The following is a 57,671-nucleotide window of genomic DNA, read 5'->3' as shown; positions in this document are numbered from 1 at the left end:
GCGTCTTGAAGAAGCAGACAGTCTTGAATTACTGAGTGAAGAGTCTGCTTTACGGGTAAAACCGGCCTGCCCACATTATGGGGTCTGTGGTGGTTGTAGCATGCAGCATATCCATCCAGATGAGCAAATTCGTTTAAAACAAGACGTTTTACAATCACATTTGCAACATTTTGCCGGCATTCAGCCTGATCAATGGTTAGCTCCTTTACGTTCATTGCGTGAAGATTACCGTCGCAAAGCACGTATTGGCGTGCGTTACCTACCTGCAAAAGATAAGCTCGTGGTTGGCTTTCGTGAGAGCCAGTCAAATAAACTGACTTCGATTGACCGTTGTATGGTGTTGGATCGTGAGTTTGGCTCCATCACCACACTCAAACAACTGTTACAAGGTCTGCAAGGTAAAGCAGATATTGGGCATATGGAACTGGCCATGGGAGATCAAGAAATTGCCCTCCTGATTCGTCATACGGCGGAACTTTGCGCGGAAGATGTCAACCAATTAGTAAAATTTGCGTTACATAAAGAGTGGCAACTGTACTTACAACCTGAAGGGCCAGACAGCTTACATCGCGTGGATCATCCCGATGCACCGATGCGTCTGCACTATGGTCTAAGTGACTTTGCTGTGGAATTTGGCTTTAATCCTCAAGACTTCACGCAAGTGAATTCCACGATTAATCCGCAAATGGTGAAACTGGCATGTGAATTGCTTCAGTTACAACAAGGTGAGCGAGTTCTAGATCTGTTTTGTGGCTTAGGAAACTTTTCTTTACCACTTGCTCAATGTGTGGGTTCAACGGGTCAAGTCGTTGCAGTTGAAGGGAGTGAAGAAATGGTTCAGCGTGGTGCAGAAAATGCACAAAACAATGGCCTTTCGCAACTGAAATTTTATTCACAAGATTTAACAAAAGATTTTTCGCATCATTCTTGGGCAAAACAAGGATTTGATGCATTATTGATAGACCCACCACGTTCTGGTGCAGAAGAAATAATGCGTTATGTGCCCAAATTTGGTGCAAAAAGAATCGTTTATGTGTCATGTAATCCTGCAACACTAGCACGCGATGCTGGAATGCTGGTACAACAAGGCTACCGTTTGAAAAAAGCAGGTGTCATGGACATGTTTACCCATACAGGGCATGTCGAATCGATTGCTTTGTTCGAAAAAGAAAATCAGATAAACGATCAAAAGTTATGAAGCGTAGAAAACTAGGAGTAGGGTATGGTCACAGTACGTGAACAATTACCTGGACGTCTCAATGAGTTGTCACAGGAAACGACTGTAGAACATGCCGAGCAAGCACAGCATGATTTAGCTGAATGGCTAGAGCGTGTGAGTGGCATGTTTGACGGGGCTCCTCTAAAGCAACTCGAAGAAGTTGCACATCTGACCTTACAGAATGAACTTGAAACAACGGTCAACCATCGCTCAAATACCTTCTATACGGGTATTGAAATGGCGGATATTCTTGCCCATCTGTATGCGGATGAAGATACGTTATCAGCAGCTATGCTGTATCGAAGTGTTCGTGAAGGCGTAACCAGTTTAGAAGAAGTCCAAAGCAAATTTGGCGATCAAGTGCATGCTTTGGTGAAAGGCACGCTTGCCATGGGTAAGTTGTCTGACCTGATTGAGCAAAATAAACGTCTAGAAGATCATTTTAATAATAATCAGCGTGAACATTTGACCGGCATTTATAAAATGCTGATTTCGGTGACCGAAGATGTTCGTGTTGTATTAATCAAACTTTCTGAACGTACCTATGCATTACGTGAGTTGGCGCACTCAACCAAAGAGCGTCAAGAGCGTGTCGCACGAGAAATTTTAACTATTTACTCGCCGCTCGCGCACCGTTTAGGGATTGCACAGCTCAAGTGGGAGCTTGAAGATCTTGCTTTCCGTTATCTAGCACCTGAACGCTATAAAGAAATTGCCTCTTTACTGAATGAAAAACGTTTAGAGCGTGAGCAATATATTCAGTTCGTGACAGAAAAGTTGCGTAAAGAACTATTAGATCATGGCATTGAGGCCGAGATTAATGGTCGGGTGAAACACATTTATTCGATTTATCGAAAAATGAAGAGTAAGAACCTGAGCTTTGATCAGCTTTATGACATTCGAGCGGTTCGCGTTTTGGTGGATAATGTACCTGAGTGTTATCACACACTGGGGATCGTTCATCAGATTTGGCGTCATATTCCGCATCAGTTCGATGATTATATTACTAACCCGAAAGCCAATGGTTATCGCTCACTGCACACGGCCGTGATTGCAGAGAACAAATCTTTAGAAGTGCAAATTCGTACGCATAATATGCACGAAGAAGCTGAGCTCGGGGTGTGTTCGCACTTTAACTATAAAGAAGGTTCTAAAACCACAGACTATTCATTTAATCATCGCTTACATTCTTTACGTGCAGTGCTTGAACATTATCAAGAACGAAATGATGCTAGCGCCCATAAAGAAGATGAGGCTTCTGAAAACTTCGAACAAATCCAAGAGTTTGAAGATTTTGAGAAAATCTATGTGTTCAGTCGTGATGGTGATATCAAAGAATTACCACGCGGTTCGACCGTGCTTGACTTTGCCTATCATGTGCATACTGAAGTGGGCAACAAGTGCTATGCAGCACGGGTGAACCAACGTTATGTACCTTTAACCTATACCCTAAAAACTGGGGAACAGGTCGAGATTTTAACCAAGAAAGATCGTGAGCCTAACCGAGATTGGTTGGTAAACTCGCTGGGTTATATCAAGACGGCTCGTGCACGTGATAAGTTGCGTCATTGGTTCCGTCAGCAAGACCGTAGTAAAAACTTGGAAGTGGGACGTGAGATTCTTAATAAAGAATTGTCACGTTTGGCGATTCACCCGAAAAGTATCGATTTGAATGATTACTGCAATCATTTTAATGTGAAATTGGGTGAAGATATATTGATTGGCTTGGTGAGTGGTGACATTAGCTTGCATGCTTTAATCAATCAGGTTAACCGTCATATGCACCTCGATCAGGATGAGCCTGAACTGGTGTTAAAACCAACTTTGAACCCACGTGCAAGTCATACGCTTTCGGCGCATGGTATTTTGATTGATGGTTTGGACAATGTAGAACTACACATTGCTCAGTGTTGTCAGCCTGTGCATGGTGAATCGATTGCTGGTTATATCACCCTGAATCGTGGCGTAAGTATCCATAAGGTCGCATGTCCGGATTATATCCGTATGATTGGGCAAGAGCCTGAACGTGCGGTTGAAGCGGATTGGGAAATGCAGCCAACTCGTGGTCAAAGTGTGCAAATCGTGGTGGAAGCTTATGACCGTCGTGGTTTGCTTAAAGATCTGACTCAAGTGATTTTCTCAGACCAAATCAATATTCGTCAGGTGAATACCATTTCCGAGAGTGATGGTATTGCCAATATGAAGCTGTTGATTGAAGTGAAAGGCTTGGCGCAGTTGTCGAAACTGTTGGCACGTTTAGAGCAACAACCAGGCATTATTAGCGCACGTCGATTGGTACAAGGTAGCTAAAAATAAAGTTGTATAAAAAACCCGCTGCGCGCGGGTTTTTTTATTATATTGGGGGAGAGAAATTATAAAATTGAATGCTTATGCTGCCTTCAGAGCTTTTTGAAAAGCGTCGACAGAATTTAACACGAGCGATTGACCATTGGGTGGCAACAGGCCCTTTTAAAAATGGTAAAGCCGTGTGTGAACATTTTGGCTTATCAGTTCCTTTAATTTCCCAATTATTAAATAGTCATCGGCAGATTGGAGAGAAATTTGCACGTGAGTTAGAGTCACAATTGGGACTCATAAAGGGAAGTTTGGATGATGAAGTTCAGTTTATAGAGCAAGACAAGCGCACTAAGAAACAAGCAAGCTTGGTCCTTTTTGAAATGCAGGTGATTGAGACACAGGCATTTTCGTTAAAACCGATTTCAAATAATGCATCTCAATATTCAGCATTATTTAAAAACACTCAAGACCTGTATTTCATTCGCATCACAGCGTCGTATTATGCACCTATATTACAAGAGGGTTGGCTTGTGGTCTGTGATGAACGGCGAGGGGTAGAGAGATCGGATCTAGCCTGTGTATATTTGCGAAATGGCTTAAATTTAATTTTAAACGTGATACAGCAAACAGATGATACATGGCAATTTGCAAGTCTAGACCAAAAACGACAGGTAGAATTCCTGCAATCCGATATTAAAAAGTTACATCCTATTATTGCGATTTTGCCTAGCTCATTTATTTAAGGTAGTCGCATAAAAAAACCCATCCGAAGATGGGCTTTGATCTGAACTATAAGTTGAAAAGCTTAAGGAATCTCTTCTTCTTCAAATTCAGGCTTCACTTGTACAATGAAGTCTTGACGGTTCAGGCCACGCCATAACGCGAAGGCTGTACCAATGTAAATTGATGAATATGTACCCACAAATACACCAACAAACATTGCAACAGAGAACCATTTCAGACCATCACCGCCCAGTACCATCATCGCCACAACAACCAGTAACAGTGTCATAGAGGTGTGAATGGTACGGCGAAGTGTTTCAGTCAAAGCACTGTTCACAACTTCAAGAGGTTCAGCACCGCGAATCTTACGGAAGTTTTCACGAATACGGTCAGATACAACGATGTTATCGTTGAGCGAGAAACCAATAATCGCGAGTAGCGCAGCCAAAACTGTTAAGTCAAACGGCCACTGCATCATAGCAAAGATACCAATGGTCACCACGATATCGTGGAATAAAGACAGTACAGCACCCATCGCAAGTTTGAACTCAAAGCGAATAGTGACATAAACCAGCATGAGCAGTAGGGCAAGACCTACAGCACCCGCAGAACGCACGTAAAGTTCATTACCGACTTGACCACCCACCACATCGACTTTATGCACTTCTGCTTTATTGCCCGGCAATTGAGCGGCAGTCGTAATGGCTTTGGTTAAGTCTTCAGCTTCAATGTCTTTTTGAACTGGCATACGAACCATCAGGTCGCGGTCAGATCCTAAAGTTTGTACTACAGGATCTTTAAAACCAGCTTTTGTCAGCGCTGAGCTCACATCGGTAGATTTTACTGGTTGACTATAGTTCAACTCTGCTGCTACACCGCCAGTAAAGTCCAAACCGAGGTTTAGACCTTTGGTGCAAATAAAAAAGATACTTGCGAGCGTTAAGACAATCGATATCAAGGCTGCCGGTTTGGCAATCTTCATAAACGGAATAATGCGCTCGTTGTCAGGACGGCCGTATTGTTTCGGTTGAGTATTTTCAGTCATCTTCGATCTCCTAAATGCTCAACTTCTTCAGGTTACGTTTTTTACCATAAATGATTTGTACGATTGCACGTGTCACAGTAATTGCTGTGAACATTGAGCAGACAATACCAATCATTAGGGTAACCGCGAAGCCTTTAATTGGGCCAGTACCAATTGCGAACAGAATGAAAGCCACTAAGAATGTGGTTAAGTTGGAGTCAAAGATGGTGTTATACGCACGATCATAACCCGCAACAATCGCCTGTTTTGGCGAGGCACCCCATTTAATTTCCTCTCGTATCCGCTCACAGATCAGTACGTTGGCATCGACCGCCATACCAATGGTAATCACGATACCTGCAATACCCGGAAGGGTGAGGGACGCGCCAATCCAAGACATGATGGTTAAAATCATGGCAAGGTTAACCACGAGAGCAAAGTTGGCAATCAAACCGAACACACGGAAGAAGACCACCATCCAAATCGCAACCAATAAGAAACCGATTTGAGTTGATAATACGCCTTTGTCGATGTTTTCTTGACCGAGACTCGGACCAATCACACGTTCTTCCACGAAGTACATTGGCGCTGCCAATGCACCTGCACGTAGCATCAATGCAAGTTCAGACGCTTCTTGAGGTGAATCCAGACCAGTAATACGGAACTGAGAACCCAAGACGGCTTGAATCGTTGCCGCATTGATGACCACAGATTCGGTATAAGGTGTACGAACTTCAGTTTGTGTGCCTGTTGTAGGATCTGCAACATAACTAATTTTTTGTTTGTTCTCGATGAACAGAACAGCCATTCGTTTGCCTACAGCATTACGAGTGGCTTCAGACATCAACTTACCGCCCGCAGTATCCAAAGTAATATTTACTTCAGCACCACCTGTATCTTGGCTAAAGCCTGAAGACGCGTTTTGTACACGTTCACCCGTTAAGATACGGTTACGGTTAAGCAATAATTGACGACCGCTGTCCAAAGATTCATAAGCAAAAGCTTCGGTACCCGGCGGTAATGAGCCTTTTGCTTGACCTGTGTATGGATCGATATATTGATCGTTTAAGTCAGAAACTAAGCGGAACTCAAGGTTTGCAGTACGACCAAGTACACGTTTTGCTTCAGCAGTATCTTGTACACCCGGTAATTCAACCACAATACGGTTGCTACCTTGGGTTTGCACCAATGCTTCCGCTACACCTAACTCGTTAATACGGTTACGTAAAGTCGTTAAGTTTTGGTTAACAGCATAAGACTGAATTTCTTGTTTACGTGTATCTGTGTAGCTTAAACGTAGTGTTGAACCTTCAGTTGTTGCAACCGCTTGTTGAGTATATTCATTGCCGTTACGACGAAGGAAATCCATAGCTGCAGAACGGTCATCATTATTTGCAAATTGCATCGTAATGGTGTTGTTGTTCAAAGATAAGCTATTGAATTTTAATTTATTGTCACGAAGTTGGCGACGTAAGTCAGCCGCGGACGTTTCCATACGTTGTGAAATGGCTTTGTCCATATCCACTTCAAGTAGGAAATGTACACCACCACGTAAATCCAGACCCAGCTTCATTGGTTTAGCACCAATTTTTTGTAGCCATTCTGGCGTAGTAGGCGCAAGGTTTAATGCGACGACATAATTTTCACCGAGCCCACGACGCAGTGCTTCTTTCGCTTTTAATTGTTGTTCGCTCGAATCAACACGTAATAAAGCGGCATTATTGGTGAAGCTATTGTCATGGCTGGCAATATTTTCAGATTTTAAAATCTGCTCTGCTTTTTGTACGATGCTTTGGTCAATCTGGGTACCGGCTTTGGCACCTGAAATTTGAACAGCAGGTTCATCAGGATACAAACTTGGCAGGGCATATAATGTACTGATGACTAGTACCACTAGAATCAGTAGATATTTCCATGCTGGGTAACGCATTCGTTTTCTTCTTAAAATGAAAAAAGCCGTGCGGGTGCACGACTTATTTTTTGATTAAAGGTTATTTAGAGTGCCTTCAGGCAGAACTGAAATCACACTTGCGCGTTGTACTTTTACTTCTACGCCACGGTTCAGTTCAACAACTGCAAAATCACCTTCGATTTTTGTGATTTTACCCATTAAACCGCCCGCAAAAACAACTTCACTACCAACACCTAGGCTTTCAATTAGTGCACGATGTTCTTTTGCACGTTTTGATTGAGGGCGCCAGATCAAGAAGTAGAAGATTGCGACAAATACCGCAATCATCAACAGGTTTGCCATCATGCTTGGTTGCTGTGCAGCTTCACCTGCCGCGTGAGCAGTAGAAATAAAAAGGCTCATTTCATTTTCCTAAACTAAAAAAACTGGTTATCAATACTTTGATAAATAAATTGGACTTGTTCAGCAATTTACCTTGTCTTTTTCTTCAGCGCAAATGCTGAAAGAATTAATCTTGAGGACAAGGTGGCACTTCCATGCCGCGACGACGATAAAAGTCTTCAACAAACTCATCAAAAGTGCCATGATCGAGAGCATCACGCATCGCTTCAGTCAGACGCAGGTAATAACGTAAGTTATGAATAGTACCGAGCATCGAACCGAGCATTTCGCCGCATTTCTCAAGATGGAAGAGATAAGATTTGGTGAAATTTGTACAGGTATAACAGTCGCAATGTGGGTCAAGCGGACTTTGATCATGACGATATTTGGCATTGCGAATACGCACTAAACCGTCGGTCACAAAATAATGACCATTACGTGCATTTCGAGTTGGCATCACACAGTCAAACATATCGACACCGCGACGAACCGCTTCTACGATATCTTCTGGTTTACCGACACCCATCAAGTAACGTGGTTTATCTGCAGGCATTTTCTCTGGAAGATAATCCAATACTTTGATCATTTCTTCTTTAGGTTCGCCAACAGACAAGCCGCCAATGGCATAACCATCAAAATCAATTTCTTTCAGACCATTTAAAGATTCATCACGTAAATCTTCATACATGCCGCCTTGGATAATACCAAATAGTGCATTACGGTTTTTCAGCACGTCATGATGTTGAGTCTTACAACGTTTCGCCCAACGTAATGAAAGCTGTAGTGATTTTTGCGCTTCTTCATGTGTCGCAGGATAAGGCGTACATTCATCAAAAATCATCACGATGTCTGAATTCAGCGTGTGCTGAATATCCATCGAAATTTCAGGAGATAAAAAGACTTTAGAGCCATCAATCGGAGAGCGGAAAGTCACGCCCTCTTCTTTAATTTTGCGCATAGCGCCAAGGCTGAAGACTTGGAAACCGCCTGAATCTGTCAAAATCGGGTTATTCCATTTCATGAATTGGTGTAAACCACCATGTTCACGAATGACATCTAGGCCTGGGCGAAGATATAAATGGAAGGTATTGCCCAAAATAACTTGGGATTTAATTTCTTTAATGTCACGTGGGAGCATGCCTTTTACAGTACCGTAAGTACCGACAGGCATGAACATAGGTGTTTCAACAACACCATGTTCAAGGGTTAAACGGCCGCGACGAGCACGGCCCGATTGCGCCAATTTTTCAAACTTCATACAAGGTCCAGATCAAGGCGAAAAAACAGTTCGCTGATGGTAAGAGTGCTAAAAGTGCTCTATTTTCCTTGATTCTGCGGTTAAACGCTAGCTTTGTCGGGTGTTAAGTCTGTAAATTTATAGATTGCGTCTTGTGACAAGGCTTCATCTGAACTCTTGGCATTAAAATAGAACTGGTTAATTCGCTGCAAAATTTCTTCTTTTTCCATCGCAAATGTGCCTTTCGGGTCCGATGTCATGGCCACGATACTGTCAATAAGCTTTTGAATATAAGGATTCGTGGTTGCATAGCTTTTTTCTAAGCTTAAAAGATAGACTTCATTAGCTACATGTAAATAGTTATAAGGTTGTATTTCAACGATTTGTGCTAAATCAATCAGCAGGTCTTTATCATACTGAGACAGCTTCATACGCTTGGGTAAACTGTCGAGCTTGAGGGGTTGTTTGGATTTGAGAAAATCGTCAAGTTGTGTACTTGGAGGATTTAAAACCTGAGCTGAATAAATTCCTATTTCGGGCTGTGTCGGGACCGTGATAAAAAACAGAATATTGTCCAGTTCTATGCCGTAGGACTGAACCAAGTCGATTTTTGTTTGTTGTAGGGCATTGAGCAAGATTGAAAGATGGTTAGTTGACTCAGACTTTATCGTACTTTCTATAGAAGATGAATCAAAGTTTAAATGGCCCACTTCATTTACAGATGTCAGTTTAAACTGCGCCAAGTCTTGACTTAAAGACGGTAGGCTACGATAGCGCCATTTAGATACATTCCATCGATCATGCGTTGCAAGATATTGAGCAGAATCTTCATCTTCGGCAAAAATACTACGCTGCGTAGAGACTGCGATATAGTCCATGGACAAATAGGGATTGAACACCAACGTACATGCGTAAATATGGTCGTCTTGGTGCTGCTCATAGAGTTTGAAAAACGCCTGAATCAGCACATTTTTCAGTGCATTAATTTGATTTTGCATATTTTATTTTTCTTTCTAGTTTTGGAGGTGCTTGATCACCTCATCATTATTTTTTTTACTTTTGTGCATTAAAGCCCGAACTTAAAAGTTCGGACGATAATCAAAATTTTGGCTGGCAGCTTGATCGCGGAAAGGGCGAACCGCTTTTTTACTCAGCAATAGCGTATTAATAATATTGTTAGGAAACACTTGAATGTGATTGTTGAACAACTCAACGTTGCGGTTAAAAATAGTAATCGCCGCACCGACATTTTCGTTTTGTTCTTCAATTTCATTCATCATTTTCAGATAAATATCATTGGCTTTGAGCTCAGGATAGTTTTCAACCACAACATTCAGGCTGCGCATTAGATCTTGATTTAAGGCTTCGATACGCTGTAATTGGCTGACATCGGTACTGTTTACGTTCAAATTCATAATATTTTGACGGAGTTCAGTGACTTTTGCCAAAGTCCCTTGTTCAAAATTGGAATATTGCTCAACCAAAGGCTGTAATCCATCTAAAATTTTGATTTTTTGACGTTCATAGCTGGCTACATCTGACCATGCACGAATGGTTGCATTGTGATGTCGGACAATGTTGTTGCGAATCATGATTGCGCCAATCACCAATGCAATGATGATTAAAACAAAGATCAAAAGCCCCATAAAATTTTATCCTCAAGATAAAAGGTCGTAATTTAAAACATTATTATATGAAATCTATTTTAAAAACTGCGTTAAGTCGTTTTTCAAATTTTCTAAAGCATTTAATTTAAAGGTTCTGAGATGTCCACGCAATGCAGAAACATCCTGAATTCGTTTTGCTTTACTACTGACTTTAAATAAATCTGTAGAGCCAAGATAGCACATTATTCGGTGGCTCGGATGAAATAGCAGATCACCTTCACGGTTTTGAAAAAAATTCGCTAGTCGGAGGACAAAGCCCGGGCTGAGCAATTTAGCGATTTCCATTTGGTTCTCGCCATAAAACTTTAATTTTTGATTAGTTTGAATGTCGCTGCTGTGCCAAGGAAAACTATAGGGATAGCCAAAGTTTTTGCCTGTTGCAGATACGGCAAGTCCATGGATGCCAATATCAAAAACAAATACGCCCCACAAGTCTTTATGAATTTCTTTAACCGTGACTTCATCACCATCTTTGTCACGTACTTTCAGTTCATTCACATAGTGATAATGAAAGACCATGACCTGATGCTGTTGCTGATTTTCATCTTCCCAAACAGTGCTTGCAAAGGTCTGAATGTCATTCGAAAGGCTGCCTTGCTTAAACACTGGGAACATGCGTTTAAGATTGCCAATAAATTGCAGATTATTCAGCGGCATCGAAATGTATTGAGGCTGTCGGTTAAAAGCCAGTTGGTATTTTTTTGCGATGCATTCGGTTTCCAAAAACGCAATAACATCTTCGAGCGGATCATCTTTTTCATAGCTGATATAGGCCCAGAACACCATGGCCAACCCCACAGCAAAGCAGAGCTGTGCCCAGCCATGATCGGGCTGAATTACAATAAACAGCATGAATCCGATACCCAGTGCAGCTAAAGCTAGGGGGAGTAAATTTTCAAATTTGAGAGTAATGGGAGCATTCCATGGATGCAGTCCATCGAGGAGCTCTTGGTGTGTTTTGGCGTTTCGGCCTATATCCCAGAGCCGAGCGATATTCTGAAAAACCACAGCATTCTTTTTTCGACGAATATGGATGGAGTGCTTTACAGAATCTATCGGCATAGGGATGATTTCGGCGTAATTTTATTTGTGGTTAATATTATCAATTAACATTGCATCACCATAACTAAAGAAGCGATATTGGCTTTTGACGGCATGGTGATAGGCATTCAAAATATTATCTCGACTGGACAACGCTGACACTAACATGAGCAGGGTAGACTCAGGTAAATGGAAGTTGGTAATTAAACGATCGACTACTTTGAACTCATAACCTGGGTAGATAAAGATTTGTGTATCACCAGTCCAACCCTTGAGTTCGCCGCCATTGGCTTGGGCGGCACTTTCAGTCGCACGAGTCGCTGTAGTACCGACAGCAATAACTTTATTGCCACGTGCTTTTGTCTCACGGATTAAAGCCATAGATTCTTCTGACACGTCACACCATTCGCTGTGCATGATGTGATTTTCAATGTCATTGGTGCGCACGGGTAAAAATGTACCTGCACCCACATGCAAGGTAACAAAGGTTTTATTTACGCCTTTGTCCGCCAATTTTTTGAGTAGCGCTTCATCAAAATGTAAGCTTGCTGTTGGTGCTGCGACAGACGCCAATTTGGTTGGGTCGTTAAACACGGTTTGATAACGTTCGGTATCAATCGCTTCTGCTTCACGGTTAAAGTAAGGCGGAATCGGTAAAGCACCGTATAAATCTAAAACTTGTAAAATAGGCTGTGAAAATTCCACAACAAATAAGTTTTCATGACGGCCTTGAACGGTCACTTTAACTTCGTCTGGACCAATAAATAATTCCGCACCTTCTTTAGGTGTATTGCTGGCTTTAATGTGGCAATGTGCGGTTTTTGGGTCAAGAATACGTTCAACCAAGACTTCAACTGCACCACCAGTTGCACGTTTGCCTTTCAAGCGGGCTTTCATCACTTTGGTATCGTTCAGTACCAACAAGTCACCTTCATTGAGCAAGTCTAGAATGTCAGTGAAATGATGGTCGTGATATTCGCCATTGAGGTCGAGATGGAGTAGGCGTGATGCACTACGTGTTTCAAGCGGATAACGGGCAATGAGTTCGTCGGGGAGATTGAAGTTAAAGTCAGAAAGTTGCATGTTAAGAAATCTGAAAAGGGGATAATGAAATTTGGCTTAGTATAAGCTTTTTTGGGTTTTAACGCTGAAATTGATGGATTATCCATCTAAAAATTCTTATACGGTTTATTTTTAATCAAATGAGAACATCATGCGTTGACAAGTTTTTGAAACAGTTTATTATACGTTTCAACACCTTCCCGAGGTGGTGAAATTGGTAGACGCGGTGGATTCAAAATCCACTATCAGAGATGATGTGTCGGTTCGAGTCCGACCCTCGGGACCAAAATTCTAAAAGACCCCAAGCTTATTAAGACTTGGGGTTTTTTATTGCCTGAAGGAAATCAATGATTTACGTGCACTTTGCGTGATATTTCATGCTTTTACATAGTGCCTTTTTAGTACCTTTTTGTGCTCTTGCCTTCAATAATAAACATCCAGAATACAAAGCTGGATGTCTAAAAGTATGGCGCGGTTAGTTAAGCCTTTAACTGTGACTCCAATTGAGTCTTCTCAACCCAATTCCAAAGACTATACATTATGCGATGGTGATGGTTTGTACCTTCGGATAAGGAAGTCTGGGACAAAGACGTGGATTTTCCAATACAAGAATAAGCAGGGATCTCGTGTAGTTGTTACGATTGGAAATTATCCTCAATGTAAATTAGCTTTTGCTCGTGAAAAAAGACGAGAGTATTTGACTCTTCAAGCTGAAGGCATTGATCCGAAGGAGTGCTTGGAAAAGCTAGAGAGCACTCAAAGCAGAAACTACTCGCTAGAAGCATCATTAGAACTTGGCTTGATTTGTATGCTGTTAAGAAGCCTTTAGATGAAGAAACCAAGAAAAAGAGATTGAGAAAATTTGAGAACCATCTATTTCCTCATATTGGTAATTTTCAGATCGAAGATGTTAAGCCAAAAGATCTTCGTATTACCTTAAACAAAATCTATGAGACTAGTGCTGATAATGCTCAGAGAATAAGGGCTGATCTAGTACTTATCTTTAGTTATGCCGTTCAGTATGGATACATTGAAGTAAACCATGTAAGAGAAATGGAGAGCCTCGATCTTACTGCACCTAAAAATCACAGACCAGTTTTACTTCTTCTTCGTCTCCCTGAGCTACTAGCACGAATCAAAGCTGACACAGGTGATGAAATGACAAAGCTTTGTTTGGAGTTAAGTTTACATATCTTCATACGTTCATCCGAACTAAGATTTGCAAGATGGGATGAAATCGATTTTAAGAAGAAGCAATGGATAATTCCTGCGAAGCGAAACCATGTCAATGGAGTTAAGCATTCAGATCGTGGCTCAAAAATGAAAGAAGCACATATCATCCCACTATCTGATCATTCGATAAGACTGTTTCAGGAGGTAAAAAGGTTGGCAGGGACATCAGAGCTGATCTTTCCAAGTTCTCATAGTAATGTGATATTCATTTGTGAGAATACCTTTAATAGCTAATTAAGACGCATGGGGTACGATACTCAAAAAGATATATGCTTCCATGGTTTTAGAGCTATGGCACGCTCAGCGTTAGGAGAGTGTGGGTTATTTCAAAGAGATGCTATTGAGAAGCAAATGAGTCATCAGGAGCGAGATAAGGTTGTGGGTGCTTACACTCATGTTGCAGAGTATCTGCATGAGCGTAAGCGTATGATGCAGTGGTAGAGCCAATACCTGATTGATATTGAAGCTAAAGGGTATGTAGCTCCTTATGATTATTCTAACTCTGAGAGCTTTACTTGATACATCGTATGACTCTTAGAATAAGGATGGATCAATATCATTTTCTAGGACGTTGTCCTGATCTTCAGGTTTGAGTCTATACATTACATCAAATATCTTTTGGTTCTCTTTAGGAACATGCCTGCGATATTGATCAACACATGTTGAGCAAAAAACATCTGCAGGAGGTGTGTCTGTCAAGATGTGACGGTCTTGCTTGAGCCCTCCTGTACCCCACATTGTGCAATAGCTATCTTGACCGTTCCAAATATGCATTTTGTTTTTGGTGAGCTTGAGTTTATTCACTAATAAAATGAAATCAAAGTTATCTGTGGTTTTTGTCCAGCGCAGTAGATCAATGCTCCCATGGATAGCAATTTTGTTCAAAAAGTCGCTAGCATCTATTAAGTGTTCGTGGGTCATATTATGAATCCACTGTTGTCCATTGATGGAGTATCGAATTGAATATTGGTCTTTATTAGGTATCAAACTTAATTCAGATTTAATGATTGTTGTACGAGTCATAGTTCTACTTTTTTTGTTGTGGGAATTCGATCCCGATCCCTCCAAGCATACAAGAAGATTTTAGCATTTGAAAGTTTTTATTATTGTAACTTGTTGAAATGTAAATACTTACTTAAGTGAGTAAGTACGTAATTGAGTAAGTACGCACCTATAATGAACTGATTTTTCACAATGAATGCAATTTTTTGGAAGCTTAAACTTACTACTTAATAATCTTAAGACCAAAAACATCAAGCATAAACATTTCAAGTTGACGTGTGGTTTGGAAGTCGCATCCGATACCTGGAGGAGGTGGTTTCCCTTTTAATGGTTTTGTTGGGGCGTATGCTCTTGGAATCGAATAGTCATTGTAATTTGAATTCTTTCCAATAAATGTATTGTTTACACCTATCGCAGTTTCTACAGCATCTTTATAGATAAGGTCTAAAACCAAAATATGATGGTCTGTTTGACGACGAAGAATATGAACATATGGCTTTACAGAAGGGTGAGATAGTCTGTAAACATAATCAATCAGTCTTTGCTCGTCTTTGTATTTCTTATTGTATTCATCTTTGAACCTATAGAATTCTTTGAGATGTTCTCTAATTTCATTATCTGTTAATTTCATGATTTTCCCTTGTCTGAATTTTGTAGGGACACATTACGCTCTTGTCAACTACTTAAAACGTGGAAAGGTGAATAACCAATTTTCATTGACTTTACATGTGTCAGGTAGCGTATATATTTGATTATGCTTATCGTAGATAGGCGAACGAGTCTTTTTTATCAATTGTGTCAAATTAGCCTATTTGTGAATTTTTATGATGTTAAATCAATTGTTTATGTCTCTTTTTTTGTGTAATTACAAATTTAATGTGTATTGAATTCTTTATTTTGAATAATTTTATATAGCTATAGTTGAATGAAAAATCCTAATCTTTGATCACTCACATTCATAAAATTTAGAGCTAAGTATTAAATGAAATAGTTGGCATAACACTATATAAATTGGGGTATAAAAAACCAGCGCCGAAGCGCTGGTTTTTTTACATCACTAACTTAAGTTAGTTTTGCATCAACTTATTGAGCAGCCTCAAGAGCAGCATTTAAAGTTGCGCTTGGACGCATTACAGCATTTACTTTTGCTGTATCTACAGCGTAGTAACCACCGATGTCCGCGGCTTTACCTTGAACTTCAGCAAGTTCTGCAACGATTTTTTCTTCGTTTTCAGCAAGTGCTTGAGCAAGAGGAGCGAATTTCGCTTTAAGCTCTGCATCTTCGTCTTGCGCAGCAAGTTCTTCAGCCCAGTATTTAGCAAGGTAGAAGTGGCTGCCACGGTTGTCCAGCTCGCCAGTACGACGTGATGGAGATTTGTCGTTATCCAGCAGTTTGCCTGTTGCAGCATCTAAAGTCTTCGCCAGAAGTTTCGCTTTCGCGTTGTCTTCTTTGATGCCCATTTCTTCAAGAGAAACAGCAAGTGCCAAGAACTCACCTAAAGAATCCCAACGTAAGTGGTTTTCTTCTACAAGTTGTTGTACGTGTTTAGGCGCAGAACCACCCGCACCAGTTTCGTACATGCCGCCACCAGCCATTAGAGGCACGATAGAAAGCATTTTCGCAGAAGTACCCAATTCCATAATCGGGAACAAGTCTGTGAGGTAGTCACGTAGGATGTTACCAGTTACAGAAATTGTATCTAGGCCGCGAGCAACACGTTCAAGTGTATAACGCATTGCACGGACTTGTGACATGATCTGGATGTCTAAACCGTCTGTATCGTGATCTTTCAGGTATTTTTGTACTTTCTTGATCAGTTCATTTTCGTGTGGACGGTACGGGTCTAACCAGAAGATGGCTGGCATACCAGAGTTACGTGCACGTGTAACAGCCAGTTTCACCCAGTCGCGGATTGGTGCGTCTTTCACCTGACACATACGCCAGATATCGCCTTCTTCCACGTTTTGAGACATCAACACTTCACCTGTTTCCAGATCCGTGATGTTGGCAACACCCGCTTCAGGAATTTCGAAAGTCTTGTCGTGTGAACCGTATTCTTCCGCTTTTTGCGCCATCAGACCAACGTTAGGAACTGTACCCATAGTGCGTGGGTCAAAGTTACCATTCCATTTACAGAAATTGATCATTTCTTGGTAGATACGCGCGAAAGTAGATTCAGGCATTACAGCTTTACAGTCGTACTGTTTGCCGTCAGCACCCCACATTTTACCGCCACCACGGATCATTGCGGGCATAGATGCATCTACAATTACGTCATTAGGTGAGTGGAAGTTAGTGATGCCTTTTGCAGAATCAACCATTGCAAGTGCAGGACGGTGTTCTTGGCAAGCATGTAAGTCAGCAATGATTTCTTCACGAAGAGAAGTCGGAAGAGTTTCAATTTTTTCGTAAAGACCAGACATACCATTGTTGATGTTAATACCTAACTCATCAAACAATTTACCGTGTTTTTCGAATGCATCTTTGTAGTAAATCTTCACACAGTGACCGAAAACGATTGGGTGAGACACCTTCATCATGGTCGCTTTTACGTGTAGAGAGAACAAAATGCCTGCTTCTTTACAATCATCTAATTCTTTTTCATAGAAGTCGCAAAGTGCTTTTTTGCTCATGAACATTGAGTCGATGATTTCGCCGTCTTGAAGCGCAACTTTAGGCTTAAGAACAATAGTTTCACCAGACTTCGTGATCAATTCCATTTTTACATTGCGAGCGCGGTCTAAAGTCATCGACTTTTCGCCGTGGTAGAAGTCACCTTCGTCCATGTGAGAAACGTGAGTTTGTGACCACTGTTTCCATTCGCTCATAGAGTGCGGATGTTTCTTCGCGTAATTTTTTACTGCAGTAGGCGCACGACGGTCAGAGTTACCTTCACGAAGTACAGGGTTTACAGCAGAACCTAAGCATTTGCTATAACGCGCCTTGATTTCTTTTTCTTCCTCAGTCGCTGGGTTTTCTGGGTAGTTCGGAACTGCAAAACCTTTAGACTGTAATTCTTTAATGCAAGCAGTTAATTGGCCAACTGAAGCACTGATGTTCGGAAGTTTGATAATGTTTGTGCTTGGATCTTGGGTTAATTGTCCAAGCTCTGCCAAGTTATTTGGCACCTTTTGTTCTTCGCTTAGATAGTCTGAAAATTCAGCGAGTACACGTGCTGCAACTGAGATATCGCGTTTAACGATTTCAACGCCAGCAGGTTTAGTAAAGGTTTCAATGATCGGCAGCAGAGAGTAAGTCGCCAATAATGGCGCCTCGTCGGTCAGTGTGTAGATGATAGTTGACTTTCCACCAGCCATATATAGCCCCTTGCTTTAGATTGTGTCTTTGAGGTCCGAGCTTGTGGCTCGCCTCTATGAACCGATTTGCTTAAATAAAACTATGAAAGTATCGGGGTTCATTGCTTTTCAGTCAACGCAAGATCCTGTGATGTGGTCATTTCGTAGAAAAATGATACAAAAGAAGTGCAGTTTGACGCCCAATTTTAGCGCAAAACCGAGAAGGGAAATATTGAAAGCTTGTTATTCATAGCTTAAAGCTATTGAACAATTAAATTTATATCATTTTTTTTGGGGCTGATCTGTTCTTTATGGCTCGTTCAAGTTTTAGTTGTAAAGCAAAGCGTTTGATAGGTCAAACCGAATGCCTTAACTTTTAGGTGTAGATTTGGTGCGAAAGTTCGAAAATTAGTCAGGATTGGGGACTTTATTAAAGAACGACGTGAGTTTGATGCTCCGTTTGACTTTGAATGCTCGCGGAATGTTTATGCGATAACTTATATATCTGATGAATAAGGCATGGCACTTTTTCAGCTTCAGTCATTTGGGTGAATGAGTTCATGTGCATTAGAAGCATGAAATGAATCTTTAGCTCAGTTTAATAAAGTAAAAGCGAGCAAGTATGGTTTAATGCTCAAATGACACACAACTGATAAAAACTAATAAATTAGTCTAATAGAAAAGATTAATAATAGATTCATTTAGTGTAGTTGACTGAAACGAGCATCCTGATGAGTAATCTGGTCATAGAATAGTCATAAAACTCACTATTTTTTGTGATGTGGTTAAAGAAAATTAACCCCAGTTTTTTAGGTCTTATGTAAATGAATATTTCTTTTGGTCATGTTTTTAGTTTGAATAAAACGCGAAAAGTGCGATTTAAAATAAACAGTCAATAAAATTTAAATTAATTTAAGTTTCTAATTTTATTGTTTTAATTTTTGTTTTACCTTTAATATTATGTTCTTTATAGATATTTTTATTTTCTAATTGGATGAAAGTTCAATTAAATAGCGCATTCGTAAATGATGTTTGTCTTTTTGTTGGGTTTTGTTATTGAGTGTTTGGGCTATTTTTGCTATTAATCTTGAACACAACAGTTGGTTTTTATCTTTAAGATAAACCCCTGAGGAGAGCAACGGGATGGCTTTACGTTTACTGGATATTGGTACACAAACCGAATTATTAACTGCCTGTCGTTTGTCTTTATTGATGGGGGTTTATACGGACGACAACCGCATTGCAGAATTTTTAAAGTTCGCGCGTGGTATTGTGCAAGTCGATAATGCTGTCCTCGCATTTAAAAATGAACCTTATATATGGTATGCGTCAGAGCACATATTTAAGGCCTTTATGGCCGAAGCTGATGATGATCGTCTAGATCAGTTTTTTGCTGAACATTCTCGTATAGACCGAGACGCTGAAAATTACCAAGCTTATTCCGACTATATGCAAGAACTGGGTTTAGGGCATCAGCGTTTAGTCGCTTTTGATTTAAAGTATGATCAAGAATCTATCGGTAAAGTTATTTTATTCGATGATCAAGTCACTGCATTTGAAGCCAAACAATTAAAGATCGTTGAAGAATTTGTACAAAGTCTAGTCAATATTATTCAACTTCGTGTTGAAAATGCCGAATTAAAAGAAGCCTATGAACAGCAGTCGGCACTGAATTTTAGTAAGACTAAATTTTTCCAAATTATTGCGCATGATTTAAGAGCCCCTTTTCATGGTCTACTTGGATTTTCTGAAGTTTTGGCACAGGAGCGTCATACCTTAGATGATTCGAGTGTGCAAAATATTGCAGACTATTTATATGACACCACACAGTCGACGTATAACCTCTTAGAAAGCTTATTAAACTGGGCTATGGCAGAAGGTGGTCGCTTTGTTTATCACCCGATTAATTTTGATTTACATCAGTCTGCAAAAATCGTCAGTGATGTCTTAAATAGCTTGGCTGTGAAGAAAAATATTCGACTGATCAATGCCGTGCCTGAAGGTATTAAAGTCAATGCAGATATCAATATGATCACATCAGTGATGCAAAACTTGGTGTCAAACGCATTGAAATTTACCCATACCGATGGTAGAGGTGTGGTGACGATTTCAGCCGATCGAGATGGAGAACGGGTTGTATTCACTATTCAAGATACTGGATTGGGGATGACCCAAGCTCAGATTGATGATTTATTTCAGCAAAAACTGACGGTTAGTATTAAAGGTACGGCAGGAGAACGTGGTACGGGGTTGGGTTTAGTCCTTTGTAAACGTTTTGTGGACTTAAATCAGGGTGAAATTGTGGTGAATTCGAAAGAAGGTGAAGGCACACAATTTAAAGTCTGGTTGCCACAGGCGACGAGCCTGCATCAAACCCTAAGTACCGAGAGCAGCAGTGCATAGAAAGATGCGACCTTAAGTGAACTTTAATGCGCATCTATTGGTATAAAAGCCTAAAAATACTTTTCCCTAAGCGTTATCAACTGTTATAACTAGAAAAAAATCACGCTAGGGTTTGTGAAATGAATGCGGAGCAATTGCAGAAAACATTACGTGCCAGTCAATATGCTGAACAGGTGCTCGGAATCCATCAGGCCAGTTTAGAACAAGACTATGCAATTGATCAGTTTCAAACCTCGCTCAGTACAGCACAAATTCAACATTTTGTCGTAAGCAGCCTTGCCGATATCCAAGATGAAAATAGTTGGATGCGTGCAATTCGTGTGCTGCGTGCACGTCTGATGTTTCGTTGGATTTGGCAAGATGCCAATCAACTCACCGATGTCGTCACCTTAACGCGAGAGCTTTCAGACTTTGCCGATGCGTCCATCTGTGCGGCAAAAGATTTTGCACTAAAGCCGTTGATTGCGAAATATGGCGAACCGCTAGGCTATAAGGGGAAAGTTCAAGACCTAATTGTGGTTGCCATGGGAAAACTTGGTGCACAGGAACTTAATCTTTCAAGTGATATTGATCTTATTTTTGCCTTTGATGAACAGGGCGAAACCAATGGTCGAAAATGTATTGATGTACAGCAGTTCTGTATTTTGTGGGGACAAAAATTAATTTACCTGCTTGACCATATTACCGCAGATGGTTTTGTCTTCCGTGTAGATATGCGCCTTCGCCCATGGGGTGATGGTTCTGCCTTGGCAATCAGTCATGCGGCATTAGAAAAATATTTAAGCCAGCATGGACGCGAATGGGAGCGCTATGCCTGGATTAAGGCACGGATCGTCACTGGCGGTAAAGAAGGCGCCGAGTTACTGGAAATGACCCGACCTTTCGTCTTCCGTAAATATGTTGATTACACCGCTTTCGAAGCCATGCGTGAAATGAAAGCCATGATCGAACGTGAAGTGCTACGTCGTAATATCGAAGATGACATTAAACTCGGTGCAGGCGGAATTCGTGAAGTAGAGTTTATTGTTCAAGTTTTTCAGCTCATCTATGGCGGTTCAAAACTCGAGTTGCAAGATCGTCAGTGTTTGGTGAGTCTGCATCATTTAGGTGAAGTTGGATTATTAGAAAATACCGCGGTTGCTGATTTAGAAGATGCGTATTTATTTTTACGTCGTATTGAACATGCGATACAAGCGCTAAATGATCAGCAAACCCAATCGTTGCCACATGAGCCTGAACCGCGCCAACGTATTTTAGATACTTTAGGTTTTGCATCTTGGGATGACTTTTTGCATGTACTCAATCAGAAGCGTGCCAAAGTCATTTACCAATTTGAGCATCTTATTAAAGAAAAAGAACCCGATCCGTTATTGGAAAGTTTTAGTCATTTAGAAGCCCAGTTGAACGATGTTCTAGATGATGATGCCAAAAATTTAATTCACGAATTTTGGTATGGACATGCACTGAAAAAATTACCTGCCAAAGCTGTACAGCGCTTAAAAACCTTTTGGCCACATCTCATTGAGGCGATATTACAGTCAGATAAACCTCAGGTGGCCTTACTACGTCTCATGCCTTTGGTGGAGTCGGTGCTGCGCCGTACGGTCTATTTGGTGATGCTGATTGAGAGCAAAGGGGCATTACAACGATTAGTGAAAATGGCAACAGTGAGTCCTTGGATCTGCGAAGAATTGACGCATTATCCCGTGCTGTTGGACGAGTTTTTGTCGATGGATTTTGAGCTGCCAAAGCGTAAAGATTTAGAAGACTCTCTACGTCAACAACTGCTTCGAATTGAAATTGATCAAGTTGAAGATCAGATGCGTGTTCTTCGATTATTTAAAAAATCCAATGTCTTAGCAGTAGCTGCTAGTGATGTTTTGGCCGAAAGCCCGTTGATGAAAGTATCGGATGCATTGACCGATATTGCTGAAGTGTCGGTGAATGCAACCTTGCATTTGGCATATCAAATTGTTGCCAAAAAACATGGCTATCCAATTGATGCAGAAGGGCAGCGTTGTTCGATTGATCACACGGCTTTTGCGGTGATTGGTTATGGCAAGGTGGGTGGCATTGAGCTAGGTTATGGTTCGGACTTGGATTTGGTGTTTATTCACTATATGGATGAACAAGCGGATACCGATGGACAGAAACCAATTAGCGGCTTTGAATTTGCCATGCGGGTGGCACAAAAATTTATGTCCTTAATGACCACGCAAACCCTAGATGGTCGAGTGTATGAGGTGGATACACGTTTACGACCTTCGGGAGAGGCGGGATTATTGGTGACCAGCTTAAAAGCCTTTGAGCAATATCAACATAAAAATGCTTGGGTCTGGGAGCATCAAGCTTTGGTCCGTGCCAGAACCATTGCAGGTGAGCACAGTTTACGGATTGAAATTGAAAACTTGCGCTGCAATATTTTGACTCAGCCACGAGATGAGAACAATGTTCGTGCAGAAGTGCTAAAAATGCGACAAAAAATGAAAGACCATCTAGGTTCTTCTAAAGAGCAGCAAAAAGATGGAATTTTTCATTTAAAACAAGATGCAGGTGGTATCGTTGACATCGAATTTATGGCACAGTATGCAGTATTAGCATGGAGTGGGTCGAATCCCGATCTCGCCCATTACTCTGACAACGTACGAATCCTTGAGGATGCCGCAAGAACGGATTGCTTATCCAGCGCCGATGCGACAGCATTGATTCAAGCTTATCTCCGTGAACGAGCCGAGAGCCACCGTTTAGCACTTGCGAATCAATCCATGCAAGTTTCAGCTGACGATTGGCACGATACCCGAGTGGTCGTTTGCAAGCTATGGCAAAGATTAATTGATCCAACTGCAACGTTTGCATTGGATAAAAATGACTGTGTATAAAAATTTGGAGTGTGTGCCATGAACTTGGCTGATCGTGATGGTTTTATTTGGCAAGATGGACAATTAGTTGACTGGCGTGAGGCGAAAACTCACGTATTAACACATACATTGCATTACAGCATGGGTGTGTTTGAAGGCGTCCGTGCTTATGAAACTCCGAATGGAACGGCTATTTTCCGTTTAAAAGAACACACTAAGCGTTTATTAAATTCTGCAAAAATTTATCAAATGAAAGTCCCATTTGATCATGCAGCATTAGAACAAGCTCAAATTGATGTGGTTCGTGAAAATAAATTGGCTTCTTGCTACCTACGTCCAATTATTTTTATTGGTTCAGAAAAATTAGGTATTGCAGCAACTGACAATACAATTCATGCCGTTGTTGCTGCATGGAGTTGGGGTGCTTACCTTGGTGATGAAGCGATGGCGAAGGGTATCCGTGTTAAAACGTCTTCATTTACGCACCATCATCCAAACGTGACCATGTGTAAAGCAAAAGCATCTGGTAACTATACTTTGTCCATTCTTGCACACCAAGAAGTGGCACATGCTGGCTATGACGAAGCAATGTTACTCGACCCACAAGGTTATGTATGTCAAGGTTCAGGCGAAAACGTATTCTTAGTTCGTGATGGCGTGATTCATACTCCTGACATCGCGGGTGGTGCACTTGATGGTATTACCCGTCAAACCATTATTACGATTGCGAAAGACCTTGGTTTTGAAGTGGTTGAACGTCGTATTACACGTGACGAATTCTATATCGCTGATGAAGCATTCTTCACAGGTACTGCTGCTGAAGTGACACCAATCCGTGAATATGATGACCGTCAAATTGGTGAAGGTTGTCGTGGTCCAATCACTGAGCAAATCCAAACTGCATTCTTTAATGCGGTTCAGGGTAAAGACCCTAAATATGCGCACTGGTTAACTTACGTAAAATAAGCTGATCGGTTAAGATGAAAAGGCGAAACTAAGTTTCGCCTTTTTTATTGGCTTGAAGATATTGAATTTTTGGGAACGTGACTATGCATATTGTTTATGTCAGTGATGGTAAAGCAGGACATCGCTCACAAGCTTTGGGTTTATTTAAAGCCATGCAGCGCCAATCTCAGGAAGCAGTCACATTTCAAGAAATTTCAATTGATGATTTGCCTATAGCGACACTTATTTCTGCACTGTTTAGCCATCAAGTTCATGCCGTAGAACACGTGCCAACCTATATTTTTGGCGTCGGCAGCCATACGCATTTTCGAGTATGGCTGTTAGGCAAAGTGTATAACAAAGCCAAAACCATTATTTTAATGAAGCCAAGCTTGCCGTTTGCATGCTTTGATTATGCGGTGATTCCACAGCACGATGGTATTCAGGCATCTAATAAAGTACTAACCACACAAGGTGCGTTAAATCCTATTGTAAATGAAGAGCGGCATCAGCATGGTCGAATCTTGATCGCTTTGGGGGGTTCGTCAAAACGCCATCAGTGGAATGCAGCTAAAGTGCTCCAAGCGATTGAACAGATAGTCGAGCAGAATCCAAATTCAGAAATCATTTTGACCACTTCACGGCGCACACCAAAAGCGTTTTTAGCAGAACTAACGCAGTTGAAAAATATTGAAAAATTGCAGATTTTCCCAGTTGAAGACACTCCGCAAGGTTGGATTTTCGAAGAAATGCAAAAAGCCGAAGCGGTTTGGGTAACTGAAGATAGTGTTTCAATGATTTACGAGGCTCTCACCGCGGGTTGTAAAGTCGGGGTGATTGAAGTGGATCGCTTGAAGGAAGACCGGATTACCAAGTCGGTAGATGAAATTTTAAAACAAGGCTTGGTGTCGTTACAGACCACTTTAACTGATTTGAATCTCGCTAGCGAATTTAAAGAAACTGACCGTATCGCCAAAAAGATTGTACTCGGTCCCTAAAGTATAGATAATACCCGACGAAAAATTTCTACCAACATTTCAGTCTAACTAGACAATGTTTGAATAATATTAAAGGGTTGTCAGGTCATGCTAAAAACCTATTTGTTTCCATTTTTGCTTTCAATTGGGTTTTGCGTTGGGTTGGGTTTTGGGGACTATTTATCTGAAGTCAAAGATGCTCCTTTATTTTTTATCTTGGTTCTTTCGAGTACGTTTTTTTTCATTGCTGTAAAACAATTACATAGTCGTATTTTTAAGTACATTTTCCTTGCGCTGTTTTTTGTCATTAGCCTGTATATTGCAAGTGGGACGGGGTTCTTACAAGGACACATGTCTTTGGGAATCGTGGCATCGATGTTCCAAAGCAATACCAATGAAGCCTTTGAATTTTTATCTGTAGTTAATCCTAAATATATTGTTTTTGCCTTAATTATTTTTTTAAGTCTCTGTTTTTATATTTTATTTTTTAATCAAGCTAATCAGGGAAATTATCGCAAGCTGATTTTGGCACTTATCTTTATTGCCAACGGCGTCAGTGTGTTTGGTGTTCAAACTGCACTAGCGACGGTTAAATATAAACAAGAAGAGGCCAAACTCCTTAAAGATAATGTGCAAGATGTTGATTGGAAAATTCAACAGGTGAATGCTAGCTATGATAATCAAGTGGTTATCATTGGTGAGAGTGTTCAGCGAGACCATTTATCACTCTACGGTTCGAAAGACGATACCACACCTTTTTTAAATGAGATGCCACTGGATGTTGTAGATCATTACATCGCAACTGCACCTAATACGGTAACTAGTCTGACTCGAACGCTGACTTTGGTTGATCAAAATCGTGAACCGCAGATTGCAAAAAATGTTGTGACATTAGCAAAACAAGCGGGTTATAACACCATATGGATTTCAAATCAGGGATTTATGGGGAAAAATGATACGGCGATTTCTAAAATTGCTATTCATGCCGATCATCAGTTCTTCCTGAAAAGTGGTAACTATATGTCGAGTAATATTGATGACGACAAAATGGTCGAAATATTACAGGCTCAGTTAAAAAAATATGCCAATCAAAAAAATGTAATTTTTATTCATATGATGGGTTCACATCCGGATGCTTGTGAACGTCTGTTTAAGGCACCACGTATGTATGCGAATAAACCTGAAACGATTAATTGTTATTTATCTTCGATCAATAAGTTGGATCACTTTATAGAACAGATATATACCTCTTTGAAGGCTGATCAGCGTAGTTTCAGTGTGACCTATTTTTCTGATCATGGTATGACCGTGGATGAAGATTCATATCATGTAGATAATGAATTTAAAGATAATTATCAGGTTCCATTTTTTGTATTACGTAGCGATGCGCAGGCCAAAAACCACTATAACAAGACTGTGAGTGCCTATGATTATATGCATATTTATGCAGATTTATTGGGGGTGAAAACACCATTATTAGATCCTAAAAAATCGTTGGCGAATATCGAAGACAATCAAAATGTCACCGTTTTTGATTGGGATGATTATGTGCCATATAAAAAATTAAATGAAAGCGAAGCGCAATGATTTACAGCAAAAAAAAAAAATGAATTGATTTTTTTTGTTTTATTTGTAAGTCTTAGCAGAATTGATAAATCACTTTTAATTTGTTGTTAGAGGTTATTTATAATTGAATTACCCAGGTAAGATTAAGAAAGAAATTTTAATTATGTTAAAATATGATTGCAGAGTTAACTTATGAAAATATTACATATCAATAATTTTGCTTTTAAAAAATCTGGGGCTGAATTTTATAATACAGACAGAAAAATTTCGGCAGGTTTGATTTTAAATGGTCATCATGTTTATGACTTCTCTTTTCATGATATGGCTTATTATGGCACCATTTGGCGCACTAAAAAAGTTGGTAAAAAATGGGCAAATCAAGAAGTATTAAAAGTTGTAAAAAATTTTGAACCAGATTTAATCCTAATAGGCCATTCATCATTATTGAGTACGGAAACGTTAAAACAAGTTAAAGCACAATATCCCAAAACGAAAGTAGCATTTTGGTATGTTGATTGGATTTGCGTAGATAAGAAAGCGAATTTTATTAAAGAATGGTCGCCTTATTTAGATTGTATTTTTGTCACCACAAGTGGTGAGTTATTAAAGACTTTAGGAAATGGCAATAAAGTGGCTTATATGCCAAATATGAGTCTGGATGCTGTTGATAGTCTAAAAAATTTTGAAAAAAATGAATTTGTGAATGAATTGGTCTTTTGTGGTTCATCTTCTGATGTGGAACGTACTCAATTTATTCGTAGTTTGCAACAAAAAATTAAACATATTCCTACACGTTATTGCGGTTTTGATGAAGATCCAAAAGTTTTTGGTGCGGAATATTTTAAAGTTTTAAGTCAATCCCGTATGGGCTTAAACTATTCACGTGCGAATTCATTAGATTTATATACATCAGATCGTATTACACAACTGACAGGTAATGGGTTATTGACCTTCACACCTCATATTCCTGGATTTGAGACGTTATTTTCAGATAAAGAAGTGGTGTATTTTAGTGATGTTGATGATTTAGCAAATAAGGTTCAATATTATGTGAATCATCCCGAGGAAGCAAAAGTGATTGCTGAAGCTGGTTGGAACAGAACGCATTCTAGCTATAGTTCAAAACGTGTCACAAAGTTCATGTTAGAGACTATTTTCTCACAGCCTTATACCGAAGACTATGAATGGAAGGATCATGTTTTCAGTTGCTAAGTTAGAGTCAGCAGAGTATTTGGGGGCGGGAGCAAATCGTTATTGCGTGATTTCACCTTCCGATCCTCAGGTGTGTTTAAAAATAGATTTACCTCCAGAACAACGTCAAATTAAGAATTTTCGCCAAAAAATCCAACGCTTTTTAAGCGCTCATTTTTATCGGTTTAATGAAAATTACATTGAATGGAGTGCATATCAGCGTTTAAAAAGACGTATTGATGAGCATGAATTACATCAATTTATTGCCTCTTGTTTGAAGTTAGAAGTTGTTCATGCACAACTAATTCTTAGTTGTGAGTTAATTCGGGATGAGCAAGGTGAGGTATCGCTTAGTCTTCATCATTATCTCAAGCATCAAATACCATTGAATATAGAGGCTGTATGTCACTCGATTGATCAGTTAACGGATTGGCTAATTCAACATAATATTCCACTATTTGATTTAAACTCGGGTAATTTAGTTGTTCAACATCATCGAGGTGGGCTTAGATTAAAATGTATTGATGTTAAATCAACATTAAAGAGTAAGGAGATTATTCCATGGTCTTATTGGTCTGATTTCTTAATGCATAAAAAACTTCGTCGCCGTGCAGAGCGTCTCAAGCAGTTGATACAAAAAAATATGAAGTCGGAGTAATCATGAAAATTGTACAGGTCATGGCAACGAATGGTGGTATGGGGGGGTTGGAAAAACATACATTAGATTTATGTCGTGGATTGGCGCAAAGTCATGAAGTTCATTTAATTGCAGATCGTTCCTATCAACAAAAACTAAGTGGTCATATCACACTACATCCATTTGATTTTTCTAGAAGTCGCTGGAATCCGTTTCTCATTTATGCGTTAGTTAAACAAATAAAGCAACTTCAACCAGACGTTTTACATGTTCAGGCAAGTAAAGCAGCAAGTATTTTAGCACCGTGGTTAAAGCAGTTTTCTTGTAAAAAGATTGTCACCGTACATGGGATGAAAAGTAATTTAAAACCATTCATGGCGTTTGATGACATCATTGCTGTGAGTGGGAAAATTAAAGCAAAATTTCCGATTTCAAAATCAGTTCATGTGATTTGGAATGGTGTAGATCAAGATATTAATCAAATTAATAATAAAGTGAAATGTGAAAATCAGCCTACCATTGCCTTGGCGATTGGTAGATTGGAAACAGTGAAAGGCTTTCATATCCTGATTGATGCTTGGAAAAATATCAATGCTGAATTATGGATTGTAGGGGATGGGACTCAGTACCAATCGCTGAAAACTCAGATCGACCAACTTAACTTAAATGATCGTGTAAAACTATTGGGTTTTCGGTCAGATATTTCTGATTTACTTGCTCAGGTAGATTGCTTCGTAATTTCTTCTTTAAAAGAAGGTGGTCCTATTACTTTGGCTGAAGCTCTATTGAGTCACGTACCAACTCTATCGACTGATGTTGGGATGGTGCCTGACTTTATTGATGGGCAGTTTATCTGTGAACCGAATTCGAGTGAACAGATGGCGAACTTGATATCGAGGGAATTAAAACCTAGAGCTGAAATGCTCCCTCTATTCGAAGCAGCATTTATAAAAGCAGAGCAAAACCTAAAATTTGAATCAATGTTGCAGCAAACTGAAAATTTGTATCAAAATTAAGTTAAAGTTTTTTAGGGGTTTCACGAATTGCGTCTATCACAATATGTTGGTTAAAAATATTAAAGGTATGACAGCCATTATCATTCGGGTGCCACTCACTATCTAATTTCATCCAAAATTTCTCTTCGTAGTGTTCTGGAGAAAGTTTTGTAACTTCATTGAGGTCTAAGCTGCCACCATAGCGTTTCAGAGAGTCCTGTGATGGGCGGACTAATTTATTGTTGATCATGCTCAAGTGACCACCTGGGCGATATTGCACAATGCCTTTTTTAACTGGGTTTTGAGGATGTGGTTGCCAATCACTACTCAGTAGATTCTCACTGTAAAAAATATGGAGTTCATTACCATATTTTTTTGATTTTTGATTTTTAATCGCGGTAAATAGATACCACATTCCATTTTGATAATACGGTGTAGTATCTGCAGCATTTATATGACTTATTAATGTACGATCAAATTCCCAAGAATATGGAAAATTTGTACATTTCCATAACTCGATACTTTGGTTGGCTGCACTTTCAGGAATCATGTACCAAATATCTTCATGTTTGAATATACAAGGATAAGAAAGGTGATAAGAGCACTGAATAATTGGAGTAGGTGGACTGTATTGACCGTCCTGAAAAACTTCCATGACAGATAAATAACCAACAGGATGCTCAGGTGAAACTTCTTCAATAAAAATATATGTACGTCCATTTTCTTCTACAATAAATGGATCGGCATAAACGTGCCCTTCAGGTGCATGAATTTCATGTAAGGATAGAATTTGCTGGGGTTCAAAAGGCAACTGTAGTTGGCCAAAGCGTAGGTACCATCTAGAGTTAAATTTTAACTCTCTTTTTTTTTGTAGAAATGAAAACCATTTTTTAACAATAAACCGCATATATAACTCTATTTTTAATTAAGATTCTCTAACAATTGAATAGTTAGACATACAAATGATATGATTTAGCTATCAATTTAGCATTTATTTTTAATCAGTTCATGAAAAAATATGTGATTTCTATCGAGAAAGAAAATAGTGAACGACTAGTAGATTTTTTTAAGCAAAGAATATTTAGAAATTCAAGTTCATTTAATAAAATTGGGGTAGTTGGTAAAAAATTAACAGTTGATGAGTATTTTCATTTGGGGGTATTAGGAAAAAGTAGACCTTTAACGCCAGGTGAATTAGGTTGTACACTGTCTCATTTAAAAGCTTATCAAGACTTTTTAGATACAGATGCTAATTTGGCATTTGTATTTGAAGATGATGCAATTTCACTATTAAGTGAGATTGATTTTGATGAGTTCTATTCACATATAGAAAAATTGAGCTTAAATTCTACATTTTTTCTTAGCTTAGGTGGTATTCAACTCAGTTGTGCTAAAAATGTGTATGGTAGATTTATTGAGCAAAAAATATTTGAGCGAAATATATTAAAGATCCATCCTTTATTTATTGAAAATATGACCTCTACATATGCTTATGTTTTAGATCGTAAGATGGCTGAAATTTTACTCCAATATCACAAATCACCCAAATTATGTGATCAATGGGGAGGGGTGATTGTAAAATATCCATATGTAAATTTTTATGCCTCTTACCTTTTTGATCATCCGCCTCTAATAGATGCAGTTACAGATAGTTATTTACAAAAGGAAAGAGAACAGATTCAGTTAATAAAAAATAAGAAAAAAAGTTATGTTAAAAAATATAAAAAGAAAGTTCTGAAAATATTCTTAAGTAAGTATAAATGATTGAATACGAATAATTTATTCTGTTTTTATAAAATTATATCCTACTTTATTTCTAAATAAAATTTCATGTAAATATAAAGTAGGTCAAATTTTTAGTTAACAGTTTATAAAATTTCTATACTATTTAATTTTTTAAAAGAGACTTTAGAGTGTTTTAAGAGTCCTTTTCCGCATTACCCTTTAACACCATGTAAATCAAACCTACAAAAATTAATAATGCACCTGCAAGGCTGCTGACACAAAATAGAACAATGCGGTTATAGGTAGTTAAGTTAAATAATTCGTTGGCTAAAATGTAGCGCATGAACAACCATTGTACGACAGAAAAAACAATCAACACGATTGCACGACGACGGACTTCAGGACGCATAGCCATAGGAGAATCACTTAAAGTGGAAATTGAGGCTATTATGCCACTGTCGATAATTGATCTCAATTAAATAAGATTAATTCAAGCCTGCGGAACACAACTCTAAAGGTTGAGATGTTCTTAGATCACCTTTATTTGCGGTACATATTGATATTGCCAAAGCAGACCCGAAAACGTTTATAAGACCAGATATACTGTTCTGGTGCTTGGTTAATGATGTCTTGCATGGCAATGTTGAGCGTGTCGACAGAACATTGTAAGTCTTTAGATAAAATCTCGTCTGATAAGGTTTGGCAATGCACATCAAAGTACTGTAGGTTAGGTTGTCGGATACAACTTAATCCAATGACATTGCATTGGGTTTTTGCAGCAAGTTTGGAAACCAGCGTGATCGATAAAGTATTTTGCCCAAAAAAATTGGAATAAATACCGCTAGAAGACTTCGGTAAATGGTCTGGTAAAATGACCGTTAGGCCACCTTGTTTCAAATGTTTAAAAATGGCACGGACCCCCGTTTCATCTGTCGGGACTAAGGTTGCATTGAACTTCTCTCGTGCTTCTAACAGATAACGATTGATCCCTTTATTTTTATTCGGTTTATACATAATCATCGGTTCTGTATACAAGTTCAGCCATGCATTGAGTAGTTCCCAACAGCCAAAATGCGGAACCACAACAATGACACCTTTTTTATTTGCCAGTGCTTCCGTGAGGATATTTTCACCATAAATGTTTTTCAATAAGTTCAGGCTATAACTCGGCGGCATCCCCCAACATTTAATAAATTCAATATAGGTCAGGCATTGGCTACGGATACTTTGACTGACGAGCTGTCTCTGCGCTGTCTCGGACAAGTCTGGGTAGGCCAGTTGAATATTGATGCTAGTGATACGTTTGATTGATGAGTTAAACAGGTCAAGAATAAACGCGATCATCAAAGCCAAGTTTTGTAACAGCCAAAGTGGCAATAGCGCGATGATTTTGAATATAAAGTACATGGATCACAAGGTCTCAAAATTGACAGCATGGAATAAAATAAATTTTGCCAAGAGACCGGACTTATTCAGTGAAAAGTACAAAAAGATCTGAATCTAAAAACAAAATAATCGGAAGTGGAAAATTGAGCTGTCCATTGCTCAAAGGATGTAGTGCAACATCATAACGTACTTGAAGCGTTTTGATATTAGCAAAGTAAATCAAATCTTTAATTTATATTTTGTAGGTTTTCTACCACTTTTTATAGGTTGAAATAAAAAAACCCTGCATAGCGCAGGGTTTTTTGAAACTTAAAATCTAAATCTTAAAATGTAAGATTATTTAGATTCTTCAGCTTTTGGTTTTTCACGTAAGCGAATACCTAAGTCACGTAATTGGTTCGCTTCAACTGGCGCAGGCGCTTGGGTTAAAGGACATTCCGCAGTCTTAGTTTTCGGGAATGCAATCACGTCACGGATAGAAGATGCACCAGTCATCAACATCACTAAACGGTCAAGACCGAATGCTAAACCACCGTGAGGAGGCGCACCGAATTTCAACGCATTTAACAAGAAGCTGAATTTCTCTTCTGCTTCTTCTTCAGAAATACCAAGCGCTTCGAAGATCGCTTTTTGCATTTCTAGGTTATAAATACGAAGTGAACCACCACCGATTTCAGTACCGTTCAATACCATATCGTAAGCAACAGAAAGTGCAGCACCTGGATTGTTCTTCACTTCTTCAACGCTTGATTTTGGCAGCGTGAATGGGTGGTGAACAGATGTCCATTTGCCATCGTCAGTTTCTTCGAACATTGGGAAGTCAACAACCCAAAGTGGCGCCCACTCGCAAGTTGCAAGTTTCATGTCGTGACCGACTTTAATACGTAAAGCACCCATCGCATCATTTACGATTTTCGCTTTGTCCGCACCAAAGAATACGATGTCGCCATTTTCAGCACCAACGCGTTTCAATAGATCAAGTACGATAGGCTCGATGAATTTAACGATTGGAGATTGAAGACCTTCAATACCTTTTTCAAGTTCGTTGACTTTGATGTAAGCCAAGCCTTTCGCGCCATAAATGCCAACGAATTTAGTATATTCGTCAATTTGGCTACGTGGAAGCGCGCCAGCACCTGGTACGCGAAGCGCAACAATACGGCCTTTAGGATCTTTTGCAGGACCTGCGAATACTTTGAACTCAACGTCTTGCATCATGTCTGCAACATCAACAAGTTTCAAAGGAATACGTAAGTCAGGTTTATCAGATGCATAGTCACGCATTGCATCTGCATACGTCATACGTGGGAACTTGTCGAACTGAACGTTTAGAAGTTCTTTGAACATCTTAACCGTTAAACGTTCCATCAAATCCATAATGTCATCGTCACTCATGAACGATGTTTCAACGTCGATTTGTGTGAATTCAGGCTGACGGTCAGCACGTAAGTCTTCATCACGGAAACATTTCGCGATTTGGTAGTAACGATCAATACCACCCACCATCAACAACTGTTTGAACAATTGTGGAGATTGTGGAAGTGCGTAGAAGCTACCATTAGAAACACGACTTGGTACTAAATAGTCACGCGCACCTTCAGGAGTCGCACGAGTCAAAATCGGTGTTTCAACGTCTAGGAAACCATTTTCTTCGAAGTAGTTACGAATAAGGTTTGTTAATTTAGAACGGAAACGTAAACGATCTAACATTTCTGGACGACGAATATCGAGGAAACGATATTTCAAACGTACTTCTTCAGAAATATTGGTATTTTCGTCATTCAATGGGAATGGAGGAGTTTCAGACGCAGCAAGAACTTCAATTTCTTTGCCTAAAACTTCGATTTGACCACTCACGATATTCGCGTTTTCAGTACCTTCGTAACGACGACGTACACGGCCTGTAATTTTTAATACGAATTCTGAACGTGATTTATCAGCAGTCGCGAAAGCTTCAGGAGTATCAGGGTCAATCACTACTTGAACAAGGCCATCACGGTCGCGCATGTCAAGGAAGATTACACCACCGTGGTCACGGCGACGGTGAACCCAACCGCATAATGTAACGGTTTGGTCGATTTGGGCTTCAGTAAGTGAGCCGCAGTAATGAGTTCGCATCATAGCGTTAGAAATCCAACTATATGGGTTAAGGTCAGCGAATGCGTAAACAGCGCACCGCTTTTATTCGAATAGGGGATTATGCCTCTTTTTGGCTGTTTTGTCACAAGGACTTATTGCTAAAACTGCCAAATTTACAGCAAATTTTCGGTCAATGATGGGCTTAAGCCGATGACGTTGAAAAAATATTGGTGCTCTTGCTTAAGATCAGAAATATCAGACTACCGAGGCTAAACGTGGCCAAAAATGCACGGAAAAAATAATTAATAGCCTTGCCGACATAGGCATACAGGTCATGCACAAATGCATCTGAATAAATACTGTCAGCAAAATAAAAATAACTAGCGATTCCCGCAGCTAAAGACAGGGCCGCCAAACCATATACATAGACTTTGATGGTTGTGGGGACGTTTACAGTACTTCGATAGTGAAGATGATGACGATAAATCATCCATGCCAAAACGGGGAGTGCCAAGCCAGATAATCCAATTTGCAACACGCGATGTAGGGGATATGAATGACCAAAAAATTGAATCGGTAGACTCAATAGATCCTTAAATGCAAAGGTACGAAAGTCAACATGGGTCAATCCATCCCAAACAATATGCGTCGAAGTTCCAATGATGAGTGCGAGGATGAGACTGAGCATAAACCCACAGCATTGATTAAGACTCTGTAGATGCAGCGGCTTATTTAAACCAAAAAAAGCAAATAACATCGGGCGATAAAGCACATACCACAGCACACAAAACAGCAAACCTAGGATTAAGTTTGGAACAATTAACCCAGACCATTGATGTGAACCTGCATAGTCAGCATTGGTAAATAAACGGAATAAATCCGGCACCATGCTACCAATTGCGAGTGCTGCAATAGGCAGGCGATTTCCGCTTAATTTGGAAATAGGCGGTGCGAGTACAGCATGGGATATGGTAAAAGGCATTGAACTAAAATAAATAAATGAATAAATACAATGTGGTATCAGTGAGTGTATATGATTTGGGCAGATTAGAATGTTTTTTATTGCAAAACGAATGAAATGTTATATTATAACATTATTCAAAAATAGCCTGATTTGAGTCTCTCCAACATGTCTTTTCATAAGAATTTAATAACTGTTTCGATTTTTGCAGTGATTGCACCCAACCTTTATGCCGATGATCCAGAACAACAGGTACAAAAGCTCGAAGCTATTAATGTTCAGGTCCATCCCTTAAACCAAAGTGCTGCAGATTTTGCGGTTGCAGATAACATTATTAAGCATAAAGATTTGGCACAAGGTGGAGTCACTATTGGTGATGCCATTGCCGGACAACCTGGAGTGTATTCAAATCAGTTTGGTGCAGGCTCAAGTCGACCTGTAATACGTGGGCAAGATGGGCCACGTGTCAAAGTGTTGGAGCATGCATCTGAAACAGCAGATGTTTCAACTTTATCCCCTGACCATGCAGTGACGGTTGATCCAATTTTAGCGAAACAAGTAGAAGTGATTCGTGGGCCATCCACTTTATTGTATGCAGCTGGGACGGTTGGTGGGTTGGTGAATGTTACCGATCAAAAAATTCCAACGCAGATGCCTGAAAATGGTTTAGAGGGGCAGGTTGGGCTACGTTATAACTCAGGCAGTGATGAAAAATTGGCGAGTGCCGGTGTGACGGCTGCTTTAGGTGAGCAATTTGCCATCCGTGTAGAAGGCTCGAAACGTAAAGCCAATGACTATATTGCACCCAATTATTTTCATGATCATGATGGCGAATTAGAAAAAGAACGCCGAGTCGGTAATACTTTTGCAGAAGGGCAAAATGTCAGTGTGGGCGCGTCATGGATTCATGATCGTGGTTTTGCTGGACTGTCTTATAGCAACCGACAAGACCAATATGGCCTGCCGGGTCATAGTCATGAATATGAAAGCTGTCATCCACATGATGACCATCTACACTGTGATGGTCATGATAACCATGGGCATACCGATGAACATGATCATTCAGCGCATGACGAACATGATCACGATCATGATGCCGCAGGCCCATGGGTCGACTTAAAGTCAGAACGTTATGATTTCCGTACCGAACTTGCGAATCCGTTTGCGGGCTTCCAAAAACTCCGTGCACATGCAAGTTATACCGATTATCAACATGACGAAATTGAAGGTGATACAGCGGCAACGACCTTTAAAAGTCAGGGCTATGATGGTCGTTTAGAGTTGGTGCATAACCCGATTGCGGATTGGGAAGGGGTGATTGGCGCACAATACAATCAACAAAAGCTTAATATCAGTGGTGAAGAGTCACTGATGAATCCAAATAAAACCCAAAAATGGAGTGTGTTTGGTTTAGAGCATAAACAATTTGGTGATTTTCATGTCGAGCTGGGCGCCCGTGTCGATCAGCAGAAAATTCAGATCGATTCTGCACAAAAAGATTATGATGATTATGGCATTTCTTATTCAGGTGCTGTGAATTGGGCGTTTGCACCAAATTATAAATTGTCCTTGGTGGGTTCTCATCAAGAGCGTTTGCCATTGGCGCAAGAGCTGTATGCAGATGGTAAGCATTTTGCGACCAATACCTATGAACGTGGGAATGAAAATCTAGATGTTGAAAAATCTAATAATCTCGAATTAGGTTTCCATTATGAAAAAGATCAGTTGGATTATCACATTCATGTGTACCACAACTGGTATGACAATTATATTTATGCCGCAACCAAAGATAATTTTGAAAACTTCCGCTTAGTTGATTACACCCAAGGCAAAGCTAAGTTTTATGGCGCAGAAGCTCAAGTGGGTTATGCCATTAATGATATGTATAAACTCAGTGTCTTTGGTGATTATGTACGCGGCAAAATTGATGGTGAAAATGCGCCACGTGTGCCTGCAGGGCGCTTAGGAACCAAGGTAGATGTTGACTTTTCCGATGGTTGGTCAGGTCTTGCAGAATATTCACATGTATTCAAACAAGACAAAATCACTGCATTTGAGCGTGAATCAGATGGCTACAACATGGTGAACTTGGGTGTGGCCTATAGTGGTCAGTTGAAAGATCAAAATGATTATCGGGTCTATTTCAAAGCCAATAATTTATTGGATGAAGATGTTTATTCTCACACGTCATTCCTTGCCAATATTCCTCAATTCGGTCGTAATTTTACGGTCGGTCTTGAATTTGGTTTCTAATTGAATTTGCACAGACTTCTCTAAGTAAGTCTAGGTAAAGTCACAGAAATCCTCTTGAAAAATCAATGAATAAAACCTAGTCTGAGCGCATTAGACTAGGTTTTTTCTTATGCGCATCATTCAACGAATACATCACAAGCTCAATTGGTCACGTCGTCGCTATGTGGGTGTGGTCATTGGTTTATTGGTTTTAGGTTATTTGGCATCGGCAACCTATCACACGCTAAAACCACTGCCGGAAGGGCTGAACTACACGGGAAAACTTCGCCATGCCGAAGTGAACTTTTTAGTGGATGAAACCTATATCGATGCGCAAGGAAAGCAGCAACAGGAACATCGCATTTTTAAAGAAATGCTGAAAATGATTGAGGAAGCACAGTCGACCATTGTGTTGGATATGTTTCTCTTTAATCCTCAAGTTGGCGACTCTCAATTAAAACATGAACCATTAACACAGGAACTGACCGATGCACTGATTTTGAAGCGTCGTCTATCTCCTCAAGTGGAAATTTTTGTGATTACTGACCCGGTCAATTCGGTATATGGCGGCATTCAACCTGAACATTATCGTCAATTGCGTCAAGGTGGAATTGAGTTAATCGAAACCAATTTGGTACCGCTTCGTGCATCCAATCCTGCATGGTCAGGCTTTTGGTATATCTGCTGTCAAGATATTGGCAATAATCCTAAACAAGGCTGGTTACCGAATCCATTAGGTACGGAAAAAGTGACGATTCGCAGCTATATGGATCTGTTTAACTTTAAAGCGAATCACCGAAAAACTTTGGTGGTAGATACCATCGATGGCTGGAAAGGTTTAGTCACCTCTATGAATCCACATGATGGTAGCTCACGACATTCCAATGTGGCCTTAACCGTCAAAGGCATGACCGCGATTGATCTGTTAAAGACCGAGCAAGCCGTAGGCATGATGTCCAAAGCCAATATTCCATTTGTGGTGATTAAGGATGTTGAAGCCGCGAAAACTCAGCCACAGGTTCAAGTGCTGACTGAAAAAGCTATTTATGATGCCACACTCGACTTAATTGATAGTGCGAAGAAAGCTGGAACTGAAATTGATATTGCTATGTTCTACTTGTCAGAACGTAAAATTACCAAGGCACTCATTGCTGCGCATGAACGTGGCGTGAAAGTTCGTGTATTACTCGATCCGAATAAGGATGCTTTTGGGCGGACTAAAAATGGCATTCCAAATCGACCTGTAGCATCCGAATTACATGATGCGGGTATTGATGTACGTTGGTGTAATACCCATGGTGAGCAGTGCCATAGCAAGATGATTTTAAAACGAACTGCTTATCAAGCCGATATGATTTTAGGTTCGGCAAATTTCACGGCGCGTAACTTGAAAAACTATAATTTAGAAACGGATTTACGAGTGATCGGTGTGAAAGATGCTCAAGTTTTTAAAGATGCATCACAGTACTTTAATACCGCTTGGTCAAATCTGGATGGTAAACAAATGAGTGTCGATTATAGTAAATATGCGGATGAATCGACCTTGAAATATGTGTTGTATCGCTTTATGGAATGGAGCGGATTATCTACTTTTTAATTTTTCCCTCATCCTAACCTTCCCCCAAAGGGGGAAGGAATTCCCTCTCATTTCAGGAGAGGGTTAGGGAGAGGTATATTCAGCAATTATTAATTCTTCGGTACAGGATTCGGCGGAACGATTTGATCTAAATCTTTATCTGTCATTTGATCCAATTCTTTAATATCGGTTTTGATTTTCCATTTATCGGCATCATCTACTGGTTGTGGCAAACGAGCTTCTAACCAGTCACAGATGACATCTGGTGGAAAATCGGCGTGGTTACATTGAATCACCCAAGACAAGAATTGTTTTGCTTCGCCATTCATATATGGTGGCGGAGAAACCGGTAAAAATTGAGTCGGTAAGCGTTCATTTTTAGAAATATAGTTCAATACATGGCCCAATTCTTGAACAGTTTGCCATGCTAAAGGGTGATCTACATCAATTTGAAATTTAAACCACCAAGCAGTTTTACCATCGGTTCCGTACGAGTCAATCAGTTGTTCTTGAATACTTGGAACTTTAGAAAAAAATTGATGAAGTCGGTCAAAACTTAATTCAGACACAGCATTTGATCCACTACGAAATAAAATCAATCTTAGCATAATCCAATGAAAAACAGGCTAGCCTGAAGGTGCGATCAGCTTGGTCGGAAAATTAACAAATTCTTGCACTTGATGGATTTTTATTCATTTTTTCTCCTACAATGGAATTTATACTGAGCGTATAAACCGTCGAGGAGAGCTTAAGTGAAAACCACATTATTCTATGCGATTGCAGGTGTGATGCTGATCAGTGCTTCGGCCAGTACTTTTGCGGAAAACAAATGGGCAAACTACCAAGGTGTGGATACATCAAAACCACAACACCGCCCACCGTCGATGAATCGGCCTGGCTATCCGCAGCATGCGCCGAATTATCCTCAACATTATCCTCAGTATCCAAGTCGTCCGCAGGTTTATCCGCAATATCCAAATCGACCTTATCCGCAGTATCCTCAGAGTGGTATTAGCATTCAATACAATGCACCGACCACGATTACTCAAAATTCACAAAGCTATAGTTGGGTCAATGGCGATCCTGCGAGTGCCAGTATTTCCAGTTCGACCTATACCTTTATCAGCGATTGGAAACGGATTGGTTTACCAGCACCCCCAAGTGGCATGTATTGGATCTTTGAAAATGGTCGCTATGTATTAGTGCCGAATCGGTAATTTAATCTACCCAAACCCCTCCTTAAAAAAGAGGGGCTTTAATAAGACTAAGCTAACTCATCATCTTGCGGACGTGGGGTTTTTCCTTCAGGCAGTGGCTTCTCGGAATGCTTATCTCGAATAACCGAAGGATATGTCCAAGAGGCATAGCGCACAATCAAAATGGCCACAGCAAGGATGAGGATCGAACCTGTAGTAATGACCAAGCCCATATCCGCTTTATGGTCATGTTGAATGTCCGAAATCAGTAAACGGGTCAGGGCAGTAATAGCAATATAAATCAGGAAGCGTACCGGCATGTGGTTAGTTTTAAAATAAATACCGACCATGGCACCGAGTTCGAGGTAAATAAACAATAATAAAATATCGTCAATCGTGGCGAATTGCTTAACTGTAATAATTTCAAAAATGGTATGACCCGCAGACCATAAAATCATACAGCCGATGACAAACAGCGCAAGATAATGAAAACCTTCTACAGCAAGATTGCCAAGTCGGTCGAGGAGGGCTTCGATTTTTTCTACTTTAGGATCACGGTGTGTCATATATTCCTCCTGTGTAAATTGCATGAATATTCAATGAAGAACAAGTCATTAAATACCTAGCAAATTTCATGCACATTAAGCGCATATGACAAAAATATTTTTTAGGTTTAATAAAGGTTTTAATGTTAAGTTTGAGCCTAAATTTTGTCCTATAAAAATGAAGCGACGATGTATCAACCAACGCATTTTAAACATGATGAACTGCCTGATCTGATTGATCTTATGCGTAAGTATGCTTTGGCGACAGTAATACTGACTGCACCCAATGGTGAGTTGGAAGTGAATCATTTACCACTAGAATATGGCGCTGAGTCAGGCGAATTGGGCATATTGCGCGGTCATATTGCCAAGGCTAATCCAATGTTTGAATTGCTAAATCAGTCAGCACAAGCCTATGTGATTTTTCATGCCGATGATGCATATATTTCGCCAAGCTGGTATGAAGGAAAACAGGAGCATCATCGCGTTGTACCGACATGGAATTACCGCGTGGTACATGTCAAAGGCAAGATACGTAAAGTTGCAGATGAAAAATATTTACGAGGGCTTCTGGCTCGGTTGACTCGGCAACATGAAGCTAGCCAACCCATGCCATGGAAAATGGGTGATGCACCGAATGATTTTATTGCGGAACAACTGGAAAAAATTGTAGCAATTGAAATCGATATTCAGTCGATGATCGGGAAATTTAAAGTGAGTCAAAATCGCAGCGCTATAGATGTGATGAATGTGGCAAAAGCTTTGGAAAGGTCGAATGCTGAAATGGCGGAGTCGATCAAAAAATTTTATCCCATGAAATAACAGGCTAAATAATCATGCCCAATAGGATTGAAACTGAACGTTTATGCCTGAGAAAGTATCAGTTAGGAGATGAAATTTCATTATTTGATACATATTTTTCGAATATAGAAGCAACTCGTTATCTGCAGCGGTTGCCACATTTAACGATTCAACAGACTAAGAGTGTTTTAGAAAAGTGGGCAGATCATTATTGGTCGATACACCATCCTGATTTTGCATGGGTGATTAGTGATAAGAATACGCAGTTAGCGATGGGCTTACTGTATTTCTTCAATCAAGAAAACCATGGGGAAATACATTTTGGGTTAGGGGTGAATTTTCATGGTTGTGGTTATATGACTGAGGCCTTAATTGGGGTAATTAAGTATTTAAAGCAGAATCAGGTCACGAAGGTTGTTTCATCGTTTTGTGCTGAGGAACATCTAGCATCACAAAATGTCTTAAATAAGGCCGGATTTAAATTAGATAAAGATAAAACGCATTGGGGGAAATTTCCAATGCTAGACGATCAGTTCCATCCTTGTTTTACATATCGAATGGAATTGGAAGATTATGAATAAGTTGGTACGTTTATTATTTTTGCTTAAAGAATCCTATTCATTGGTTATGTATGAAGAGTAATAAGTAAAAAAATGCCCGATAAATCGGGCATTTTTGATTTTGTGTATTTAATTAAGCTTGGTTGGTAAAGTAATCTTCAGAGAAGTTCATGATCACTTCAGAACCTGCTTTTACTTTAGCAATGCGTAATGCCAATTCAGGTAAAATACGCTGCGTGAAGTAAAGAGTCAGTGCAAGTTTGTTTTGGTAGAACTCGCCATCTTTGTCTTTTGCTGCATCTGCAATGCGGGCAAACATATAGGCAAAGCTGAGTAGGCCTACAGCATGTAGGTAATCAACTGCTGCTGAGTTCGGGAACTCAATGTTTTCACGAGCAGCTTCAAGTACATATTGAGTCACCGCTTCAACTTCAGCTGCAGCATCTAATGTTGCATCTTTGATGTAGTTCAAGCTGGCATCTAAGTTGTTGGCAAAATCACGAATTTCTTGGATATATTCAGCAATGAATTCACCATTGCACTTAATGGTTTTACGACCAATTAAGTCTTGAGATTGAACGCCGTTGGTCCCTTCGTAAATCTGTGCGATACGCAGGTCACGAATACATTGTTCCATACCCCATTCACGAATAAAGCCGTGACCACCGAAGACCATTTGGGCATCTAGCGTTGCTTGGAAAGCTGTATCTGTCAAATACGCTTTCGCAATAGGTGTTAACAGCGCAACACGGTTATTGGCTGCTTTGACTGCTTCTGGGTCAGTAGAGAACTTGGTAATGTCCAGTTGTTGACCCACATAAACCGCAAATGCACGAGACGCTTCATTGTTGGCACGTGCGTTCAGCAACATACGACGTACATCACCATGAACTAAGATGCTGTCTGCAGGTTTTGCCGGCGATTGCACGCCAGAAGCGCTACGGCCTTGTAAACGATCAGTCGCATATTGCGCTGCATTTTGATAAGCAAATTCAGAAGCACCTAGGCCTTGAATACCCATAGACAGACGTTCGTAGTTCATCATGACGAACATCGCTGCAAGGCCTTCATTTTCTTTACCAACCAGGTAGCCTTTCGCGCCATCAAAGTTCATCACACATGTTGCAGACGCTTTGATCCCCATTTTATGTTCAATAGAACCAGGGCCTACAGCATTACGCTCACCCAATGAACCATCTGCATTCACCAAGAATTTAGGTACGATGAATAGTGAAATTCCGCGTGAGCCCGCAGGCGCATCAGGCGTTTTCGCTAAAACTAAGTGGATGATATTTTCAGAAAGGTCGTGGTCACCGCCAGTGATGAAGATTTTCGTACCTGTAATGTTATAAGTACCGTCTTCATTACGTTCGGCTTTAGTTTTGATAATACCTAAATCTGTACCTGCATGCGGTTCAGTTAAGCACATGGTGCCTGACCATTCGCCTGTATACATTTTTGGCAAATAAGTTTCTTTTTGCTCTTGTGATGCATAGCTGTTTAACGCCATGCCTGCACCAACAGAAAGAAGCGGGTAGAGCATGAATGATGGGTTGGTTGCAAACAGCATTTCATCAGCCAGAACAGTCAGCATTTTTGGCATGCCTTGACCGCCCCATTCTTCATCTGCGCCTAGACCAATCCAGCCGCCTTCTGCATATTGTTTAAATGCTTCTTTGAAACCAGCAGGAGTCGTGACATTGCCATTGCTATAGGTTGCGCCTTCTTCATCACCTGTGCGGTTTAATGGATGAGTGACGTTTTGCGCAAATTTTGCCATTTCTTCAAGAATGGCTTCTGCAGTAGCAGCATCAACGTGAGCAAGATTTTCGTTGTTTTGCCAGAATTGTTCTGCTTTAAAAACATCATTTAAGATGAATTTCATATCTGCAAGCGGCGCATTATAAATTGGCATGTTCGTTCACCTGTTTATTGTTTGAATCTATGGACTTGGGGCAATTTGTATCGACACAAAGCGTGGAGAAAATTGACCAAAGTAAAATTATGGGACTATTTATAAAGAAAAAGGACTGCCAATGCTATGACCGTCCTTTCTCTATTTCTGCACTCACGAGTACAATTTTTTGAATATGTTTTAGATATTCACATTAGAATGCAAAGTGTTCTGCATCCAATGCCATAAGAGGATCTAGGCCACCTGCAATCACTTCTACATGAGAGCGAACGCGTGGTAAGATTTTCTTGAAGTAGAAGCGAGCAGTCGTTACTTTTGCATTGTAGAAATCAACATCTGTTGTTCCTGCAGCTAAAGTTTCTTGTGCAACTAGTGCCATGCGAGCCCATAAATAAGCAAGCGTTACATAACCAGAGAAGTAGAGGTAATCGACTGCAGCAGCACCTACTTCTTCAGGGTTTTGCATTGCTTTCATACCAATCTGCATGGTTAAGTCGCCCCATTCTTTGTTTAGCGCAGCAAGCGGCTCAACAAATTCTTTCATGGCAGCGTTGTCTTTGTTAGCTTCAACAAATTTATGGATGATCTTGGTGAAGTCTTTCAACATTGCACCTTGAGTACCCAATACTTTACGGCCTAACAAGTCAATTGCTTGAATTTCAGTCGTACCTTCGTACAAGCATGAAATACGTGTATCACGTACAATTTGTTCCATACCATGTTCAGAAATGAAGCCGTGGCCACCAAATACTTGAACACCGTGTTTTGCAGATTCAGAACCTGTTTCAGTCAAGAATGCTTTAGCAATTGGAGTTAATAATGACAAGATATTGTCAGAGAACTTACGTTCTTCTTCAGTTGCACCTTGTTCCACGATATCGGCATGGAAAGACAATAAGTAAACCAGAGCACGACCAGCTTCAGCAAATGATTTTTGCGTAAGCAGCATGTTGCGTACTGCAGGGTGAACGATAATTGGATCTGCTTCTTTTTCAGGTGCTTTAGGGCCTGAAAGTGAACGCATTGCCAAACGGTCTTTTGCGTAAGCAAGTGCACCTTGGAAAGCGCCTTCAGAAGCTGAAAGACCTTGTACAGCAGTACCGATACGTGCAGTGTTCATGAATGTGAACATGCAGTTTAGACCGCGGTTTTCAGGGCCAATCAAGAAGCCTTTTGCGTTATCAAAGTTGATGACACAAGTCGCGTTACCATGGATACCCATTTTGTGTTCAATCGAACCACAACGTACCGCATTGCGCTCACCAATTGAGCCATCAGCATTTACATTGAATTTAGGTACGATGAATAATGAAATACCTTTCGTGCCTTTTGGTGCACCTGGAAGACGAGCAAGGACGATATGGATGATATTTTCAGCCATGTCGTGTTCACCAGCAGAGATAAAGATTTTCTCGCCAGAAATTGCATAGCTACCGTCTGCTTGTGGTTCAGCTTTAGAGCGGATAATACCTAAGTCAGAACCTGCATGAGATTCTGTTAAGCACATCGTACCAGTCCATTCACCTGAAACAAGTTTAGGCAGGTAAGTGTCTTTTTGCTCTTGAGAACCGTGATGTTCTAATGTACGGACAGCACCATGAGATAGACCAGGGTACATACCCCATGCCCAGTTCGAAGTACCCACCATTTCTGAAATGATGTTACCTAGTGAAACTGGTAGACCTTGACCGCCATACTGTTCTTCAGCAGACAAAGACGGGAAACCGAGTTCGATATATTTTTGATACGCTTCTTTAAAACCAGTTGGTGTTGTTACAACGCCATCATTCCAAGTACAACCTTCACGGTCGCCGACTTGGTTAAGAGGAGAAAGTTCATTTTCACAGAAGTCAGCAGCAGCTTCTAGATATTGGTCAACCAACTCACGGCTTACGGTGTCTGAAAATGCAGGCAGTTGTGCATAGTGATCTTCTGCTTTTAAAAGTTCATGCAGAACAAATTGCATATCACGTAAGGGCGCTTTGTATTGTGGCATATCGTTTTCCTCAATACTGGTTTCTACCAGCGTTAGTAATCCTAAATAACATTTGAACGTGTCTTCAATGACACGTATTGGAATGGTTCTAATCGTGCAACATCTTCTTATTGGGTACAAGCATTTCAGGGTGATTTGTTGGTGACTGTAAAGTCAAAGAAATATCCCTTGAAAAAGCTAAGTGCATTGAGTGTAAACGCTTTTAGATGAAAATGAATGACACAAATAGTCAAAAAGCGTAAAAAGATATGTCCAATAAAAAAGGCACTCATGGGAGTGCCTTTTTTAAGCAATGATATTGCGATCTAAGTTTGGATTATTTCACTGGCGCTGGCGTTGGGGCAACAGGGGCTTTAGGTTGGAAGCGAACTTCACATTTACCATTGATTTGCTGTTCGCCAACTTTAATGGCAACCGCACTGCCATCAGTCTTGCCTTGGCATGCTTTCATAATGGCTTGTTGTTTCGCTTGGCGTTCAGCTAAACGTTGATCAAACTGTTTAGTCAGTTCTGCACGTTTTGCATCAGTCAGTCGCTCACCGCGTTGCATCTGACCACGCATGTCGCCACGCATTGGATGATGTTCACCGCGCATTGGTTTGTGTTCACCACGTGCTTTTTTCATGTCTTGACGGTCTGCTTTGAACACCATGGTACATGTACCATCAATATTTTTATCGCCAGCTTTTACTTGAACTGTTGAACCTGTAGCCTTACCATCGCAGGCTTTTTGCATATCAGCAAACACTTGACGTTGCTCGGCACGCATTTGTTTAAAATGTTCACGTTGCTCAGGTGACATACGACGGTCGTGATCATCATGATGTTGTTTCATCATACGGCCATGATCGTTATCTTTTGGTGCGGTTGTCGATTGACAGGCAGTTAATGCACCCATGCTCAGTACGCTTGCACCGATTAAAGCAATTTTGGTCATTTGTTTCATAGTCTTTACCCCACCAGATTAGATCTTTTTCCGATGGTTAAAGATTAAATAATAAAGATGTAGAAACAATGGAGAGTTTTTTAGTTGCGTGTTCGCTACAATAATGAATATAGAAGAAAAATGAGAGTTCTCGTTTGAAAATACGTCGTATCCCGATTGCCCTACGCTTGTTTCTGACTGTGCTGTTGACGACGCTCGTCATCACAACGGTAAGTCTTGGCGTTTTGCATTGGAATATGCAGCGTAATTTCACCAAATATGTGGCCGATGTCGAGATGCAAAAGCTTGACCATGTCATTGAAAATTTAGCCGATGTGTATACGGTCTATCATGATTGGGGCAATGCGATTCAGGCACAGATTCTGCAAATTGAAGGGCAGGCAGCGCCAGATGACTATGATCGTCTCTCTCGGTGGTGGCTACGTCGTCAATATGACATTGCATTGCAGCAGCGCTATTTCCAAGATCATAGTTTAAATGCAGCATCGATGCTGGCAACACCACAGCATACGGCAGAGCAAAAAATTGAAGAGCTGAAATGGTTGGAACAAAACTTACCATCTGAGTTCCGACCCTTTGAAGGTTTAAAATTTCCTTTAAGTACGAACCAAAATGTATTCCGTCCAAAAGAGTCGAACACGGATGAAAAAGATGCAGATCAATCCTCACAAAGTAACAGTAATAATGGTGGTAAGAAACAATTTATCCAAATGCCTGACCGCTTGGGCTTGAGTTCGCGTTTATCTTTATATGATGCACATCGCCAATTTGTTGTGGGTGAGCCGACAGATGAACAAATCTCTTATCGTCCGATTATGGTGAATAATCAAATCGTGGGATATTTGGGGCTCAAACCTGTACTCGATCAAGATGATGCGATCAGTATTAACTTCTTTAGTAAGCAAAAACGTTATTTATTATTGGTTTATGTGATTACGTTTATTGCAAGTTTGATTGCAGCATTGTTATTGGCAACATACTTTAAAAAACCGATTCAGCGTTTGTTAATGGGAACACGTGAATTAACCAAGGGCAATTATCAACATCAAGTTGCAGTGAACCGTAATGATGAGCTTGGTGATTTATCGAATGAATTGAATCAGTTGGCTGTAATTCTCGATCAGCATGAAACGTCACGTCGTCAATGGGTGGCTGATACTTCACATGAATTGAAAACGCCATTGGCCGTGTTACAGGCTCAAATTGAGGCGATGCAGGACGGTATTCGTAAGCCAACGCCAGAGCATTTTACTTCGATGTTGAATCAAGTCAGTAGTCTGAAAAAATTGACCAAAGATTTGGCAGATTTGGCGCAAGCTGATGCACAGCAATTAAATTGTTATCTCACTACGATTAATCCGTGGGATGTCGTTGTGCAGGAAGTTGAAAGCTTTAAGCCGAAGTTTGAGCAAGCGGATTTGAAAATTACCGCAACGGGCGAAGGGACTTCATTACAATTAGATATAGACCGTTTTAAACAGATTATGGTCAACTTATTGGGTAACAGTATTCGTTATACGCAAGCTGGTGGTGAAGTGCATGTTCATACTGAGCAAGATGAAACCCAGTGGACCGTGTATGTTGATGACAGCCCATTTGGTTTAACTGATGAACAGTTGGCACGTATAGGTGAGCGTTTCTATCGTGTGGATGATTCACGTACGCGTGCAACTGGTGGTACAGGATTAGGATTGGCGTTATCCGTAAAAATAGCTAGAGCATTGGGCGGAGAATTGAGTTTTGATCATTCTCCATTGGGCGGTTTGCGTTGCAAATTGACATTTCCCAAACAGATGAAATATTAAAAGGAAGCATGCATGAAACATATCATGTTGGTTGAAGATGAAGTGGAACTTGCACAGCTGGTGCGTGATTATCTAGAGGCTGCAGGCTTTGAAGTCAGCATGTTTCATGATGGGCAAGAAGCCTATGACAGCTTCACGCAGCGTAAGCCGAGTCTAATGATTTTGGACCTGATGGTGCCCCGTATGGATGGCTTAACCATTTGCCGTAAAGTCCGTGAGCAGTCTGATCTGCCAATTATTATGGTGACTGCACGCACTGAAGAAATTGACCGTGTATTGGGGCTTAATATGGGTGCTGACGATTATGTCTGCAAACCGTTTAGTCCGAAAGAATTGGTGGCACGTGTGCAAGCAGTATTACGTCGTTTAGAACGTAAAGCAGAGCCAGAGGTGAATGATTTATTCCGTATGGACAAAGCACAGCAACGCATTTGGTATCAACAAAAAGCGTTGAGCTTAACGCCAACAGAGTTTCGTTTACTAGAGTTGTTTTTAGAGCATGTAGGGCAGGTGTATTCACGTGCGCAATTGCTTGATCATATTAACCCAGACAGTTTTGAAGTGGCTGACCGTGTGATTGATAGTCATATTAAAAATTTACGTCGTAAGATTTCAGATGCAGCGGAAACCGGCAACCGTCATGAATGGATTCAAGCCGTGTATGGCGTTGGTTATCGTTTTGAATATCCAGAGGATTAATGTTACTTTTTGTTCTTGAATCTTTTTTTAAAAGCCTTTAATTTTTAAAGGCTTTTTTATTTGTATTTTTAAGAGGGAAAAACATAATGATTTTAAAAAAAACCTTATTAGCAATAAGCTGTTCTGTAATTTTAACTGCATGTGGCGGTGGTGGCGGCGGGTCTTCTAGTAGCGGTGGGACTTCAGATAATGGCGGTTCAAATGGGGAAACAGCTAACCCATCAAATCCAGCAACAGATTTAGAGAAAGCTAAAGTATTAATCAAAACTACGAACAATATTATTGCCTATTTTGACAGTTTTAAAGGTTTGCAGTCTCAGTATGAGCCTGCATTTGATGCTGTAAGTAATGCAGGAAATGATATTAGTAATGCTTCTGATCTCATCATTACTTTAGCTTCATTGGCGCAGAAAGATGCTCAAGGTTCCACAAAAGACTATACCGCTGCAGAATTAGAGGCACTTTTAGAGGATGATGCGACCTATGGGGGGATATATTATCCAGATTATATTTTGAGCAAAAATGGTCTTAAAATCAGCGTAACACCGACTTCAGTTTCTGTTAATGGAAGTGTATCGGCTAAATATTGGATGGACTATATATGGGATAGCAGTACTTTTACTGGAAAAGATGTTTTTAGCGATGCGGTTTTGATTACTGTAAGCAATTTAAAGTTGGATGCGCCATTCACAGCATCTGCAAAACAGCATGATTTTAAAATAGTTTCAGGCGGTAAAATCACAGCTAAAAATGCGGATGGATTAGAATCAAGCTTAGGGTTTAATAGCAACAGTACCGCTCAAGTTGTTTATGATACAGATATCAAGCTGGAAGACTCAGAAAGTGAAAATGCTCCGGTTACGGCACAATTTAAATTTTTAAATGTTTTGTTAACAACTCAGAACGCGAAGCTGAATTTAACTGAACTTTCAAGCAAAGCTGCTCGAGTTAAATTCAAAAATGGTACTGAAACATTTAATCAAATTATTCCATATGAAATTATTTTGAAAGGTGAAGCTTTAAGCGGAGCAGAAAACTTAGGCTTAGATGCAAATATTAAGCTAAAAAATGATCTGACTAAAACCTTTGATATTACCCAAGGCGAATCTGCGGCTGCATTTATTAATGCAGATTTGACAGTTAATCTCTCTGGTAACGTAAAAGGTGGGGGGGCTGCTGTGAAGCCATTCAGTTTACTGCTTAACGCTAAAAGGAATGATTACCAAAAAGGGATAGCAAATCTTAAAGTTACAGTTGATCAAAATACATTAAATATAGATGTAAAAACTGACAATCTGATCGCGCAATCTCCAATTATCTGGTCAAGAGTATCTCATGCGAATGGTGCATTTGTAGAAATTCCAGATTTAGATCAATTCAGTTCTGCTGATATTAAAGTCGGTACTGTTAGCTACGGTACGATCAATAGAGTATCGAATAGCATTTATTCTGCGAAATTTACCGATAACACTGTGCTAATGATTGCACCATAATAATGAATTAAGGAGAGGGGGTAACGATGTTCCCCCTTTTTTCTATGTTGAAAAAAAAATTAGTATTATTGGGATTATCGCTCCCGTTTTATAGCTATGCACAAGAGGCTATCTATTATCAAGTGCAAGCAGATGTTTATAGTGAACCGTTAGCGATTCATGCATTTACAGATGATTGGGATGATTCTAAGTTTAAATCAGGAAAAAATGCATTTGCTCATGGTTTAATGCAATTGGGCGTAAAGCAGGGTAATTGGGATTTTAGCTGGATCTGGCGATATGACTATGCGCTCAATTTCAGTGAGGATACAGCAAAGCTTTATTATCAAATACAGAATGAACTGCCTATCGATGCAAACTCAACGTATGACTTGAGGCTTGAAGCACAGCATATTGATACTGTTGGGTCTCGGGCTGCCTATACATGGCCCATTAGTTCGAATTGGAATTTAGAAACGGGTATAACCGCGTTAATTGGGCGTCATTATATTGATGGTCATATTAATGCGCTAGGGGTAACGACAGATCAGCAAGAGCTTATGGACCGCGTCAAATGGCTGAATGGGAGCATAGATTACAGTTATGATCATCCTGCTTTGAAAGAAGATAAAATGGGCTGGAATGAGCAGGCGCATAGCGGGTATGGCTATGCCCTAGATGCGACTTTAAGAGGTGCTATTGCAAAAAATTGGAATTTAAAAATTAATATTCAGGATGCATTGGCATATTTATATTGGCAAGATGCTCCATACACACGATATAACATCAGCTATGATCAAGATAAGCGTCCACGGTTTGATATTCAGGGAGAGTTTGATAAAGATAAGACCTATGCGCAAAAGCTGCCATTTAAAATTTATTCGGATTTAAATTATGACTCAGAGCAGGCTTGGAGTTTAGGACTCAGTTCAATCTCAAATGAGTATATAAGTCTTTGGCAGCTCAATGCATATTGGAATACAGGGCTAATGTGGGGAATCCATTTTGAACCCCAAACCAATTCGTTTGGCCTTTCCGTCAAACATGAAAACTTTGGTTTTAAATACATAGCAGATTCATTCAATACCAACCAAGCAAAACGTATGGGCGCGCAAATATATGCGCAATATCTATGGTAAGTGCTGTTGGACCAGCGACTGTAAACAGATTAGCTTCTTTAGAATGTGTAAAGTTTTAAGCAGTTGTTTTATTTAACCGTATTGATATGTATTAAAAAAAGCTTTGCATTGTCATAATGGAATTTAAATTGTTCGGTTATGGATAAGTTTGAATTTATCTATAACTTTTTTTATTTATATCGTAAATTTTTTATTTTTTAAAGTTTTTATCAGTATTAGATATTTATTAGTATTCCATTTTTGAAGGAATGGGCATCCCTTAACAGCAAAACAATGGCAATTGGATGAATGATAAAAATCACATAAAAATGCGAAATTTGCGCATTTAATGAAAATTGGTTATTATTTTGCTGGAATATTCACCAGTATGTTTGGGCTGGTAGAGTTCAATGTTGAGATAACAATTTTTAAAAATGGAAAAGCCAGAGGGCAGAACAGATGAAAAATAGCGCTTTTGTAAAAATAATAATGGTCACGGGTGTCTTGGGTTTAACGGCATGTGGTGGTAGTGATCGTGACGAGACAGGGAGTGTACCGCCAGAGCCAGTTGCCGATGCTATGGTACAAAAGAGTGTAGAAGAGCTGACTTTATTAGATGTGAATAATCTTGCTTTAAATGCTGCGTCGATTCAGATTTTAAGTGATGAAGAATGGCAAAAAGTACAATCAGGCAGTCTGAAAATAGCAACGAATACAATTACAGCGGATGATTCTGAGCAGTTCTTTCCACCGATCAATAGTTTACCGACAGCGACTCATTTTAAAGGTCAAAGTTACCTTGCGAATGCTCAAGGCATCGTTAAACTGCCTAAATTGGCTGCAGGCACATATTATGTTTTGGTTACTAAAAATGGACAGTCTGCAGTTTCGGCATTCTTGATCCATCCTAAAAATACCAATAAGAGCATTGTGTTGAATGTGGTTCTCAACTGCTTAGACCAAGACTGTCAGACACTAAGTGATGCACCAGTCAATGATGCAGTGGTCGGAACATTCTCTGGTCAAGTGATTTTTAAAGGGAAACCTTTGGCGAATGCGCAAGTGTCATTGTCTGGCGGTACAGCGACCAATGGCGCATTTGTTAGTGCTTTGACTGATGCCAATGGATATTTCACGCTTTCATTTAATGTATCCAGTGCGCTGCTTGAAGCATTGAAAAATGCCACGCTCACCATTAACGGTGCAGGAATTAACACTATTACGAAAAAAGTTACGGTCATTGCTTCTTCTGCATCGGGCTATCAATTTGAAGTGCTGCCTGAAACAGCATCTGCAGATGTGGTATGGCGTGAAACTTTTGAAGTGGACTCAGCAACCCGCAATGCATGGACAAAGTCGCAGCCAAGTGTGGCTAATGTCGATTGGCAGTTGCTAAACAAAGGTCACAACATTCGTAATAATCAAGTAAATCAGCGTGTGCGCTTAGCGCCGAATGACCAAAGTCAAGGCAAGGTGCCTGAGCCACTGCAAGGCAATACGGCATATTGGTATGGCGACAAAGTAAATGGCAACTTTATTGGCGCTTTAAGTGATTCATCTTTGGCTCCAGAGTTTGATGGCGGAACATCTAATACCCATAATATGGGTGAGTTAATCTCACCTGCCATTAATCTAAGCCAGTATCAAGCGCCTTTGAGTTTAAGCTTTAAAACATGGTGGGAAATTGAGTCGGTCAATCCAAATAATCAAGGGTTCGATTTGATGAATATTTTAGTTTCTACCGACGGTGGCAACAGCTTTAAGACCTTGGCTCGATTAAACCCGCTGGCAGATCCATCCTCGGCATATGAGCGCGCGCCGATTCCATACAGTAATTTAGGCTTTAACCTCGCACCGGCTGCTGTTCAGCAAGAAGCAATTTCATTAGATGAATATGCAGGCAAGGCCAATGTTCAGCTGAAATTCCAATTCAGAACAGTCGATCAACTTTATAACGGTTTCCGCGGTTGGATGATTGATGATCTGGTGATTCAGAAAAAAGCCGGAACTTTCCCATTATTTGATGGTGCGAGTTTTGATGAAAATTCGGATAGTTTCTCTCAGGACTATAGTGGCGCAGCTGCAAAACAAGCGGGCACTGTGCTGAAAAGCACGAAGAGTTATGCACGGTGGGCTGAAGTGCCACAGCGAAAATAAAGATTTACATGACACCGCAGCATGAATAAATAGGTTTAGACGTTCTGCATTCACTATCAATCATCCATCAAGTGAAGTGAATGCTAAAAAGCAGCTCTCTATTGAGGGCTGTTTATATTTAAAGGGACAATATATTCAGCCACTTTAGTATACTGGCGGCTAAAGCTTCCGGCTGTTCGAGTGGAATCTTATGGCCCGTATTGTCCATCCTATCAATTTGACCAAGTGCTATGGAGAAATGCAGCTCACGCGCTGTATTCCATAATGATTCATACAGAAATGATCTGTGAATATTTGGCTGCAAAGAGCTGCACAGGCTACAATCCACTTTTTTATAAGATGAGAACGTGTTGTGAGCAGCGAAATGCCTCAACTGCAGCGCCGATTAAAGAGCCGTCATATTCAGCTGATTGCAATGGGTGGCGCAATCGGGACAGGGCTATTTTTAGGCTCTGCGCATATTATTGAGTCGGCTGGACCATCGATAATTCTGGGCTATTTGATTGGTGGTTTGATTGCTTTTCTGATTATGCGCCAGCTGGGCGAGATGATCGTGCAAAAGCCAGTCACAGGTTCATTCAGTCATTTTGCTTTTAAGTATTGGGGCAAGTTTGCGGGCTTTTTAACGGGCTGGAACTACTGGATTCTGTATATTTTAGTAGTGATGACCGAGCTGACCGCGATAGGCAAATATGTCAATTACTGGTGGCCGCATGTGCCTGCTTGGATTTCAGTTTTGGTGTTTTTTGCTGTGATTACGCTAGCCAATTTAGCTAATGTCAAACTGTATGCAGAATCTGAATTTTGGCTGTCGATGATTAAGGTTGTGGCGATTGTTGCCATGATTATTTTTGGTATATACCTGCTACTTACAGCGGGCGCAGACTCTACCGCTTCGATTAGTAATTTATGGGTACATGGCGGCTTCTTCCCGCACGGTTTTGAAGGCTTATTCTATATGCTAGCCTTTATGATGTTTGCTTTTGGCGGCATTGAATTAATCAGCATGGCGGCGGCTGAAACTGAAAATCCTGATCAAAATATCCCGAAAGCGGTGAATCAGACCGTAATCCGCGTGTTCTTATTTTATATCTGTTCCTTGGCGGTACTGCTGTCGCTGGTGCCGTGGAATCAGTTGAAACTTGGCGGTTTGGATCATAGTCCTTTTGTGATGATTTTTAATCAGATGGGGATTGATTGGGCGGCGCATTTGCTGAATTTTATTATTTTGACGGCCTCCGTTTCGGTCTGTAATAGCGGCATGTATGCCAATAGCCGCATGCTGCTTGGTTTGGCAGAACAGGGCAATGCGCCAAAAGCCTTTAAACAGGTGAATAAGCACGGGACACCGATTGCTGCAGTTTTATTTTCTGCTTTGCTGATTTTTGGCTGTGTGCTGCTGAATTATTTCTTACCTGAAAAAGCATTGAGTTATTTGATTTATATCGTGGTGAGCGCTGCGGTGCTGAATTGGATGCTGATCAGCTTGATTCATTTGAAGTTTAGAAAAGCGATGCAGCAACAGGGCATACTGACCAAGTTTCCTGCTTTATTTGCACCGTTCACCAACTATTTTGTTTTGGTGTTCATGCTGATGATTTTATACATCATGTGGAATCAGGGCTTTATGCTGTCGGTGCTGATGCAGCCCGTATGGATTTTATTGCTGTTTGTACTGTTTAAAGTGATGCAATTGAAGAAGATTTAATACCATGAAGGCTTAGGGAAGAGCCTTTGTTCACTGTCACTAAAAAATGATTTTGAAAAATTCTGACAAAATACGCAAATTGAGTGAATATTCATATAAAAACTGCTCTAGTGCACTCAATTCTAGGGCGAATTTATATAAGATTATGATTTATATTGGATAAAACAAATTTGTTATTCACCAATTAAAATGTCTATGCGATAAACCATTTAAAATGTCCTGTTTTTAACTACAAGAGTCAAGCACAGGATTTAAATTTCTTTGTTCAATAACAACTTTCTGAGCTTTACGACTCGGCATACTTTTCTTGAGACGGGAACGTTTATTCTGTTTCTCCAATTCCTCATGTTGCTGCTGGATATGGGCCAGGACCGAACCTAATCTTTTATTCTCAACCACATCATTCTGCTGTAGTCCAGCCAGTTTATTGAAGACGCTATAGTTGATCTTCCGTCCTTCATGCATGATTGCCACAGTACCATCCGGGTACTCCAGAAATGAAATGTATTGCCCAACAAGCTTATGATTCAGCTCTGTCGGTTCAAGCATATAAATACACTTGTCATAGGTCAGGGTCAGATTCTTGGTGACCTTACGCGGTTCCTGCCAGGTAAAAATATCATCCAGTTCAAGATCAGATTCGCTTAATGGCCGATGCAGGTTCTTTGAGTTTCGCGCACATTTGGCGAACTTCTGATTGAACTGCTCAATAAAGCAGGGTAACCATATATTGGCCTCTGCAATCGAACCGATGCCTTCCAGGCGCATCTCCTTGATCAGACGGTCCTGAAGGGTTCTGTTGGCACGTTCCACACGACCTTTGGCTTGGGGTGAGTTGGCAAAGATAATATCGATGTTCAAATTATTCAGAATCCGCCCAAATTGCGTAATCTGGCTGTCTTGCCTGGATTTCTGATTAACTCTGAATACCGAATGCTTGTCGCTATAAAAGGCTAGAGGTTTGCCGTATTGTTCAATGTAGGCTCGGGTTGAAAGCATGTAGTCAAAGGTCGTTTCAGCCTCACAAAAGCGCAGATGCAACAGCTTTCCAGTAGCATCATCGATATAAACCAACAAGCAGCATTTTGCAGCTCGACCTTCAAACCAGTCATGATATGAGCCATCA

47 protein-coding genes and 1 tRNA gene (1 of these 48 running past the window's edge) are annotated in these 57,671 nt (G+C 40.2%); 26 read left to right on the top strand and 22 right to left on the bottom strand.

Annotation, left to right across the window (positions count from 1 at the left end):
- From rlmD to FTU62_RS12550, 3 genes are all read left to right on the top strand, one after another.
- On the top strand, window positions 1-1,198 hold the 3' portion of the coding sequence (gene rlmD / locus FTU62_RS12560) for a 23S rRNA (uracil(1939)-C(5))-methyltransferase RlmD (RefSeq protein WP_180102845.1). The gene continues 200 nt to the left of window position 1, outside the view; only the last 1,198 of its 1,398 coding nucleotides appear in the window; the start codon falls outside the window, past its left edge; its stop codon occupies window positions 1,196-1,198.
- A gap of 24 nt (window positions 1,199-1,222) precedes the next feature.
- Window positions 1,223-3,529: a bifunctional (p)ppGpp synthetase/guanosine-3',5'-bis(diphosphate) 3'-pyrophosphohydrolase gene (locus FTU62_RS12555; protein WP_078194183.1), complete on the top strand. Its 2,307-nt coding sequence runs from the start codon at window positions 1,223-1,225 to the stop codon at window positions 3,527-3,529.
- A gap of 80 nt (window positions 3,530-3,609) precedes the next feature.
- The gene (locus FTU62_RS12550; protein WP_180102844.1) at window positions 3,610-4,260 is read left to right on the top strand and encodes a hypothetical protein; all 651 of its coding nucleotides are present in this window, start codon (window positions 3,610-3,612) and stop codon (window positions 4,258-4,260) included.
- Between the two features lie 62 nt (window positions 4,261-4,322).
- Here the strand turns inward: FTU62_RS12550 and secF are convergent, their stop codons facing one another.
- From secF to queA, 8 genes are all read right to left on the bottom strand, one after another.
- The gene (gene secF, locus FTU62_RS12545; protein WP_180102843.1) at window positions 4,323-5,285 is read right to left on the bottom strand and encodes a protein translocase subunit SecF; all 963 of its coding nucleotides are present in this window, start codon (window positions 5,283-5,285) and stop codon (window positions 4,323-4,325) included.
- Window positions 5,286-5,295: 10 nt separating this feature from the next.
- A complete protein-coding gene (gene secD / locus FTU62_RS12540; protein ID WP_078194180.1) occupies window positions 5,296-7,194 on the bottom strand; it encodes a protein translocase subunit SecD in 1,899 nt (632 codons plus the stop codon).
- 54 nt (window positions 7,195-7,248) lie between these two features.
- A complete protein-coding gene (yajC, locus tag FTU62_RS12535) occupies window positions 7,249-7,578 on the bottom strand; it encodes a preprotein translocase subunit YajC (protein WP_078191271.1) in 330 nt (109 codons plus the stop codon).
- 106 nt (window positions 7,579-7,684) lie between these two features.
- Complete coding sequence (tgt, locus tag FTU62_RS12530) at window positions 7,685-8,815, bottom strand: tRNA guanosine(34) transglycosylase Tgt (protein WP_078194179.1); 1,131 nt, start codon at window positions 8,813-8,815, stop codon at window positions 7,685-7,687.
- A gap of 80 nt (window positions 8,816-8,895) precedes the next feature.
- Complete coding sequence (locus FTU62_RS12525) at window positions 8,896-9,792, bottom strand: DUF4303 domain-containing protein (RefSeq protein WP_180102842.1); 897 nt, start codon at window positions 9,790-9,792, stop codon at window positions 8,896-8,898.
- Window positions 9,793-9,873: 81 nt separating this feature from the next.
- Window positions 9,874-10,440, bottom strand: coding sequence for a LemA family protein (locus tag FTU62_RS12520; protein ID WP_078191268.1), 567 nt, complete (start codon window positions 10,438-10,440; stop codon window positions 9,874-9,876).
- 54 nt (window positions 10,441-10,494) lie between these two features.
- Window positions 10,495-11,523 (bottom strand): hypothetical protein, encoded by a 1,029-nt coding sequence (locus FTU62_RS12515; protein ID WP_180102841.1) that lies wholly within the window; start codon window positions 11,521-11,523, stop codon window positions 10,495-10,497.
- Between the two features lie 21 nt (window positions 11,524-11,544).
- Window positions 11,545-12,585, bottom strand: a complete 1,041-nt coding sequence (gene queA / locus FTU62_RS12510; protein ID WP_180078731.1) for a tRNA preQ1(34) S-adenosylmethionine ribosyltransferase-isomerase QueA — start codon at window positions 12,583-12,585, stop codon at window positions 11,545-11,547.
- Between the two features lie 178 nt (window positions 12,586-12,763).
- Between queA and FTU62_RS12505 the strand changes: the two genes are divergently transcribed.
- From FTU62_RS12505 to FTU62_RS17645, 3 genes are all read left to right on the top strand, one after another.
- Window positions 12,764-12,850 (top strand) — tRNA-Leu (locus tag FTU62_RS12505).
- 168 nt (window positions 12,851-13,018) lie between these two features.
- On the top strand, window positions 13,019-13,393 hold the full coding sequence (locus FTU62_RS17465; RefSeq protein WP_306670177.1) for an Arm DNA-binding domain-containing protein: 375 nt from the start codon (window positions 13,019-13,021) through the stop codon (window positions 13,391-13,393).
- Window positions 13,297-14,031, top strand: a complete 735-nt coding sequence (locus tag FTU62_RS17645) for a tyrosine-type recombinase/integrase (protein ID WP_373886366.1) — start codon at window positions 13,297-13,299, stop codon at window positions 14,029-14,031. Before FTU62_RS17465 ends, FTU62_RS17645 begins: the two co-directional genes overlap by 97 nt.
- Before the next feature lie 300 nt (window positions 14,032-14,331).
- Here the strand turns inward: FTU62_RS17645 and FTU62_RS12495 are convergent, their stop codons facing one another.
- From FTU62_RS12495 to FTU62_RS12485, 3 genes are all read right to left on the bottom strand, one after another.
- Entirely contained in the window at window positions 14,332-14,820 is a 489-nt protein-coding gene (locus FTU62_RS12495; RefSeq protein WP_180039866.1) for a hypothetical protein, read from the bottom strand.
- 202 nt (window positions 14,821-15,022) lie between these two features.
- Window positions 15,023-15,430, bottom strand: a complete 408-nt coding sequence (locus FTU62_RS12490; RefSeq protein ID WP_180102840.1) for a hypothetical protein — start codon at window positions 15,428-15,430, stop codon at window positions 15,023-15,025.
- A 452-nt stretch (window positions 15,431-15,882) separates the two neighbouring features.
- Entirely contained in the window at window positions 15,883-18,117 is a 2,235-nt protein-coding gene (locus FTU62_RS12485; RefSeq protein WP_180102839.1) for an NADP-dependent isocitrate dehydrogenase, read from the bottom strand.
- Between the two features lie 1,122 nt (window positions 18,118-19,239).
- On the opposite strand from FTU62_RS12485, the gene FTU62_RS12480 reads away from it, so the two are divergent.
- From FTU62_RS12480 to FTU62_RS12445, 8 genes are all read left to right on the top strand, one after another.
- A complete protein-coding gene (locus tag FTU62_RS12480) occupies window positions 19,240-20,499 on the top strand; it encodes a sensor histidine kinase KdpD (protein ID WP_180102838.1) in 1,260 nt (419 codons plus the stop codon).
- A 119-nt stretch (window positions 20,500-20,618) separates the two neighbouring features.
- A complete protein-coding gene (gene glnE, locus FTU62_RS12475) occupies window positions 20,619-23,378 on the top strand; it encodes a bifunctional [glutamate--ammonia ligase]-adenylyl-L-tyrosine phosphorylase/[glutamate--ammonia-ligase] adenylyltransferase (RefSeq protein ID WP_180102837.1) in 2,760 nt (919 codons plus the stop codon).
- Between the two features lie 18 nt (window positions 23,379-23,396).
- Complete coding sequence (locus FTU62_RS12470) at window positions 23,397-24,323, top strand: branched-chain amino acid transaminase (RefSeq protein WP_078191262.1); 927 nt, start codon at window positions 23,397-23,399, stop codon at window positions 24,321-24,323.
- 83 nt (window positions 24,324-24,406) lie between these two features.
- Window positions 24,407-25,300: a mitochondrial fission ELM1 family protein gene (locus tag FTU62_RS12465; RefSeq protein WP_180102836.1), complete on the top strand. Its 894-nt coding sequence runs from the start codon at window positions 24,407-24,409 to the stop codon at window positions 25,298-25,300.
- Between the two features lie 87 nt (window positions 25,301-25,387).
- Window positions 25,388-26,866, top strand: a complete 1,479-nt coding sequence (locus tag FTU62_RS12460) for a phosphoethanolamine transferase (protein ID WP_180102835.1) — start codon at window positions 25,388-25,390, stop codon at window positions 26,864-26,866.
- Window positions 26,867-27,037: 171 nt separating this feature from the next.
- Complete coding sequence (locus tag FTU62_RS12455; RefSeq protein WP_168378742.1) at window positions 27,038-28,057, top strand: glycosyltransferase; 1,020 nt, start codon at window positions 27,038-27,040, stop codon at window positions 28,055-28,057.
- The gene (locus FTU62_RS12450; protein ID WP_168378743.1) at window positions 28,041-28,694 is read left to right on the top strand and encodes a YrbL family protein; all 654 of its coding nucleotides are present in this window, start codon (window positions 28,041-28,043) and stop codon (window positions 28,692-28,694) included. Before FTU62_RS12455 ends, FTU62_RS12450 begins: the two co-directional genes overlap by 17 nt.
- 2 nt (window positions 28,695-28,696) lie before the next feature.
- Complete coding sequence (locus FTU62_RS12445; protein ID WP_168378744.1) at window positions 28,697-29,689, top strand: glycosyltransferase; 993 nt, start codon at window positions 28,697-28,699, stop codon at window positions 29,687-29,689.
- 1 nt (window position 29,690) lies between these two features.
- On the opposite strand, the gene FTU62_RS12440 is transcribed toward FTU62_RS12445, so the two are convergent.
- Entirely contained in the window at window positions 29,691-30,575 is an 885-nt protein-coding gene (locus FTU62_RS12440; protein WP_180078744.1) for a hypothetical protein, read from the bottom strand.
- 101 nt (window positions 30,576-30,676) lie between these two features.
- On the opposite strand from FTU62_RS12440, the gene FTU62_RS12435 reads away from it, so the two are divergent.
- Window positions 30,677-31,432: a glycosyltransferase family 25 protein gene (locus FTU62_RS12435; protein WP_180022427.1), complete on the top strand. Its 756-nt coding sequence runs from the start codon at window positions 30,677-30,679 to the stop codon at window positions 31,430-31,432.
- Between the two features lie 154 nt (window positions 31,433-31,586).
- Here the strand turns inward: FTU62_RS12435 and FTU62_RS12430 are convergent, their stop codons facing one another.
- The 4 genes from FTU62_RS12430 to FTU62_RS12415 form a co-directional block, all read right to left on the bottom strand.
- On the bottom strand, window positions 31,587-31,808 hold the full coding sequence (locus FTU62_RS12430) for a hypothetical protein (RefSeq protein ID WP_180022426.1): 222 nt from the start codon (window positions 31,806-31,808) through the stop codon (window positions 31,587-31,589).
- A 125-nt stretch (window positions 31,809-31,933) separates the two neighbouring features.
- A complete protein-coding gene (locus tag FTU62_RS12425; RefSeq protein WP_180102834.1) occupies window positions 31,934-32,800 on the bottom strand; it encodes a lysophospholipid acyltransferase family protein in 867 nt (288 codons plus the stop codon).
- A 315-nt stretch (window positions 32,801-33,115) separates the two neighbouring features.
- Window positions 33,116-34,900: an aspartate--tRNA ligase gene (gene aspS / locus FTU62_RS12420; RefSeq protein WP_180102833.1), complete on the bottom strand. Its 1,785-nt coding sequence runs from the start codon at window positions 34,898-34,900 to the stop codon at window positions 33,116-33,118.
- Window positions 34,901-35,060: 160 nt separating this feature from the next.
- On the bottom strand, window positions 35,061-35,840 hold the full coding sequence (locus FTU62_RS12415) for a DUF4184 family protein (protein ID WP_180102832.1): 780 nt from the start codon (window positions 35,838-35,840) through the stop codon (window positions 35,061-35,063).
- Window positions 35,841-35,987: 147 nt separating this feature from the next.
- Between FTU62_RS12415 and znuD the strand changes: the two genes are divergently transcribed.
- Both znuD and FTU62_RS12405 read left to right on the top strand, forming a co-directional pair.
- Window positions 35,988-38,072, top strand: a complete 2,085-nt coding sequence (gene znuD, locus FTU62_RS12410; RefSeq protein WP_180102831.1) for a zinc piracy TonB-dependent receptor ZnuD — start codon at window positions 35,988-35,990, stop codon at window positions 38,070-38,072.
- Window positions 38,073-38,181: 109 nt separating this feature from the next.
- Window positions 38,182-39,648 (top strand): phospholipase D family protein, encoded by a 1,467-nt coding sequence (locus FTU62_RS12405; RefSeq protein WP_180102830.1) that lies wholly within the window; start codon window positions 38,182-38,184, stop codon window positions 39,646-39,648.
- A gap of 89 nt (window positions 39,649-39,737) precedes the next feature.
- Here the strand turns inward: FTU62_RS12405 and FTU62_RS12400 are convergent, their stop codons facing one another.
- On the bottom strand, window positions 39,738-40,196 hold the full coding sequence (locus FTU62_RS12400) for a hypothetical protein (protein WP_180102829.1): 459 nt from the start codon (window positions 40,194-40,196) through the stop codon (window positions 39,738-39,740).
- A gap of 183 nt (window positions 40,197-40,379) precedes the next feature.
- On the opposite strand from FTU62_RS12400, the gene FTU62_RS12395 reads away from it, so the two are divergent.
- On the top strand, window positions 40,380-40,844 hold the full coding sequence (locus FTU62_RS12395; protein ID WP_373886365.1) for an RcnB family protein: 465 nt from the start codon (window positions 40,380-40,382) through the stop codon (window positions 40,842-40,844).
- Between the two features lie 47 nt (window positions 40,845-40,891).
- On the opposite strand, the gene FTU62_RS12390 is transcribed toward FTU62_RS12395, so the two are convergent.
- On the bottom strand, window positions 40,892-41,389 hold the full coding sequence (locus FTU62_RS12390) for a phosphate-starvation-inducible protein PsiE (RefSeq protein WP_180059425.1): 498 nt from the start codon (window positions 41,387-41,389) through the stop codon (window positions 40,892-40,894).
- A gap of 168 nt (window positions 41,390-41,557) precedes the next feature.
- Between FTU62_RS12390 and FTU62_RS12385 the strand changes: the two genes are divergently transcribed.
- Both FTU62_RS12385 and FTU62_RS12380 read left to right on the top strand, forming a co-directional pair.
- On the top strand, window positions 41,558-42,190 hold the full coding sequence (locus FTU62_RS12385) for an FMN-binding negative transcriptional regulator (protein WP_180102868.1): 633 nt from the start codon (window positions 41,558-41,560) through the stop codon (window positions 42,188-42,190).
- Window positions 42,191-42,204: 14 nt separating this feature from the next.
- Window positions 42,205-42,750, top strand: coding sequence for a GNAT family N-acetyltransferase (locus tag FTU62_RS12380; RefSeq protein WP_180102828.1), 546 nt, complete (start codon window positions 42,205-42,207; stop codon window positions 42,748-42,750).
- A gap of 112 nt (window positions 42,751-42,862) precedes the next feature.
- Here FTU62_RS12380 and FTU62_RS12375 read toward each other — a convergent pair whose 3' ends face one another.
- The 3 genes from FTU62_RS12375 to FTU62_RS12365 all read right to left on the bottom strand — a co-directional run bounded on the left by FTU62_RS12375 (window position 42,863) and on the right by FTU62_RS12365 (window position 47,586).
- A complete protein-coding gene (locus FTU62_RS12375) occupies window positions 42,863-44,644 on the bottom strand; it encodes an acyl-CoA dehydrogenase C-terminal domain-containing protein (protein ID WP_180078760.1) in 1,782 nt (593 codons plus the stop codon).
- 193 nt (window positions 44,645-44,837) lie between these two features.
- Complete coding sequence (locus FTU62_RS12370; protein WP_078194152.1) at window positions 44,838-46,640, bottom strand: acyl-CoA dehydrogenase C-terminal domain-containing protein; 1,803 nt, start codon at window positions 46,638-46,640, stop codon at window positions 44,838-44,840.
- A gap of 316 nt (window positions 46,641-46,956) precedes the next feature.
- Window positions 46,957-47,586: a hypothetical protein gene (locus FTU62_RS12365; protein ID WP_180102827.1), complete on the bottom strand. Its 630-nt coding sequence runs from the start codon at window positions 47,584-47,586 to the stop codon at window positions 46,957-46,959.
- Window positions 47,587-47,720: 134 nt separating this feature from the next.
- Between FTU62_RS12365 and baeS the strand changes: the two genes are divergently transcribed.
- The 6 genes from baeS to FTU62_RS12335 all read left to right on the top strand — a co-directional run bounded on the left by baeS (window position 47,721) and on the right by FTU62_RS12335 (window position 56,545).
- The gene (gene baeS / locus FTU62_RS12360; protein WP_180102826.1) at window positions 47,721-49,391 is read left to right on the top strand and encodes a sensor histidine kinase efflux regulator BaeS; all 1,671 of its coding nucleotides are present in this window, start codon (window positions 47,721-47,723) and stop codon (window positions 49,389-49,391) included.
- Window positions 49,392-49,403: 12 nt separating this feature from the next.
- Window positions 49,404-50,090: a response regulator gene (locus FTU62_RS12355; RefSeq protein WP_078191240.1), complete on the top strand. Its 687-nt coding sequence runs from the start codon at window positions 49,404-49,406 to the stop codon at window positions 50,088-50,090.
- Between the two features lie 86 nt (window positions 50,091-50,176).
- The gene (locus FTU62_RS12350; protein ID WP_218948622.1) at window positions 50,177-51,583 is read left to right on the top strand and encodes a hypothetical protein; all 1,407 of its coding nucleotides are present in this window, start codon (window positions 50,177-50,179) and stop codon (window positions 51,581-51,583) included.
- Window positions 51,584-51,609: 26 nt separating this feature from the next.
- Window positions 51,610-52,701: a hypothetical protein gene (locus FTU62_RS12345; RefSeq protein ID WP_233945001.1), complete on the top strand. Its 1,092-nt coding sequence runs from the start codon at window positions 51,610-51,612 to the stop codon at window positions 52,699-52,701.
- 438 nt (window positions 52,702-53,139) lie between these two features.
- On the top strand, window positions 53,140-54,837 hold the full coding sequence (locus tag FTU62_RS12340; RefSeq protein ID WP_180102825.1) for a carboxypeptidase regulatory-like domain-containing protein: 1,698 nt from the start codon (window positions 53,140-53,142) through the stop codon (window positions 54,835-54,837).
- A gap of 352 nt (window positions 54,838-55,189) precedes the next feature.
- Window positions 55,190-56,545, top strand: coding sequence for an amino acid permease (locus tag FTU62_RS12335; protein ID WP_180102824.1), 1,356 nt, complete (start codon window positions 55,190-55,192; stop codon window positions 56,543-56,545).
- A 225-nt stretch (window positions 56,546-56,770) separates the two neighbouring features.
- Here FTU62_RS12335 and FTU62_RS12330 read toward each other — a convergent pair.
- Window positions 56,771-57,671: ISNCY family transposase (locus FTU62_RS12330; RefSeq protein ID WP_180102823.1), on the bottom strand; the 901-nt coding region annotated here is incomplete at its 5' end.

The sequence above is a fragment of the Acinetobacter sp. YH12126 genome, assembly GCF_013418745.1.
In the GTDB taxonomy this organism is placed as follows: domain Bacteria; phylum Pseudomonadota; class Gammaproteobacteria; order Pseudomonadales; family Moraxellaceae; genus Acinetobacter; species Acinetobacter amyesii.
This window is presented reverse-complemented; position numbering and strand designations above follow the sequence as displayed.

Bases quoted from the DNA above. Each gene is read 5' to 3' on its own strand.
- FTU62_RS12355 (WP_078191240.1), top strand. From the start codon at position 49,404: ATGAAACATATCATGTTGGTTGAAGATGAAGTGGAACTTGCACAGCTG.
- FTU62_RS12445 (WP_168378744.1), top strand. From the start codon at position 28,697: ATGAAAATTGTACAGGTCATGGCAACGAATGGTGGTATGGGGGGGTTG.
- FTU62_RS12555 (WP_078194183.1), top strand. From the start codon at position 1,223: ATGGTCACAGTACGTGAACAATTACCTGGACGTCTCAATGAGTTGTCA.
- FTU62_RS12385 (WP_180102868.1), top strand. From the start codon at position 41,558: ATGTATCAACCAACGCATTTTAAACATGATGAACTGCCTGATCTGATT.
- tgt (WP_078194179.1), bottom strand. From the start codon at position 8,815: ATGAAGTTTGAAAAATTGGCGCAATCGGGCCGTGCTCGTCGCGGCCGT.
- FTU62_RS12370 (WP_078194152.1), bottom strand. From the start codon at position 46,640: ATGCCACAATACAAAGCGCCCTTACGTGATATGCAATTTGTTCTGCAT.
- FTU62_RS12345 (WP_233945001.1), top strand. From the start codon at position 51,610: ATGTTCCCCCTTTTTTCTATGTTGAAAAAAAAATTAGTATTATTGGGA.
- FTU62_RS12485 (WP_180102839.1), bottom strand. From the start codon at position 18,117: ATGGCTGGTGGAAAGTCAACTATCATCTACACACTGACCGACGAGGCG.
- FTU62_RS12415 (WP_180102832.1), bottom strand. From the start codon at position 35,840: ATGCCTTTTACCATATCCCATGCTGTACTCGCACCGCCTATTTCCAAA.
- FTU62_RS12405 (WP_180102830.1), top strand. From the start codon at position 38,182: ATGCGCATCATTCAACGAATACATCACAAGCTCAATTGGTCACGTCGT.
- FTU62_RS12455 (WP_168378742.1), top strand. From the start codon at position 27,038: ATGAAAATATTACATATCAATAATTTTGCTTTTAAAAAATCTGGGGCT.
- queA (WP_180078731.1), bottom strand. From the start codon at position 12,585: ATGCAACTTTCTGACTTTAACTTCAATCTCCCCGACGAACTCATTGCC.
- secF (WP_180102843.1), bottom strand. From the start codon at position 5,285: ATGACTGAAAATACTCAACCGAAACAATACGGCCGTCCTGACAACGAG.
- FTU62_RS12550 (WP_180102844.1), top strand. From the start codon at position 3,610: ATGCTGCCTTCAGAGCTTTTTGAAAAGCGTCGACAGAATTTAACACGA.
- FTU62_RS12460 (WP_180102835.1), top strand. From the start codon at position 25,388: ATGCTAAAAACCTATTTGTTTCCATTTTTGCTTTCAATTGGGTTTTGC.
- FTU62_RS12495 (WP_180039866.1), bottom strand. From the start codon at position 14,820: ATGACTCGTACAACAATCATTAAATCTGAATTAAGTTTGATACCTAAT.
- secD (WP_078194180.1), bottom strand. From the start codon at position 7,194: ATGCGTTACCCAGCATGGAAATATCTACTGATTCTAGTGGTACTAGTC.
- FTU62_RS12350 (WP_218948622.1), top strand. From the start codon at position 50,177: ATGATTTTAAAAAAAACCTTATTAGCAATAAGCTGTTCTGTAATTTTA.
- FTU62_RS12480 (WP_180102838.1), top strand. From the start codon at position 19,240: ATGGCTTTACGTTTACTGGATATTGGTACACAAACCGAATTATTAACT.
- FTU62_RS12365 (WP_180102827.1), bottom strand. From the start codon at position 47,586: ATGAAACAAATGACCAAAATTGCTTTAATCGGTGCAAGCGTACTGAGC.
- glnE (WP_180102837.1), top strand. From the start codon at position 20,619: ATGAATGCGGAGCAATTGCAGAAAACATTACGTGCCAGTCAATATGCT.
- FTU62_RS12515 (WP_180102841.1), bottom strand. From the start codon at position 11,523: ATGCCGATAGATTCTGTAAAGCACTCCATCCATATTCGTCGAAAAAAG.
- yajC (WP_078191271.1), bottom strand. From the start codon at position 7,578: ATGAGCCTTTTTATTTCTACTGCTCACGCGGCAGGTGAAGCTGCACAG.
- FTU62_RS12520 (WP_078191268.1), bottom strand. From the start codon at position 10,440: ATGGGGCTTTTGATCTTTGTTTTAATCATCATTGCATTGGTGATTGGC.
- FTU62_RS12490 (WP_180102840.1), bottom strand. From the start codon at position 15,430: ATGAAATTAACAGATAATGAAATTAGAGAACATCTCAAAGAATTCTAT.
- FTU62_RS12465 (WP_180102836.1), top strand. From the start codon at position 24,407: ATGCATATTGTTTATGTCAGTGATGGTAAAGCAGGACATCGCTCACAA.
- FTU62_RS12440 (WP_180078744.1), bottom strand. From the start codon at position 30,575: ATGCGGTTTATTGTTAAAAAATGGTTTTCATTTCTACAAAAAAAAAGA.
- FTU62_RS12450 (WP_168378743.1), top strand. From the start codon at position 28,041: ATGTTTTCAGTTGCTAAGTTAGAGTCAGCAGAGTATTTGGGGGCGGGA.
- FTU62_RS12340 (WP_180102825.1), top strand. From the start codon at position 53,140: ATGAAAAATAGCGCTTTTGTAAAAATAATAATGGTCACGGGTGTCTTG.
- znuD (WP_180102831.1), top strand. From the start codon at position 35,988: ATGTCTTTTCATAAGAATTTAATAACTGTTTCGATTTTTGCAGTGATT.
- FTU62_RS12380 (WP_180102828.1), top strand. From the start codon at position 42,205: ATGCCCAATAGGATTGAAACTGAACGTTTATGCCTGAGAAAGTATCAG.
- aspS (WP_180102833.1), bottom strand. From the start codon at position 34,900: ATGATGCGAACTCATTACTGCGGCTCACTTACTGAAGCCCAAATCGAC.
- FTU62_RS12470 (WP_078191262.1), top strand. From the start codon at position 23,397: ATGAACTTGGCTGATCGTGATGGTTTTATTTGGCAAGATGGACAATTA.
- FTU62_RS12390 (WP_180059425.1), bottom strand. From the start codon at position 41,389: ATGACACACCGTGATCCTAAAGTAGAAAAAATCGAAGCCCTCCTCGAC.
- FTU62_RS17465 (WP_306670177.1), top strand. From the start codon at position 13,019: ATGTCTAAAAGTATGGCGCGGTTAGTTAAGCCTTTAACTGTGACTCCA.
- FTU62_RS12375 (WP_180078760.1), bottom strand. From the start codon at position 44,644: ATGCCAATTTATAATGCGCCGCTTGCAGATATGAAATTCATCTTAAAT.
- FTU62_RS12435 (WP_180022427.1), top strand. From the start codon at position 30,677: ATGAAAAAATATGTGATTTCTATCGAGAAAGAAAATAGTGAACGACTA.
- FTU62_RS12425 (WP_180102834.1), bottom strand. From the start codon at position 32,800: ATGTACTTTATATTCAAAATCATCGCGCTATTGCCACTTTGGCTGTTA.
- FTU62_RS12525 (WP_180102842.1), bottom strand. From the start codon at position 9,792: ATGCAAAATCAAATTAATGCACTGAAAAATGTGCTGATTCAGGCGTTT.
- FTU62_RS12430 (WP_180022426.1), bottom strand. From the start codon at position 31,808: ATGGCTATGCGTCCTGAAGTCCGTCGTCGTGCAATCGTGTTGATTGTT.